Source organism: Neorhodopirellula pilleata (assembly GCF_007859915.1).
GTDB classification, from domain to species: Bacteria; Planctomycetota; Planctomycetia; order Pirellulales; family Pirellulaceae; genus Rhodopirellula; species Rhodopirellula pilleata.
Map to the genome: position 1 here is coordinate 57,672 of NZ_SJPM01000017.1, position 42,067 is coordinate 99,738.

Annotated in this window: 40 protein-coding genes (1 of these 40 running past the window's edge); 26 read left to right on the forward strand and 14 right to left on the reverse strand. The window is 56.1% G+C overall.

All coding sequences use genetic code 11. The features are described from left to right. A protein-coding gene (locus Pla100_RS26165; protein WP_146581612.1) for a serine/threonine-protein kinase crosses the window boundary here: on the reverse strand, nucleotides 1-891 show its 5' portion. It extends 63 nt beyond the left edge of the window; the window shows 891 of its 954 coding nt (coding positions 1-891); its start codon is at nucleotides 889-891; the stop codon falls past the left edge of the window. Nucleotides 892-1,017: 126 nt separating this feature from the next. On the opposite strand from Pla100_RS26165, the gene Pla100_RS26170 reads away from it, so the two are divergent. Next, nucleotides 1,018-1,728 (forward strand): SIR2 family NAD-dependent protein deacylase, encoded by a 711-nt coding sequence (locus Pla100_RS26170; protein WP_146581614.1) that lies wholly within the window; start codon nucleotides 1,018-1,020, stop codon nucleotides 1,726-1,728. A 728-nt stretch (nucleotides 1,729-2,456) separates the two neighbouring features. On the opposite strand, the gene Pla100_RS26175 is transcribed toward Pla100_RS26170, so the two are convergent. The 5 genes from Pla100_RS26175 to flhA all read right to left on the reverse strand — a co-directional run bounded on the left by Pla100_RS26175 (nucleotide 2,457) and on the right by flhA (nucleotide 8,394). Further along, a complete protein-coding gene (locus Pla100_RS26175; protein ID WP_146581616.1) occupies nucleotides 2,457-3,635 on the reverse strand; it encodes a glycosyltransferase family 4 protein in 1,179 nt (392 codons plus the stop codon). A gap of 78 nt (nucleotides 3,636-3,713) precedes the next feature. Further along, nucleotides 3,714-4,532: a FliA/WhiG family RNA polymerase sigma factor gene (locus tag Pla100_RS26180; protein ID WP_146581678.1), complete on the reverse strand. Its 819-nt coding sequence runs from the start codon at nucleotides 4,530-4,532 to the stop codon at nucleotides 3,714-3,716. A 90-nt stretch (nucleotides 4,533-4,622) separates the two neighbouring features. Then, entirely contained in the window at nucleotides 4,623-4,904 is a 282-nt protein-coding gene (locus tag Pla100_RS26185) for a hypothetical protein (protein WP_231603622.1), read from the reverse strand. Nucleotides 4,905-5,128: 224 nt separating this feature from the next. Continuing rightward, a complete protein-coding gene (locus Pla100_RS26190; RefSeq protein WP_146581619.1) occupies nucleotides 5,129-6,343 on the reverse strand; it encodes a flagellar biosynthesis protein FlhF in 1,215 nt (404 codons plus the stop codon). Then, the gene (gene flhA / locus Pla100_RS26195; protein WP_146581682.1) at nucleotides 6,343-8,394 is read right to left on the reverse strand and encodes a flagellar biosynthesis protein FlhA; all 2,052 of its coding nucleotides are present in this window, start codon (nucleotides 8,392-8,394) and stop codon (nucleotides 6,343-6,345) included. Before flhA ends, Pla100_RS26190 begins: the two co-directional genes overlap by 1 nt. Before the next feature lie 1,368 nt (nucleotides 8,395-9,762). Between flhA and Pla100_RS26200 the strand changes: the two genes are divergently transcribed. After that, nucleotides 9,763-10,731, forward strand: a complete 969-nt coding sequence (locus tag Pla100_RS26200) for an alpha/beta hydrolase family protein (protein ID WP_231603624.1) — start codon at nucleotides 9,763-9,765, stop codon at nucleotides 10,729-10,731. A gap of 13 nt (nucleotides 10,732-10,744) precedes the next feature. On the opposite strand, the gene Pla100_RS26205 is transcribed toward Pla100_RS26200, so the two are convergent. Both Pla100_RS26205 and Pla100_RS26210 read right to left on the reverse strand, forming a co-directional pair. Next, complete coding sequence (locus tag Pla100_RS26205) at nucleotides 10,745-11,593, reverse strand: hypothetical protein (RefSeq protein WP_146581623.1); 849 nt, start codon at nucleotides 11,591-11,593, stop codon at nucleotides 10,745-10,747. A 61-nt stretch (nucleotides 11,594-11,654) separates the two neighbouring features. Further along, a complete protein-coding gene (locus Pla100_RS26210) occupies nucleotides 11,655-13,328 on the reverse strand; it encodes a serine/threonine-protein kinase (protein WP_231603625.1) in 1,674 nt (557 codons plus the stop codon). 499 nt (nucleotides 13,329-13,827) lie between these two features. Between Pla100_RS26210 and Pla100_RS26215 the strand changes: the two genes are divergently transcribed. Genes Pla100_RS26215 through Pla100_RS26235 form a run of 6 tightly spaced genes read left to right on the forward strand, consistent with a single transcriptional unit; the run spans nucleotide 13,828 to nucleotide 18,737 of the window. Further along, nucleotides 13,828-14,790 (forward strand): 3'-5' exoribonuclease YhaM family protein, encoded by a 963-nt coding sequence (locus Pla100_RS26215; RefSeq protein ID WP_146581625.1) that lies wholly within the window; start codon nucleotides 13,828-13,830, stop codon nucleotides 14,788-14,790. Then, nucleotides 14,787-15,512, forward strand: a complete 726-nt coding sequence (queC, locus tag Pla100_RS26220; protein ID WP_146581627.1) for a 7-cyano-7-deazaguanine synthase QueC — start codon at nucleotides 14,787-14,789, stop codon at nucleotides 15,510-15,512. Before Pla100_RS26215 ends, queC begins: the two co-directional genes overlap by 4 nt. Then, nucleotides 15,509-15,766 carry a hypothetical protein gene (locus Pla100_RS31950; RefSeq protein ID WP_231603627.1) on the forward strand — a complete coding sequence of 86 codons (258 nt, stop codon included), beginning with the start codon at nucleotides 15,509-15,511 and terminating at the stop codon, nucleotides 15,764-15,766. Before queC ends, Pla100_RS31950 begins: the two co-directional genes overlap by 4 nt. Beyond that, entirely contained in the window at nucleotides 15,756-16,313 is a 558-nt protein-coding gene (locus tag Pla100_RS26225) for a nucleotidyltransferase (protein ID WP_146581630.1), read from the forward strand. The genes Pla100_RS31950 and Pla100_RS26225 overlap by 11 nt, the downstream gene beginning before the upstream one ends. A 23-nt stretch (nucleotides 16,314-16,336) precedes the next feature. After that, nucleotides 16,337-17,644, forward strand: a complete 1,308-nt coding sequence (locus Pla100_RS26230; protein ID WP_197168245.1) for a M20 metallopeptidase family protein — start codon at nucleotides 16,337-16,339, stop codon at nucleotides 17,642-17,644. Further along, entirely contained in the window at nucleotides 17,631-18,737 is a 1,107-nt protein-coding gene (locus tag Pla100_RS26235; protein WP_146581633.1) for a carboxylate-amine ligase, read from the forward strand. The genes Pla100_RS26230 and Pla100_RS26235 overlap by 14 nt, the downstream gene beginning before the upstream one ends. A 9-nt stretch (nucleotides 18,738-18,746) precedes the next feature. Here the strand turns inward: Pla100_RS26235 and Pla100_RS26240 are convergent, their stop codons facing one another. After that, nucleotides 18,747-19,283, reverse strand: a complete 537-nt coding sequence (locus tag Pla100_RS26240) for a Uma2 family endonuclease (RefSeq protein WP_146581635.1) — start codon at nucleotides 19,281-19,283, stop codon at nucleotides 18,747-18,749. Between the two features lie 264 nt (nucleotides 19,284-19,547). On the opposite strand from Pla100_RS26240, the gene Pla100_RS26245 reads away from it, so the two are divergent. Together Pla100_RS26245 and Pla100_RS26250 are read left to right on the forward strand one after the other, a co-directional pair. After that, nucleotides 19,548-20,729: a PQQ-binding-like beta-propeller repeat protein gene (locus tag Pla100_RS26245; RefSeq protein WP_197168246.1), complete on the forward strand. Its 1,182-nt coding sequence runs from the start codon at nucleotides 19,548-19,550 to the stop codon at nucleotides 20,727-20,729. 54 nt (nucleotides 20,730-20,783) lie between these two features. Then, nucleotides 20,784-22,115 carry a Gfo/Idh/MocA family protein gene (locus Pla100_RS26250; protein WP_197168247.1) on the forward strand — a complete coding sequence of 444 codons (1,332 nt, stop codon included), beginning with the start codon at nucleotides 20,784-20,786 and terminating at the stop codon, nucleotides 22,113-22,115. Between the two features lie 110 nt (nucleotides 22,116-22,225). Here Pla100_RS26250 and rsmH read toward each other — a convergent pair whose 3' ends face one another. The 4 genes from rsmH to Pla100_RS26270 form a co-directional block, all read right to left on the reverse strand. Beyond that, nucleotides 22,226-23,173, reverse strand: coding sequence for a 16S rRNA (cytosine(1402)-N(4))-methyltransferase RsmH (gene rsmH, locus Pla100_RS26255; RefSeq protein WP_146581639.1), 948 nt, complete (start codon nucleotides 23,171-23,173; stop codon nucleotides 22,226-22,228). Next, nucleotides 23,170-24,216 carry a sugar phosphate isomerase/epimerase family protein gene (locus Pla100_RS26260; protein ID WP_146581641.1) on the reverse strand — a complete coding sequence of 349 codons (1,047 nt, stop codon included), beginning with the start codon at nucleotides 24,214-24,216 and terminating at the stop codon, nucleotides 23,170-23,172. Before Pla100_RS26260 ends, rsmH begins: the two co-directional genes overlap by 4 nt. An 82-nt stretch (nucleotides 24,217-24,298) precedes the next feature. Beyond that, nucleotides 24,299-24,679: an acyl-CoA thioesterase gene (locus Pla100_RS26265; RefSeq protein WP_146581643.1), complete on the reverse strand. Its 381-nt coding sequence runs from the start codon at nucleotides 24,677-24,679 to the stop codon at nucleotides 24,299-24,301. A 9-nt stretch (nucleotides 24,680-24,688) separates the two neighbouring features. Further along, a complete protein-coding gene (locus tag Pla100_RS26270; RefSeq protein ID WP_146581645.1) occupies nucleotides 24,689-25,030 on the reverse strand; it encodes a hypothetical protein in 342 nt (113 codons plus the stop codon). A gap of 414 nt (nucleotides 25,031-25,444) precedes the next feature. Between Pla100_RS26270 and Pla100_RS26275 the strand changes: the two genes are divergently transcribed. Beyond that, entirely contained in the window at nucleotides 25,445-28,456 is a 3,012-nt protein-coding gene (locus Pla100_RS26275) for a DUF1553 domain-containing protein (protein ID WP_231603629.1), read from the forward strand. Nucleotides 28,457-28,465: 9 nt separating this feature from the next. Further along, the gene (locus Pla100_RS26280; RefSeq protein WP_146581647.1) at nucleotides 28,466-29,854 is read left to right on the forward strand and encodes a DUF1501 domain-containing protein; all 1,389 of its coding nucleotides are present in this window, start codon (nucleotides 28,466-28,468) and stop codon (nucleotides 29,852-29,854) included. Nucleotides 29,855-29,997: 143 nt separating this feature from the next. On the opposite strand, the gene Pla100_RS26285 is transcribed toward Pla100_RS26280, so the two are convergent. Then, nucleotides 29,998-30,660, reverse strand: coding sequence for a hypothetical protein (locus tag Pla100_RS26285; RefSeq protein ID WP_146581649.1), 663 nt, complete (start codon nucleotides 30,658-30,660; stop codon nucleotides 29,998-30,000). A 177-nt stretch (nucleotides 30,661-30,837) separates the two neighbouring features. Here Pla100_RS26285 and Pla100_RS26290 point away from each other — a divergent pair, with 177 nt between their 5' ends. From Pla100_RS26290 to Pla100_RS31245, 14 genes are all read left to right on the forward strand, one after another. Beyond that, entirely contained in the window at nucleotides 30,838-32,034 is a 1,197-nt protein-coding gene (locus Pla100_RS26290) for a Gfo/Idh/MocA family protein (protein ID WP_231603631.1), read from the forward strand. 29 nt (nucleotides 32,035-32,063) lie between these two features. Next, nucleotides 32,064-32,381 carry a Yae1 family protein gene (locus tag Pla100_RS31235; protein ID WP_231603633.1) on the forward strand — a complete coding sequence of 106 codons (318 nt, stop codon included), beginning with the start codon at nucleotides 32,064-32,066 and terminating at the stop codon, nucleotides 32,379-32,381. 101 nt (nucleotides 32,382-32,482) lie between these two features. After that, nucleotides 32,483-33,076 (forward strand): hypothetical protein, encoded by a 594-nt coding sequence (locus tag Pla100_RS26300; protein ID WP_146581651.1) that lies wholly within the window; start codon nucleotides 32,483-32,485, stop codon nucleotides 33,074-33,076. Beyond that, nucleotides 33,057-33,608, forward strand: coding sequence for a hypothetical protein (locus tag Pla100_RS26305; protein ID WP_146581653.1), 552 nt, complete (start codon nucleotides 33,057-33,059; stop codon nucleotides 33,606-33,608). The genes Pla100_RS26300 and Pla100_RS26305 overlap by 20 nt, the downstream gene beginning before the upstream one ends. A 639-nt stretch (nucleotides 33,609-34,247) precedes the next feature. Beyond that, nucleotides 34,248-34,988, forward strand: a complete 741-nt coding sequence (locus Pla100_RS26310; protein ID WP_146581654.1) for an Rpn family recombination-promoting nuclease/putative transposase — start codon at nucleotides 34,248-34,250, stop codon at nucleotides 34,986-34,988. Nucleotides 34,989-35,600: 612 nt separating this feature from the next. Next, nucleotides 35,601-35,957 carry an alpha-L-fucosidase gene (locus tag Pla100_RS26315; RefSeq protein ID WP_146581657.1) on the forward strand — a complete coding sequence of 119 codons (357 nt, stop codon included), beginning with the start codon at nucleotides 35,601-35,603 and terminating at the stop codon, nucleotides 35,955-35,957. A gap of 762 nt (nucleotides 35,958-36,719) precedes the next feature. Further along, the gene (locus Pla100_RS26320; protein ID WP_146581659.1) at nucleotides 36,720-37,139 is read left to right on the forward strand and encodes a hypothetical protein; all 420 of its coding nucleotides are present in this window, start codon (nucleotides 36,720-36,722) and stop codon (nucleotides 37,137-37,139) included. A gap of 136 nt (nucleotides 37,140-37,275) precedes the next feature. Beyond that, nucleotides 37,276-37,599, forward strand: a complete 324-nt coding sequence (locus tag Pla100_RS26325) for a hypothetical protein (protein WP_146581661.1) — start codon at nucleotides 37,276-37,278, stop codon at nucleotides 37,597-37,599. Between the two features lie 132 nt (nucleotides 37,600-37,731). Then, nucleotides 37,732-38,742, forward strand: coding sequence for a hypothetical protein (locus tag Pla100_RS26330; protein ID WP_146581663.1), 1,011 nt, complete (start codon nucleotides 37,732-37,734; stop codon nucleotides 38,740-38,742). Between the two features lie 343 nt (nucleotides 38,743-39,085). After that, entirely contained in the window at nucleotides 39,086-39,490 is a 405-nt protein-coding gene (locus Pla100_RS26335; RefSeq protein WP_146581665.1) for a hypothetical protein, read from the forward strand. Nucleotides 39,491-39,550: 60 nt separating this feature from the next. Continuing rightward, nucleotides 39,551-39,997 (forward strand): hypothetical protein, encoded by a 447-nt coding sequence (locus Pla100_RS26340; protein ID WP_146581667.1) that lies wholly within the window; start codon nucleotides 39,551-39,553, stop codon nucleotides 39,995-39,997. Nucleotides 39,998-40,145: 148 nt separating this feature from the next. Then, complete coding sequence (locus Pla100_RS26345) at nucleotides 40,146-40,523, forward strand: hypothetical protein (RefSeq protein ID WP_146581669.1); 378 nt, start codon at nucleotides 40,146-40,148, stop codon at nucleotides 40,521-40,523. 387 nt (nucleotides 40,524-40,910) lie between these two features. Beyond that, on the forward strand, nucleotides 40,911-41,420 hold the full coding sequence (locus tag Pla100_RS26350) for a hypothetical protein (RefSeq protein ID WP_146581671.1): 510 nt from the start codon (nucleotides 40,911-40,913) through the stop codon (nucleotides 41,418-41,420). Between the two features lie 160 nt (nucleotides 41,421-41,580). After that, the gene (locus Pla100_RS31245) at nucleotides 41,581-41,988 is read left to right on the forward strand and encodes an SUKH-3 domain-containing protein (protein WP_197168251.1); all 408 of its coding nucleotides are present in this window, start codon (nucleotides 41,581-41,583) and stop codon (nucleotides 41,986-41,988) included. The last annotated feature ends 79 nt before the right edge of the window (nucleotides 41,989-42,067 follow it).

Consider the following 42,067-nt stretch of genomic DNA (forward strand, 5'->3'; position numbering starts at 1 on the left):
CTTCGTGCCGCCCATGTCATCAAACACGCTGATGTCCGGCTTGCGAGGTCGCTTGCGCCAAATCTCGAGCGTTCGATATTCTTTGAGGAATTCCCAAACCGACGGCGGTCGATCGTCTTGTTTCTTTGCCATCAATCGCTTGATCAAATTGGCAAATTCGGTGGTGACGTTCTTGTTATGAGCGACGGCGCTGGGCACCGAGGCGTTGATGTGTTTGGAGAGCAAGTCGTTGGGTGTTTGTCCGGTGAACGGCGGCTTGCCGGTCGTCATCTCGAACAGCATGCAGCCGAACGAGTACAGGTCACTGCGTTCGTCACAAAGCTTTCCGCGAATCTGCTCAGGTGACATGTAACTGCGAGTTCCCTGGATGTTCTTCGTTTTGTAAAGCAGCTTGCTGATGCCGGTCCGCTTGGGTTCGGCGATCGTGAAGTCGATCAGCTTGGTTTCGCCATCGCGGGCGACCAAGTAATTGTCCGGCTTGATATCGCGGTGGATCCAGTTCTTGGTGTGCATGTAATAGAGACCCTCGGCGGCCTGCTCGATGATCTTGTCGAGCATGAACGCGAGTGAATCCGGACCTTGGCGAAGGGCCTGTTTCATGTTCAGTTCGCTGAACAATTCCAACACGAGAAACGGCCGGCCTTTGTCGGTCTGATGGTCGATGACCTTGATAATCCGGGGGCTATTGAGCGCCTTGCCGACGTTGAATTCGTGCTTCAGCGCGGCCAACTCGGCTTTGTCGTTGACGTAATTCGGTCGTAAAATCTTCAACGCGTAACGCTTTTTTTGCATGTCGGTGTCGTCGACCGCTTCCCAAACTTCTGCGGTCGAGCCGATGCGGATCAATCGGGCGAGTCGGTAGGGACCGAGAAAATCGCGGGATTTAGACATGGGATTGGCCGTCGGGGGAAGAATCGATCGCATCGATCAGGCAAAATGGTCGGGCTGCATGATAGTCCAACCGACCCGTAGGCCGAAAGCCCGCCGGGACCTTCCAACCAAGACGAGCGAAGCACGATGAACGTTTTGATTCTGACCGGAGCGGGAATTTCCGCCGAATCGGGCATCCCAACGTTTCGCGACGCGAACGGGTTGTGGGAGGGGTACGCATTCGAGGAGGTCGCCACGCCCGCCGCGTTCGCTCGAAATCCGGCGCTCGTGCAGGAGTTCTACAACCAGCGGCGACGTGCCCTGCTCCGCCCCGAGATTCAACCGAATGCGGCTCACGTCGCGCTGGCCGAATTCGAAAAGCGGCTTTCCGATTCCGAAGATGACGAGTTCTTGTTGGTGACGCAGAACATCGACGATCTGCACGAGCGTGCCGGCAGCGACAACGTGCTCCACATGCACGGCGAGCTGCTCAAGGCTCAGTGTCTTGAAACGCTCGAGTGCTATCCATGGCGTGAAGATCTTGATGAAACCACGCCGCACCCGGATGACCCGGACGACGAAACCCGCTGCGGGATGCTGCGGCCGCACGTCGTGTGGTTCGGAGAAATCCCGATCGGTCTGGACCGAATCGAGAAGGCGGCGACCCGTGCGAATGTATTCATCGCCATCGGTACCTCGGGCCTCGTTTATCCTGCGGCGGGGATTGTTTCCATGACGCCGCCGTCGTGTCGCCGGATCGAGATCAACATGGACGATACCCCCGCCTCACCCTCGTTCGACGAAACGATCCGGGGTCGAGCCAGCGAGACCGTCGGGCGAGTGCTCGCGCAACTGTAGGCTGGGTGGAGGAGGCTCTGCGACGAACACCCGGCGGGTACTCATTACCGATGGCTGCTTCTTGCCGGGTCTCCGCTATCGCTGCGACCCAGCCTACATTAGGTAGGCTGGGTGGCGGAGGCTTTGCGACGAACACCCGGCGGGCACCCATTACCGATGGCTGCTTCGTGCCGGGTCTCCGCTATCGCTGCGACCCAGCCTACATTAGGTAGGCTGGGTGGAGGAGGCTCTGCGACGAACACCCGGCGGGTACTCATTACCGAAAGCTGCTTCTTGCCGGGTCTCCGCTATCGCTGCGACCCAGCCTACATTAGGTAGGCTGGGTGGAGGAGGCTCTGCGACGAACACCCGGCGGGTACTCATTACCGATGGCTGCTTCGTGCCGGGTCTCCGCTATCGCTGCGACCCAGCCTACATTAGGTAGGCTGGGTGGAGGAGGCTTTGCGACGAACACCCGGCGGGCACCCATTACCGATGGCTGCTTCTTGCCGGGTCTCCGCTATCGCTGCGACCCAGCCTACATTAGTAGGCTGGGTGGAGGAGGCTTTGCGACGAACACCCGGCGGGCACCCATTACCGATGGCTGCTTCTTGCCGGGTCTCCGCTATCGCTGCGACCCAGCCTACATTAGGTAGGCTGGGTGGAGGAGGCTTTGCGACGAACACCCGGCGGGCACCCATTACCGATGGCTGCTTCTTGCCGGGTCTCCGCTGTCGCTGCGACCCAGCCTACTTCTGGTACAGGTCTCGGATTTTTCGGGTCATGGTTTGGTGTCGGAATTGGTCGGTGAATCGCAACTGCCCTGCCCTACCCTGGCGTTGCCGTTGGCCTTCATCACCGACGAGTTGGCTGATCCGTCGGGCGAGTCCACTCAAGTCGCCCGCGTTGACCAAGTAACCGGTCTCGTCATCGATCACGACTTCACGCGCACCGTCGATGTCATAGCTGATCGCGGGTATGCCGGAGATCAACGCTTGTGGCAAGGCCCGCGCTAAACCCTCACGGTAGGAAGTATGGACAAGCAAATCCATCGCGCCGATCATTTCTGGCACCTGGGTCGGTGGAACCAATCCCGTGAAAATAAAATGCTCGGTTAGCCCTAAATCTGCAATTTGCCTGGTCAGTGATTCCCGCAGGATGCCGTCGCCGACCAGAAGGAATCGCACGTTGGGGTATTCGTCGGCAACTTTTCTCGCGGCTGTCACCAAGTCTGCGTGTCCTTTGAGGTGAAACAACCTGGCGATCTTCCCGACGACGACGTGATGGTCTTCGATGCCGTATTGTTTGCGAATCCGATCCCGATGCTCGCGTGCGTTGACGAACGGTTCAACATCCATCCCGCTGCTGATCGTGGTGAACTTGTTTCTCGGGGCGACGCCCGCGTCGACCATTAAATCCGTCATCGCATCGGCAACGGAGATCAGACGGTGACAGCGACGGGCCGCCCACCGTTCGCATGCGACAAAGAATCGCCTCGCGGCGGCAGACTGATACTCGTGAAATGGCGCCCCGTGAACCGTGTGAACGACCATCGGAACATTCAATCCCCAGCCGACCGAACGGCCCAACAGACCGCCTTTGGCGCTGTGGGTGTGCACGACGTCGGGTTGGAACTCCGCCAAAACGCGGCGCAGCTCGCCGGACGCATTCCAGTCGTGGACGGGATGGATCGCGCGGCGAAGCGAATCGATGATTCGAACTTGCACGCCATTGAATTCGAAACGCCCTGCCCTGCCCCGGTCCGGCGACGACGCACGCTGCAACAAGTCGCCTTCGGGGCCGGTCTCGGGGCCGCAAATGAGCAAGACCTCATCACCGAAATCGGCGACGAGGTCTTGGCAATTGAGCAGCGTATTTTCTTGAGCACCGCCGATGATCATTCGAGTGATCACATGGGCGATACGCATGGTTGAGAAGGCAGTGAAGAGTGAAGAGTGAAGGGCGACGAAGATTCTAATTCATCCGCCCTGCTCTGTCACCGACACCTAAGCCCCGAACTCGAGACGCCGGACGCCGAGTTGTTGTTGCAGTCGATTGACGATCGACGTGTGCATTTGGCTGACCCGCGACTCCGACAGATCCAAGGTCGCGCCGATTTCCTTCATCGTCAATTCTTCGTAGTAATAAAGAATGATGATCAATCGTTCGTTGCGGTTGAGTCCCTTGGTGACCAATCGCATCAAGTCGTTCTTTTGAACACGGCGAGTGGGATCTTCGCCCTTTTTGTCTTCGAGGATGTCGATCTCACGGACGTCCTTGTAGCTGTCCGTTTCGTACCACTTCTTATTGAGAGACACGACGCCGACGGCGTTCGCTTCGGTCTGCATCTTTTCGACTTCGTCGACATCGATTTCCATATGGTCGGAAAGCTCTTGAACCGTCGGAGTACGGCCCAATCTGGTTTCCAAAGTTTTGGTGGCGACGCCGAGTTTGCTCGCCTTGCTGCGAACGAGTCGCGGGACCCAGTCCATCGTCCGGAGCTCGTCGAGCATTGCACCGCGGATTCGAGGGACGCAGTAGGTTTCAAACTTCACACCGCGGTCGCGGTCGTAAGCATCGATCGCGTCCATCAAGCCGAACGTTCCGGCGCTGGTCAAATCGTCCAGTTCGACGCCGTCAGGAAGACGTTGCCAAATGCGTTCGCCGTTGTAGCGAACCAACGGCATGTATCGTTCGACAAGCTGATTGCGAAGGTCTTCGTAGTCAGGATGGTCTTTGGTAATGGCTTTGAAGGAATCCCAGACTTTTGCAATTTCTTCGTCGACGGTGGCGGCGGCGGGCATTGAATCCTCCATGATGATCACTGATCGCTGGTTCAAACCAACGATGGAAATTCGATTGACAATGTTTGAAGTGGACGGATCTAACCTCGGCTACCTTGCCTCGGCTTGAACCTACTTCGGTTGAGTATCTTGAGATGTCGCGTTCACTTCGTCGCTGAGGGCGGCGACACCTTCTCGATACCATTGGACACGTTTGCGATACAAGTTCTCTACCGCGTCGCGGATCAAATAATCAGCGATGGCGCCGGCGATGGCTCCGATTCCTAAAAAGACGATCAGAACAATGATCGCTTCTTCGGCAACACTGGCTGCTAATTCGCCTCGAATCACACCACGCAGGACGACGAGTCCCATCGCGAGTGAACCGATTGAAATAGCGAGCGTCTTAATCAAGAGTCAACTCCGAACTCCGGTTTTGGAAGCTCAGCACCGAAATCTTTCGGACATGAGTTTTCCAATCCGCGATGGGTCTTGTTTCCCAAATTCTGTAAGCGGACCATGCAAAAATAAACTCAAGTGAGTTTTGTTCGTCACGTGCCGCGTCAGTTCAAGTTATCGGCTCCGGGTTCGTTGATTCTTTAATTGAAATGCCATGTTTTTGTTCTTGGTGAACCGACTCATGCGGCTTCACGGAAATGCGTCGATGCATCGAGGGCACCGATCATGACCGGCAGCAGCGAGGTCACCAAATGCGGCGCATCGGCGACCGCGATGTCGTCGGGGACCTGTTGTCCGTTGGTAACGTAGCTCAACGGTGTCGCACGATGACGATCATTGGCCGTGAGTGCCGACAGGACCCCAGCGGTATGCGGCGTTTCATCGAGCTTGGTCAAGATTACCGAAGTCGCACCGACGGGCTGAAATCCGCGAATCGTTGTCCGAATGTTGTCGCTCGAACTCGTCGCACTGAGCACCAAGTGTGTTTCATCGGGTCGGGCGGCGCGGAGGTACTCCGACAGCTGGTCGATCCTCGCGTCGCTCCGTGGACTGCGTCCGGCGGTATCGATCAAAACCAAATCGACATCGCCGAGTGAATCGAGTGCCGATTGCATCTGCTCGGGTTTCTCGACCACCGCCATCGGCAAATCCATGATCTCGGCGTAGGCTTTGAGTTGCTGGACCGCGGCGATGCGATAGGTGTCGATCGTCAATAGGCCCACCCGACGTCGGGCTTCGATTCGAAATCCGGCGGCGAGTTTGGCGACCGTCGTCGTTTTACCGACACCAGTCGGTCCGACCAATGCGACGACGTGTCGGTCACCGGGTTGAGTCCGGATCGGCCCCGCTAAATTCAGTTCTCGGGCGACGGCGCGTTGCAAATGCTCAAGCCGCTGAGCCGGTTCCATCGATTCGAGATCGTGCCCGTGTAAGTTTGCGGCGAAACTGGACGCCGACGCGAGCCAGCGCCGGATGACTTTTTCGTCAACGCCGGCTTGCCGCAGCGGCGTGACCAAAGGGTTGATTTCCAACGGGTCGATCGCGTCTGCCGATGCACCGAGGTTTCCCGAGACAACCGCCCTGCCCTGCCCCGATTGGAAGTCCAACAATCCATATCGGTCGCCCGCGTGAGCAAGGTTGCCCGAACCCAACGAGCGGAAATCGTGCGGGCGGCTTTCGTGAGCCGTTTCATGAGGCGGCCGAACAACGGTCTTGGACGCATCGGTCGGATTGCGAAATCCGGCGGTAACCTCGACCTGGGTTCGTCCGAGCCAACCGAACCACCCGTCGCGGACCTGACGCGTGTGCAACACCGAAGCATCCGGTCCCATTTGTTCCCGGATGTCAGCGAGGGCGGCTTGCAGATTAGCTGCTTTAAACGTTCGGATGGACATCAATCACTCACCACGCCGTGGGACTGGATCTTCGTATCCTGTGTAATCTCGTTGTAGGACAACACACGCACGCGGGGCATCGAGGAAGCGAGGATTTGGCGAAGCCCCGGACGGATCCGCGGACTGACCAAAACAACCGGGTGATGTCCCAGCGTGATTAACTTCTTAACACCGGCGGAGATTTTTTCGCAAGTCGAGTCCACCGCCTGTGGGCTCATTCGAACGAAAAGTCCACGCTCGGTATGTTCGATACCCGCCGCGATGCGATCTTCCATCGCCGGGTCCAGCGCGATCACGTGTAATTGACCGTATTCATCGCGGTAACGTGTGCTGATCGTTCGTGCCAAGCGATGACGAACATATTCGCTCAAGAACACCGGGTCTTTGGTCTTGCCCGCATGATCGCCTAGCGTTTCCAAGATGATCGATAGTTGCCGGATCGGCACGTCTTCACGCAACAGCATCTGCAACACCTGCTGCACTTCGCTGATCTTCATCAACGATGGGATCAGTTCATCGACGACGGCCGGCGCGGCTTCCTTGAGTTCGTCGACGAGGTGTTTGGTCGCGTCCCGAGTCAACAGCTCATCGGCGTGTCGTCGAGCAAGTTCTTGCAAATGGGTGGCCAACACCGCGCCGGGTTCGACTGTCGTGTAACCATAAATCGCGGCTTGTTCACGGCGGATCGGATCGATCCAGACGGCCGGCTCGCCGAACGTCGGGTCGCGTGTCGGCTCGCCTTCGATCACGCCGGTCGTGTGTCCGCTGTCAATCGCCAGCAAGCGATCCGGCAGGACCCGCTGGGTCGCCAAGGGATTGCCGGCAATTCGGATCTCGTACTGATTGTCTTCCAAGCTCATATCGTCGCGGATGCGAACCTTGGGCAACAAGATACCGATATCACCGGCCATCGAGTTGCGAACACCCGTAATCCGCTGCATCAAATCACCGCCACGAGCCGGATCGGCCAACGACAACAGGCCCAGCCCGATGGCCAATTCCATCGGGTCGACGGCGAGGAAGTCTTCGACACGTTTGTCCGGTGGTGCCGCCGCGGCCGCCGCCTGAGCGTCTTCGGCGTCTTGTTCGGTCTGAGCTTCCTGGGATCGCGACCGTTTCAGTACGACCGCCAGACCGAGGCACCCTGCCCCGAGCGTCGCCATTGGAACGGTCGGTAAGTTGGTCAAAATCAACAAGGACAAGAAACCACCCGCCACCGCGAGGGCTTTCGGATTGCTGAAAAGTTGCTGCATGAACTGTTCAGGCAGATTGGCTTTGCGAGCACTTCGCGTGACCAGCAAACCAGCCGCGAGCGATATCAACAGCGCCGGCACCTGGCTGACCAAACCATCACCGATCGTGAGTTTCGTAAATAGCTCGGCGGCATCACTGACCGTCATCCCGTATCGCATCACGCCGATGTACAAACCGCCTGCCACGTTGACGATCGTGATCACGATCCCGGCGATCGCATCCCCGCGGACGAACTTACTCGCACCGTCCATCGCTCCGTAAAAGTCGGCTTGGTTGGCGATGTCTTCACGACGCTGTTGGGCTTCCTTCTCGTCGATGATGCCCGCGTTCAAATCGGCATCGATCGCCATTTGTTTGCCCGGCATCCCGTCCAACGCGAAACGGGCGGCGACTTCACTGATCCGCGTCGCACCTTTGGTGATCACGATGAACTGAATCAACACGATGATCACAAAGATAATGATTCCGATCTCGATCCGGTCTCCGGCGACGAATTCGCCGAACCCTTGGATCACGCCACCCACCGCCGCGCTATCGCCGTTCTCGGTGCTGGTCAAAATCAACCGCGTGGTGGCCACGTTGAGCACCAAACGGGCCAACGTCGTTGCCAACAACAACGACGGGAAAATACTGAACTCAAGCGGTGTGGTGACGTAGACGGTCGTCAACAGAACGATCACGCCGACGGTGATGTTCGTTGCCAGCAGCAAGTCCATCAGGAACGGCGGCAACGGCACCAAGATGACCACGAGGCAGCCGATGATGCCCATCGGCAGCACCAGATCTCGATAACGCATCACCCAATGCATCAATGGTCTTTCTTTCCTAAAAATGTCCGATTTGTCTCAAGTCGGACACTAGCAAGGAAATCATTCCCAAGTCCAGATCGTTTCCAACCACCCTGCCCTACCCCGCGTCCAAACCCTCATTTCAAGGTTCCAGTTGCTTGCCGGGTCTCCGCTATTGGTGCGACTCAGCCTACCGGAAACCTTGGCGGTTGGGAGCATCCGCTGAATCCTTCAATCGCTCCACTGCCCGTCGCGGACGGCTAGGTTCTTAAAAGTCGCCAGCACTGAAACCTCGAAGGCTTTGGTTTTGCTAATTCTGGCGGCGTTTGCGATGAGAAAAGTGCATGCCTCATCCACGATCGGCCCGTTGGGCCAATGAGCTGAAGCAAATAAAAATCCTCGCCCCAAACAGGACGCGACATACCGGCGCGAGATCGATCTCGTCTATACGTAGCTTCAAAGAGGCGGAGTCCACATATCGCTGGGTAATCCATATATCGCTGGGTAAGAGGACTCGACGCCGGGAGCAACGTCGGTGCGGTCGCTCGAAATACTGGGCTGCCGAAGTGGTATGTCGCGAAGATACGCCATCATGTTTTCTTCGATAGGCGTCTCCTTCCTTCAATCGATGTTCCGACAAAGATGGTGCTTCGAAGTTTCGATCAACTTCCTATGACGCTACTCACCATTCGCAAATCATGGCTTTACATCGGTCGTTACGATTCAAGCGGTTGGTCGATAACGCGGAGCACGCCGAGGCGCAGAGATTCGCAAATTCAGGTCCGATGCCAGCGACTTCTCGCGGCGGCCCTCTGCGTCTTGGCGAACTCTGCGTTTCTATTTCAAGCACGCGAAACTCGGCGAGTTTCGAACTCCCGTACAACTTGGCGAAGAATCGATGCCGCGTTAAGTTTGTTTTGCGATATCGCACGCTTACCCATCAAAGCTCGGACCTGCGTACATTCTCAAACCTGAAGCTTCATCGTTATGTCCACCCCCATTGTGATTCGCTGTCGTCAATGCCAACAACGCATGAAAGTAGTTCCGCTGGCGACTCCTTCGCAGGTCAAATGTGTATCTTGCGGGGCGATGCTTCGACTCTCCGGGACCGGTTCGACTTCGCAGCAAACCGGCCAACCATCGGCGGTGCATCGAGCCAACCCCGGCACGAAACCTTCCGGCTCGTCAGGCGTCGCACCGGCCCACTCCCGAGCGAGCAAATCCCAAACGCCAACAGCAGGCTCCACATGGCAAGGCCCGCGATTGCCGGGTCCAGTTTCGAACGGGCCGTCAGTTTACCGTTCCGCCCCGGGTGCCCAGGCGAATTCATCGAAATCCAAAAACGGAATTCCTGTTTGGGTTTGGGTCATCGTCGGCGTGACGCTTCTATTGCCTATCCTGTGCTGCGGTTTGCCGGCCATGTTTTTGAAGATGCGGATCGACGGGGGCAAGCCTGTTCCGATTGCCGTGACGCTTAAGGCGGCCATGCCGCCAGGCCAGTTTCCGCCACTCGGTTCTCCCGAACGCACTTTTGACTCGGGAGTGAAATCCTACTTCGTGCATGTTTCGGGCAATCCGGTCATCCCGGGACAACAGATGCGGATGCGGGTTTTCGTGCCTGCGGGTGAGCACGCCGATCGTTCGCTTCCATGTGTTTTGATCGCACCGGCGGGCACGCCGATGCTTCACGGGGTCGACCTGCAACCCCACGATGGCTACACCGACGAAACACTACCCTACGCCGAAGCTGGCTTTGTCGTCGTTCAGTATTCGCTCGACGGCGGCTTGGCCACGGGGGCTGAGATGGCCGACGAAAACGAAATGACAGGCTTGATCGGCAAGGCCTACCCCACATTCAAGGCGTCCGGGGCAGGAGTCGTCAACGGCCGCAATGCGTTGGAGTTTGCCACCAAAAGTCTGAATATGGTTGATCCCGATCGCATCAGTTGCGTCGGCCATAGTTCGGCAGGGGCACTCGCGTTGCTGCTTGCCGCCCACGAACCTCGTATCTATCGCTGTGTCGCTTTTGCCGCCGCGTATGATCTGGAGTCAAGAATGGGCGACATGACATCCAACATCGTCATGAAAACCATCTTTCCAGGGATCGATGGATTTATCAGGGAGACATCACCGAGCAATCACGTCGCCACGATCGATTGTCCCGTTTTGGTCTTCCACGCTCGTGATGACAGCAACGTGCCGATTGCGGACGCCGAAGCATTTGTGGCGAAGTTAAAGCTCGCCAACAAAGCCGTGACTTACGAAACCACACCTAATGGCGATCATTATCAATCAATGATCGATCCTGGGATCGCCACCGCGATCACATGGCTAAAAGCAGACTAAGAGCCTATCCGACTTAAGCCAAGACTTTCACGCCGGCGAACGCTTTGGCCAAACCCAGCGTTTTGATTTCGGCGTGGATGGCTTTGGGGTCGGAATGTTCCAACGTTTGCGCGACCTCGTCGGCGATCTGTTGGGCGAATCGGACGCGGGCCAATTCCATTTGGGCACGGACTTCGTCCGGCGTGACGGTCCGCCCGGCCATCGCAGCTACTCGACCTGCCCATAGCTCGACGGTTTCTTTCGGATAGGACGTCGCGACTTTCAGCGCGTCGTGAACCAGGTCTTCTTCGGGCGCGTCGTCGGCAACCAGTTCGTTGTTGGCGCGGCGTCCGTGACGACAGGCGTGTTGGTAACGTTCGAGCGCACGCCATGCTCGTTGAAGGATTCCCTCACGCCAATACCCGATCCAGTCGGCCGATTCGAGCTGCGCGACCTCGACGCGTGGTGGGGCCGGCGGTTGGATCGGCTTGCCGTTGTGGGTGGCTCCGTTGGCGATGTCCTGTTTGACTTCGTCGAAACGAGCCTTCGCGGCCGAGCGAATGCCCCGCACCAAGAAATCTCGCAACTTTCCTTTGTCGTGACCGCTGAAGCCAGCTTTCACCAAATGCGCAACCAAGATCGCCAACGCCCGGTCCGCCTCTCGTTCGGCCCCGACCACATCGATCATCAACCGACGCATCGGGATGAGATAACGCAGCACGTAACCGGCGGCGCTGCCGGCCCCTGTCCAGGTTTGTTTGGAGCGAGCCAAGTGAACACTGCTCGACTTGATGGACCACGTAGCCGACGAACCGGTAAGGTCTCCGGAGGAGGCAGCGGTTGGACCCATTTTGTCCGTCGACGAGGTGGCGAGTTCACTCATATGGCTATCATAACCCCAATAAGCCCGTTTGTGGCGAGCCTATCACGCCTTAGATTTTGATTTATTTCGAGTTGATGATTTTCAAACCGGCTTCGGTTTGGGTGACGAAACCTCCCGAAGGTGTCTGCAATTCGAATACCACTTGGTAATCGCCGGGATTTAACGCATTCGTCGGGAGCTGGATTGAGATCGGTGCGCCGTCAACCGAGCCGGGGGTGGGAATCAACTTGGCCCCCAGTTTTCTTGGAAATCCGAAGTTTTCATTGATCCGCTTGCCATCTTTTTCTACGTGATACTCGATTCGGGCTACGGTCGGGGCTCGTTGAAACAACGCCCGTGGGTCGGAATTGACCGAATCGGCTTGGTTGACGATGCGAACCTCAAAAACCGCATAGTCGCCTTGCTTGGTGGTCGCCGGTTTGCCCGCATTACCCAGCGTAAGTTTCAGCGGTTTCAAGGCGTCCGTCGTGATGTTGGTGCTCGCCGCCGGGGCATTCGATGGAGCCTTGGAAGCCGGCGGCCCCCCGCCACCGGTCGTGGCGGGCAATGCGGTCGACGTACCGAGGTTTCGATCCGTTACGGTTTGGGCGACGCGGCGCGGTTGCCACGCGAAGTAGGCGACGATCGCGATCAACGCCAAAAAGCCGGTCGTGATCGCTAAGTATTTCAAAAAATTCGAACCCTCTTCATCCAACGTCAACTCGTCATCCGATTCGGCATCGTCGGCGTCGGGGGCCTCCACAGCGATGGGCGTCGGTACTCCCTTCCTCGAACCTGATTTTGAGGCCGACTTCGTCCGCGACGCTTTTCCTGAATCGGATGTGCCGAGATCGATCTCAAGCTGTTTCTGTTGTCCATGTTCGATCTCGTGGGCGACTTCGACGAGCTGCTCGTACAACCGCGTCGCCGTCGGCGGACGTTGCCCGGGATCCTTGATCAGCAATTGCGTAATCAATCTCGCCAGCGGCTCCGGCACGTTGACATCCACCTCGCTCAACGGCACAGGCTCTTGCGTGATGATCGTGACCAATTGCGAGGAAACATTACGGCCGAGCAGCGGCAACTTGCCCGCGCACAGTTCGTACATGACCACTCCCAAGGCATACAGATCGGTGCGTTCATCGACCGGTTCGTTGCTCGCTTGCTCGGGGGCGAGATAGCCGAGCGAACCGACGACGCTGCCGACGGCTGACAACTCGTCAACGCCCGTGCCCGCCAACGCCAAGCCAAAGTCCAATATCTTGATGCGTTCTTGAGGGGATTGCATCCACAGGTTAGCCGGTTTGATGTCGCGATGAACGATGCCCCGCTCATGCGCCGCGTCGAGACCGAGCGCCGTTTGTTTGGCGATCTCGATAATCTCTTGATAGCTGAATTTTCGGCCGCCGGTGACGAGCTGCTCGAGCGTCGCCCCTTTGAGCAGTTCCATCGCCATGAAAGGTGTTTTCTTCTGCTGTCCGACTTCGAAGATCGTGGCCACGTTGTCGTGATATACAGCCGCCATCGATCGCGCCTCTTCGACGAATCGCTTGCGACTGTGAGGCGTCGCGGAAAACTTGCGATTCATGACCTTCAAGGCAACGGTCCGTTTGAGTCGCGTGTCTTCGGCTCGAAAAACTTGCCCCATTCCGCCGAGCCCGATCAGCTCGGTGACGCGGTATGGCCCCAAACGTCCCATTTCCCCTTCGCTTTGAGGTGGATCCAGAAAATCAATCGTATCCGACGTGGTGGCCATGGGCGGGCGATGCAGAATGCGAAAAACGAAATGCCAACGCGGCAGATTAGACGCTCGCCATCCCAAAATCCAGTCTTTCAGACGACAAACAGGCTTTCGAGGATCATTTCCTCCCGACGCCAGCCTGGGACAATGGTCCCACTTTGGCAAATCCCGCCATTCTTGGTAGGCTTGCGACGCAGTGTCCAACCACCGTTATCGACGTGGTCGTCGAAGCCCCAAAGAACCGGAGCTAACGCCCGTCGGCTAATTCAATTAGCAGTCGGCTTCACCGGGAGAGGCCACACGAAAACGGCACAATCCAAAGTGACCCAAACAATCAATTCGCGATAGCCCACCCTGCCCTGCCTGTTTCTTCACTCTTCACTCTTCACTCTTCACTCTTCACTCTTCACTCTTCACTCTTCACTCTTCACTCTTCACTCTTCACTCTTCACTCTTCACTCTTCACTCTTCACTCTTCAATCTTCAATCTTCAATCTTCAATCTTCAATCTCCAATGTCCCGTACACCGATCAATGAACTGACCGACGGCATGACGCTCGGTCAATCGTTCCAGGCCGCCGACAAACAGCTCCGCGTCAATCGCCAAGGTGGGAAGTACATCCTACTGAAACTGTCCGATCGCACCGGTACGATTGCGGCGATGATGTGGAACGCCGACGAAGCCGTCTTCGACCGGTTCGACCGCGGCGACTTCATTCATTGCCAAGGTCGTACCCAAGTCCACAACGGGGCCTTGCAGATCATCGTTACCGACATCGAACGAATGGACAGTGGTGAAGTTTCGGCGGATGATTTCGAAAGATTCGATGCCCAACAGGTCCAACGAAACGTCACGCGTTTGAAAGAACTCCTGGCCACGGTTTCGCAACCGTGGCTCGGCCGACTCGCCGAAGCATACTTGAGCGATGAAGAATTTGTTGCCGGATTCAGCCAAGCGGCCGCGGCCGTTTCGAATCATCACGCGTTCCCGGGCGGCCTGCTCGAACACACCGTCAACATGATGGAGCTGGTTCGCTTGATCGCGCCCCGGTACAGCGAGCTGGATACCGACTTGCTGATGATGGGGGCGTTCTTGCACGACCTCGGTAAGATCGACGAATTAAAATCGAGCGGCGAGATCAGCTACACCGATCGCGGCCAATTGATCGGACACATCGTGATCGGCATTCAACTACTCGGCACCAAGATCGACCAAGTCGAACAAATCACCGGCGAGGTTTTCCCCGCAACGCTGCGCTACCATCTTGAGCACTTGATCGTCAGCCATCACGGCGTTCTCGAATACGGCAGCCCCAAGATTCCGGTCACGCTCGAGGCCGTCGCATTGCACCACATCGATAACCTGGACGCCAAGCTCGCTTCGTATACTTCAATCATCGAACGCGATATCGCCGCCGATGGCAATTGGACCAACTACCATCCGGCGATCGGCCGGAAACTTTGGAAGAAGTCATGAATCAACCTGCTCCCAACCCCGCCGTTGTTTTACTGTCCGGTGGCTTGGACAGCGTTACCTGTTTCGCGATCGCTCAAGAACGCGGTCATCAGGTTCACGCGATCAGTTTTCGTTACGGACAACGACACGAGTACGAACTCCAGCGGGCGTCCTTGATTGCTCAGCGGATGAACGCCGCATCGCACCGGATCATCGACATCGACCTCGCACAACTGGGCGGTTCGGCGTTGGTCGATGCGGGAATCGCCGTTCCCAAATGCGACCGCGTCGAAGACATCGGCGAATCGATCCCGGTGACCTACGTTCCCGCTCGCAACACGATTTTCCTTTCGTATGCCTTGGCCGTCGCCGAGACGATCGGCGCGGTCGATATTTATATTGGCGTCAACGCGTTGGACTACAGTGGTTATCCCGATTGCCGACCCGAGTACATCGGTGCGTTCGAAACGATGGCCCGATTGGCGACCAAAGCGGGCGTGGAATCCCGAGACCGGGTACTGACGATCCACACACCCTTGATCGACAAAACCAAAGGCCAAATCATCACCGAGGGGTTGCGACTCGGCGTCGACTACGGCATCACGTTGTCGTGTTACGATCCCACGATGAACGAAGGCGAAGTCCAATCCTGCGGACGCTGCGACGCGTGTCTGTTGCGTGCAAAAGGTTTCGCGGAAAACGCAATGCAAGACCCGGCGATCCGGCGGTTACGAATATCATGACATTTGCCCCACAACACGACTACAAAGCATACAACTCGGCGATCATGAAGCGTTCGCAAAAGCAAGATGAACCGAACATGGAAGAAAAGTTCCGACGGTACGCCGATTACTACAACACGCTTTTCCAATCACGACGCAAACTTGCTAGCCCTATTCAACAGAACCGACAGGAACTAAAAAAAGAAAAAATCGAAACACACGCCAATCTTGTTCGAATATTCAGATCGCTTGAAAGAATTCGTGATGGAAAATGAATTCAAGAAGGTTCTGCAAGAAATTGTCGAACAACTGGAATCACAAAAAATTACCTACTGTCTTGTCGGCGGACTCGCTGCATCACTTCGTGGACGGATTCGAAACACCGAAGATGTCGATCTGATTATTGCGGTAGACGTTGAAGAAGCAATCCAATTCCTGCGTTCCGTTCCTCCCGAACAGTTTGGACCATTCTTTCCTGAGGTTGAGCAAGTTGCTCGAGCTTCATTCATCCTAGCTCTGGAGCACGTTGCGACACAAATAACGCTTGATTTAGCGATCGGAATGTCTGGTTTTGAGCAACAAATTGTTAAACGGAGCGAGAAAACCTTGATTGCTGACACGGAGATCAATGTCGCAACGGTCGAAGATTTGATCCTTATGAAAATTCTTGCCGGCCGTCCGCAAGATGATCAAGATATTGCGGGGATGGTCGCGGCGAATCGTCATACGATTGACTGGGGCTATTGTGAATGCGTCGCCGGTCAACTCGAAGAAGCAGTCGGAGCAGATTTGGTGAAGTCGATTCGGAACCTTCGCTCGTGAATCGGGAGACGAAACGATCTGGCATGACATCTAGTTCCTCAACACCACAGTGGTACGCCGATCTGGCATCGACCGCCGATCGATTGGAACCCGAATGGATCCGGTTGCGCCGGCATCTGCACCAACATCCCGAATTATCCGGCCGAGAATATGAGACGACACGGTTCCTCGCCGAAACGGTCGATCGTATCGGAATCCCACCTCACATTGTGGGAACGGTCCGCCACGCAACGACCAGCGATGGAGATGCCGTCCCCGGTCGAGGTCTGATCGTGGATTTTGTCTCGGCCCCCGAGATGGCCGATCGAAAACGCTTCGCGATCCGTGGTGACATCGATGCCCTACCGATCACCGATGGCAAATCGGTTGACTACCGCAGCCATCACGACGGAGTGATGCACGCGTGTGGGCACGACGTCCACGCCAGCGTCATCGTTGGGGCGCTTCAGATCCTTCTTCAGATGCACCGATCGGGAAAACTGCCACATCCCGTTGCGGTCCGCGGCATTTTTCAACCCGCCGAAGAGACGGCCGAGGGTGCCCGGTACATGATCGCCCTTCACGCGTTGCAGGACGTCGATGCGATCCTTGCCTTGCACGTCGACCCGACACGGGCGGTCGGCCGCATCGGACTTCGCGAAGGACCTTTCACCGCCGCATGCGATATTTTTGAAGTCCGATTTAAGGGGCGCGGTGGGCACGGCGCGCGACCGCATCTGTGTCATGACCCGATCGACGCGGCCACCCTTTGGGTTCAATCGGCGTATCGATGCTTGTCGCGAGTGGTCGACCCTCATGAGACGGTGGTCATTTCGGTCGGCCAAATGGAAGCCGGCCACCAAGCCAACGTGATTCCCGAGCGGGCCATGTTGCGGGGTTCGCTTCGGTCGCTGCACCCAGACGCCCGTTCGGTCGCTCTGGAAAAATTGCACGACGTCGGTGAATCCGTGTCCCGACAAACCGGATGCGAAGTGACCCTGGAACTTGTCATGTCCGCGCCGGGAGTGATCAACGATGTGGACATGGTACGGCGTCTCCGACGGGTCGCATCGCATGCCATCGATCCCGCCGTGAGCGAATCGATCGCATTGCCGAGCATGGGCAGCGAAGACTTCTCGTTCTATCTCGAACAACACCCGGGGGCCATGTTTCGGTTGGGCATCGCCGGTCCTCAAGTCGGTCATGAACCATTGCATACGCCGAACTTTGATGTCGACGAACGGGCCATCGCCGTGGGTGCTAAACTGATGGCGGCAATGGCGATCGATTACTTCACGCCCGACGATACGACCGAACCGGACACCGGAGATTTCGCCCATGGCGACGTTTAAGTTTAACGGCAATGCAACTCACACCCTCGGCGTTGAACTGGAACTCGGCATCGTCGATGCGACCACGCTGGCGCTATCGAGCCAATCCGATGCGATCCTCGACGGCCTACGATCACACGACCCGCTCTGTTTCAAACACGAACTCGTTCAATCGTGCGTTGAAGTCATCAGCGGCGTGTGCGATCACGTCGGTGAAGTCCGCGACGATCTGTCCGGTAAATTGAATCAACTCAACCAAGCCGCCGATAATGCGGGCACGCGTTTGTGGTGGGGGGGCACGCATCCATTTAGCATGTGGGAGGACCAACAAATCACCGATGATCCTCGCTATCGATCGCTCGTGACTTTGTTGCAACAGATGGCCAGACGCTTGGTCACGTTCGGCATGCATGTCCACGTCGGCGTCGATTCGGGAGACAAGGCCGTGATGATTTGCGACCGAATCATGCAGTATCTGCCAATGTTGTTGGCCTTGTCGAGCAGCAGCCCGTACTGGCAAAACCAAGATACCGGTATTGATTCTTACCGGTCCAAGTTGATGGAAGGCTTGCCGACGGCGGGTTTGCCCAGCTTGATGCGGAACTGGAGTGAATACGTTTGGTTGGTCAACCACATGATCCAAACCGGCTTCATCAATTCGATCCGCGAACTGTGGTGGGATGTTCGACCTCATCATAACTTCGGTACCGTCGAGGTCCGCGTTTGTGACATGCCCGGCAACCTCGACCACGCTTGCGCGTTGACGGCTCTGACTCAGTGCCTCGTCAAAATGCTCAACGACGAGATCGACGAAGGCACTTACCAATTCGATTGTCACCCGATGATGGTGCGTCAGAACAAATGGCGGGCGGCACGGTACGGCATGGACGCGAGACTGGTCAACACACTCGATTACCAAGTCGTCCCGGTCCGTGATGCGGTCAACGATCTTATCAATCAGCTACGTGGAATCTCGCAAGACCTCGGTTGCGAATCTGAATTGATGGCCGTCGGCGAACTAACTACCGGCCCGAGTTGGGCGAATCGTCAACGTGACATTCTGCACCAAACCGGCGAACCAAGCCAGATCGTCGCGAAGCTTTCAGCTCGCTAACGGATGAAGCTACCGGAACAGTTTAGCGACGTCGATCGATAAGATGCAATCGTCGCAAACCTGAACGGTTACCTGTTCGTGATGGTCTGTACTCTCGTACCCGCCATCGGCTTGTAATCGCAGTCGGGTCACGCGGTTAAGATCAGGATCCAGAATGAGGTAAGTACTCACACCTTGAGATTCGTACAAATCCCGTTTGAAGTTCAGGTCGTTTTGCTTCGTCGATTCTGACAGAACTTCGGCGGCTAGTCCTGGCGGCGATTGCAAGTGCCGCTCGGGAGGATCGCCGCAAACAATGATGACATCAGGTCGCACGACGGTGTCATCGCTGATAATCCAATCCAGTTCGACAATCGCCTCGGCCGAGCACCCAGACTTTTCGATGGCGACACCCAAGGCGAAATGTAACCTTGAAAGAACCGCTTGATGTCTCCCGAACGGACTCGGGCTCATCGCAATCGCAAATCCGTTCCACAACTCCCAATCCCCTCTCCAATGTTGGTAGTCGTCGATCGTATAGCGTGGGAGCAAGCGTTCGGCAGACATGTTTCGTGATTCAAAAAGGTAGTTAGCATAACCCACACTCCATCCTAGCTGATCGACCAATTCGTTGTCACGTCCCTGGAAAAGGTGTCAGGGCTCTTTTCCGGTGTTCGTCGAGTCACATGCGAATGAATTGATGTTCAAGGTACGCAGGGTTACGCTATGCTCGTACTTCTTGATACCGACACCTTACAAGAGTCAGCACCTCCGTTTCCGCATCAGATGGTTTCACATAATTTGTCCCCAACGATACGCCTAGATCGCTTCGTGGTCGCTGTCGCCTTCTTCGCTCTCGTTGCTTCGGCATCGGAGGGCGAAGACTGGTTTCGATATCGCGGCCCGGATTTGAATGGGATCAGTTCGGAATCAATTTTATCGGTGCCCTGGGATGCGGACGGTCCCGATGTTCCCTGGCGGACTCAGGTCGGAACGGGCCTTTCCTCCGTGGCAATCAGCGAAGGTAGTCTCTACACCATCGGGAACGAAGCGAACACAGATACGGTGGTTTGCTTGAGCACGCACGATGGCGAGGTGTTTTGGAAACACTCCTATCCGTGCCCCACCGATCCGAACGAATTCGAAGGCGGCCCGACCTCGACGCCGACCGTCGATGGCGATCGGGTTTACACCTTGAGCCGAACGGGCGACCTCTTTTGTTTTGACAAACGAACCGGCGATGTCGTTTGGTCCACGAATGTGGCCGAGGAGACGGAAGTGCGAATTCCAGCATGGGGGTTCGCAGGATCGCCCTTGGTGTATGGCGATTTATTGATCTTGAACGTGGGCGACGCCGGAGCCGCATTTCAAAAATCCGACGGCACCCTGGTTTGGAAATCCGATGACAAAGATTCCGGCTATGCGACGCCGGTGCCTTTCCAAGACAAAGCGATCATCTTGGCTTCGGCGCGGTCCTACGTGGCTGTCGACGCGAGCACAGGCGGCGAATTGTGGAGGCAGCGATGGTTGACCACTTTTGGCTGCAACGCCGCCGATCCGATCATCCAGAACAATCAGGTTTTCCTGTCATCGGGTTACAACCGCGGCAGTGCACTTTTGAAAGTTCAAGATGGTGAACCGGAAGTGGTTTGGAAGAACAAAGATTTGCAAAATCAAATTAGCACCAGCGTGCTGATCGACGGTCACATTTACGGAATTCACGGCGATGTCGATAACGGAACCGAACTACGCTGCATCGAGTTTGCGACGGGCGAGCTAAAATGGGCGACCGACGCCGTCAGGCCAGGCGGTCTTTCCGCAGCCGGTGATCGATTGGTGATTTTATCGGGTTCCGGAGAACTCGTGATTGCCGGTGCGAATGCCGCTCAGTTTGATCCCGTCTGTCGCCATTTCATTCTTGACGAGAAATGCTGGACCGCGCCCGTGGTCTCCCAAGGTAAAATTTATTGCCGCAGTGTCCGAGGCGACCTGGCCTGCATTGTGGTCCAATGACTTTTCAATCGTCGTTTTCGATCTGGTTTACTTTCTTTTCATCTTGATCTTCCCATGACCATTGCACGTCGTCAATTTCTTCAATCGACCGCCGGTGCGTTGACCGCGGGCGCTCTTATCGCCGGTTCCCCCGCCGTTCATGCTCAATCGAAGACGAAACGATACCGGACCGCGTTGATCGGTTCAGGTTGGTGGGGAATGAACATCCTCAAAGAGGCGATGGCGGCCGGCAATACGAAAGTGGTTGCCTTGTGCGATGTCGACCAGGACAAACTAGAACTCGGCGCTGAAGAAGTCGAGGACCTCTCCGGCGATTCCCCCAAGACGTTCACTGATTTTCGTGAGTTGCTTGATAAGCAAGAGATCGACATCGCGATCGTGGCGACGCCTGATCACTGGCATGCTCTCAACACGATTGCCGCGATTGAAAAGGGCGCTCATATTTTCGTCGAGAAACCAACCGGGCACACGATTCATGAAAGTCGTGCGATGCTCAACGCCGCGAGGCTTAATGACCGAGTTGTCCAGGTCGGACTGCATCGACGTATCGGACCTCATTACGTTTCAGGAATGAAGTTTTTGAAAGACGGCGGCGCTGGTGACATCGGGATGGTTCGAATGTTCGTCCACAGTCGAGGCGGTGAAGAACGTCCGACACCGAACAGCGAACCGCCGGAGCAATTGGACTGGGACATGTACTGTGGTCCCGCGCCGATGCGTCCTTTCAATCGAAAGATCCATCCAGGCGGTTTTCGAAACTTTCTCGATTTCGCCAATGGGACTTTAGGCGACTGGGGCGTGCATTGGCTCGATCAAGTACTGTGGTGGACCGACGAGAAGTACCCGAAGCAAATCTATTCCACCGGTGGACGCCCGGTTAGCGGCGAACCGGTTTTGAACGAAATGATGCAGACGACCGATGCTCCCGACAGCCAAATCGCGACCTATCAGTTCGAAAGTTTTACAGCGACCTGGGAACATCGTAAGTTTGCCGGCAGCCGGCCCGGGCAGCCTAGCGTCGGATGTTACTTTTATGGGACGGAAGGAACGTTCCACATGGGTTGGCGAGACGGATGGAGTTTCTTCCCGGCCGATTCCCGAAAGCAAGTGATCCACGAGAAGTCCCAGCACAAAGAACCGGACGGTCACAGCATCGACCTGTTGTGGGCGGATTTCACCAACGCGATCGAATCCAAATCTCGTCCCACGTGCGACGTTCAAATCGGACACGATGCGACCAACATGAGCCTACTGGGCATGCTCTCGTACAAACTCGGACGTAGCATCGAGTGGGATGGCGAGAAAGAACAGATCGTCGGCGACGCGGAAGCCAACGCGATGCTGAAACGCCCCTACCGAGGCCCGTGGGTTTATCCCGACGCCTGACGTGAAGTTTTCGTTCGCGTCTCGGCTCTGTGACCTCTGTGCCTCCGTGTTTCAACGTTCGATGGTCTGCCCTGAATACCGCCGAGAACTTCGGTACCGAAACGCGCGGTCTAGCTTGAAGGGAGGGCCGTTCGCTGCGCGACTCTTAGCTTGGCACTGCGACTGCGTGGGTTGGCTTGCACTTCCGCATCCGTCGGACGCAGCGGTTTCTTTGTCAGCACTTCCCAGCGTGGGTCTTCGCGGAATGCGTTCTTGACGATTCGGTCTTCGAGTGAGTGAAAGCTGATCGCGGCGATCCTGCCCCCCGGTGCGATCCAATCCGCCGCTGTAGCGAGTGTGCGCTGCAGAATCGCGAGTTCGTCGTTGACGGCGATTCGCAGGGCTTGAAACGTGCGTGTCGCCGGGTGGATGTCGTGGTTCTTGGATCGGGGAACGCACCGACGACAAATTTCGACCAAGTCGCCGACCGTTCGCACGGGCTCACGTTGTTTCGAACGCAGACAAATTTGCCGCGCGATTCGGCGGCTGTATCGTTCTTCACCGAATTGATAAATCGCGTTGGCAATGTCGGTTTCGTCGGTATAGGCCAACCATTGATACGCGGGCATGCCGGACTCGGGATCGAATCGCAAGTCCAATTCGGCGTCTTCGATCGTGAAGCTGAAGCCTCGCTCACGGTCGTTGAGTTGATCACTCGAAAGACCTAAGTCCAACACCAACGCGTCGGCGTGGGTTCGACCACAATGGGCGAGGGCCGCCGGTGATTTCTCGTAACTGCCAAGGAACAGTTCGACCCGCCGATCACCACCGAGGGCATCGGGGCGGTCGTCGCGGCGGATCACGGCGGGGTCACGGTCCATGCCGATGATCAACGATCCAGTCGAATGCGGCGAGCCAGCCGAATCATCATCATCGTCGGCGAGCACGTCCAAGAGCAATCGTGTGTGTCCGCCGCCTCCGTAGGTTCCATCGACAATGGTCCGCGGTCTGATTTCGCCGACCCAATGCACGATTTCATCGGGCATCACGGAGACATGTTCTGTCGCCGGTTCGCTCATCGAGATTTCGACTCGGCCGGTAACGACGCGAGTACTTCCGACATGGTTTGGTTGCAATCCAAAGCGGCGTCCATTTGCTGAGCTACCTTGGTAAGGCGTTCCAGATCGCCGCCGCCGACTTCCGCCGCCAACCAACCGGTGAAGCCGATCTTGGCAAGCGCCGTTTTGACCGACGGCCAATCGATGTCGCCTTCAGTGATGTCGGTGAACTTCCCGCTATGACGCGAGAAGCCTTTGATGTCGAGTTTTTGAATCCGATCGCCGAGTGTTTCGACCCAGGCTGCCACGTCGCCGTACTTCCAGTGGTTGCCCAGATCAAATTGAACGCCGACGGTATCGGTGCCGAATGAATCAACGAAATTCGCCAGTGGCTCGGCCGACTGATTCGAGTCGCCGTCATGGTCGTAAAGAAAATGGTTCCACACGTTCTCAATTAGAATGTGCACGCCTAATTGATCCGCCAACGGAATCGCTTGGGAGATCGCATCAAAGGCCCGCTGTTTAACTTCTTCGGGAGTGCCGTCGTTTCCGTGACCGGGCACGATCAAAAAAGTCTTGGCACCTAAGTCGTGTGTTTGTCGCAGCGATTCAACCAGAAACGCTTGAGCTCGGGCCCGCACTTGTGGATCGGGGTTGGTGTGAGTGGTCTGCCAATGGTAACCGCCAACCGTTCCATCGACTTCAATTCCGACCTTTTCAGCGGCGGCCTTGAAGCTTACCGCGTCCAGTCCACCCGTGGTGTTCGGTTCAACACCCGTGAACCCCGCATCTTTGGCAATTTGCAGCTTGGTAACCCAATCGCCCCATCGCTCTGTTTTGGGGACCTGAATCATGCCCGCTTTGACGGTCTTTCGGAGCCAAGGCTCAGAGGATTCGCTCACGACGCTTAGACCTTCCGGGACGGGAGATTCGCGAGGCGATTCAGGTTCGTCGGCGTGCAGCCCTGCCCTGCCCTGCCCCGCCGTATGCAATAGACCGCCGGCAAGGACGACGCGGGATGTGGTCGACAGGAAGTCGCGACGCGTGGTTGATGAGTGATTCATGTCGGGATTTTGGATGTTGAGATCGTGGTGAAATTAGCCTGAACGCCCGGGTCAACTCATCCGAATTGAAAAACCGGACCGCTCATTGTATCAACGATTCGGGTACCCGTTGCAAACGTCCCTGCCGGTCGATAACCGCCAAGGTGACGGTAGCTTGAACCAAGACTTGATCGCCGCGTTTGATTTCGTACTCATGGACAATCTTAGCAGCGGTCACGTTGACGATGCGAGTCGTTAGCTCGATTTGATCGTCATACCGGGCCGGGCTTTTATAGCGGCAATCGACCCGAGCGACGACGACAAACAGCCCGGCTTCCTCGACATCGCGGTAACGACCACCGGCCGAACGCAAGAACTCGGTTCGGCCGATCTCAAAATATCTCAGGTAGTTCGAATGATGGACGAACCCCATCGGGTCGCATTCGTCATACCGAACGCGTAATTGAATGGTTTGCTGCTTCATGCGAGCAGATTAGACGCTCGCACACCACTTGCCACCCTGGCGCGTGACCAAATTTTTGAGGGCCGCGAGCTCGACCAACGGTTCGTGGATCAATAGCCAACTGACTTTTCCCTCAAATCCATTTTCAAAAGCCGCTTGCTTGACCGACTGCACATGGTCGAAGGCAGGTGAATCCGCGAAGGCAGCATCGGTGGGAATCGCGAGGACCAGGTTGCAAGTGTCGCGAAATTCGGCATCTCGAAGGAAACGTTCGGTCGTCGAATACAATTCGCTTATCGCGACCGATCCGCAGTCGATGGCAATCAATTTTTTGTCTGGCAGATCAAGGGTGCGGAACAGTCGCCGTCGCATGTGGGCGACTTCCAATGGATCGGCGACAGTTTTCGAGCCAGGTTGGGAAACTGCAGGCTCGGTCAAAGAAATCGCTGAAGCTAAAACAGTCGCTAACGTACTCATCTCTTGATTCCACGCGGGATAAATCGGGATGCGACACTGCACCCCTCCATCGTTCATCAGCTCAGCAAAATCTGTGCCCCAGTAACTTGAAGCGAGTTTCCCGCCCACCGACAAAGGGTGGCGTCCTTCCGTCGCCCGTTTCCCAGAAATCAGGTTGGCGACTGAAAGTTGCCATCACGGGGCTGCAATGGAAAATTAATCTCCACCGAGCTGCAAATTCACGGTAAACTGAGGGTCCACCCCGAAGCGGAGTCACCGACCTCCCCTGCCCCGCCTCCTTCCCGCCGTCATCTGGAGACGATTGATACCGTGCGCCAGCCTACCCCTTCTTCGTTTCGCCGATGTTTGTCGGGAAGCTTGATTGCCATCGTCGTGGGGTCGTTCTCGATCTTGATCGCGGCTGAGCCGGACGCATCCGCCCCGAATCCGGAACATGTTTCGTTTTTCGAATCGCGAATCCGGCCGGTTTTGGTCCAGCACTGCTATGAGTGTCACTCCGACCAAACCGACGACGTGGCGGGATCGCTGTGGCTCGACTCGGCCGGCGGAATGAAAGATGGCGGTGACAGCGGTCCGGCGATTGTGCCCGGGGATGTCGATGGCAGTTTGTTGATCTCGGCGATTCGATATGAATCCTCCGAAATGCCGCCGAGCGGCCGGTTACCTGATCCGGTAATCGAAGATTTCGAAAAATGGATCCGCGATGGAGCCGTCGATCCACGCAGCTCTGCGGATCTACCCGGCCGACGGCTCGCCCCTTCCGGAATCGATCTCGAAGAAGGACGAAAGTTTTGGGCTTTTCAACCGGTACGATCTTCGACCATCCCCGTGATGCAAGCCGATCAAAAACCGGCCGACTCATGGATCGATGCTTTCTTGAATGATGCGTTGTCTCATGCTGGTATCATTGCCAATGAAGATGCCTCGATCGACGCTCAACTCCGCCGACTCTCGTTCGATCTAACCGGTTTGCCGCCCAGCGAAGATTTGATCGAGTCTTGGCGGTCCGACCCGAGTGAGCGTCATTGGATGAAAATTGTCGACGAACTACTCGCGTCGTCTGAGTTCGCCGAACATTGGGCACGTCATGAAATGGATGTCGCCCGATATGCCGACAGTAACGGTGCCGACTTCAATGCGACCCACCACGACGCCTGGCGATATCGAGATTACCTCGTTCGTAGCATCGCCCGCGACGTACCGATCGACGAAACCATCCGGCAACAGATCGCCGGCGACTTGTTACCATTCGCTACACCGGAGCAGCAGTACGACCAATTGGTCGCGACGACGTTCTTAATGATCGGCACAAAAATGCTGAGCGAACGCAACAAGACCAAACTCATCATGGATGTCGTCGACGAACAGATCGATACCGTGGGACGTGCTTTCATGGCGTTGACGCTCGGATGTGCCCGCTGCCACGACCACAAATTTGATCCCGTTGCCACGGAAGATTACTACGCCTTGGCCGGGATTTTTCGCAGTACCCGGTCGCTCGAAGGCGAATCGCAAAGATACGTCAGCACGTGGCGTCCGACTCCACTACCAGCATCTCCGGATTTGATCGCCGCCCATGCGGCATACGACGCCAAAACGAAAGAGCTTCAACAGGCGATCAAGAAACAGAAAAGCGAACTGGAATCACTCCAAGCCCCCCAACCCGCACTCGAAGGCGTTGTGATCGATGATCGCGAGGCCGTTCAAGATGGCCAGTGGACCGAGTCGACCTACATGCCCGGCTTCATCGGCGAAGGTTACGTTCACGACAACAATCGCGACAAAGGCGAGCGGTCGATTCAATTCCAAACCGCCCTGCCCGCCCCCGGCGATTCGGACTCGGCCGGCGGAGCGGCAACGAAAATCGAATCCGCAATGCCGACTTGGGAAGTTCGCTTGTGGTACTCGCCCGGCACTACACGGGCGGCCAATATCCCGGCGACGATTCAGATCGGCGAACAGACCCACGAGTTGACGATCGACCAGCGGCAATCGGGCAACAAGGTCACGTTCTTGGTACTCGGAAGATGGAAAGCCGATTACGGCAGTGAACTCCGGTTGCGAATTTCCAATCACAACACGACCGGTTACGTGGTTGTCGATGCACTGCAAATCGTTCAGTTAGATGAATCCCAAGACGATCAAGCGGCAGGTCCCGACTCGGATCGGGTCGCCCGGATCGATTCGATCCGGCAACAACGCCAAGCTGCGTTCAAGAACGAAATCAAACGCCTTGAAGACGAATTGACCGCGCACAAAAAGATTGCACCGGAACGGTTGCCGCACGCGATGGCGGTCGCCGATCTTCCAGCCTCGCAATGCCGTGACTGCGAGGTCCACATTCGTGGCGAAATTAACAATCTAGGCGAGCCGGTCCCTCGCGGCTTCTTAAGGGTTTGCGGCAACGGCTCGTCGGTCATCCAGGCCGATCCATCATCAGGCCCGCTTTCTCAATCGAGCGGTCGGTTGGAACTGGCGGATTGGTTGACCGATCCCGATCATCCACTGACCGCACGCGTTTCGGTCAATCGCATTTGGATGCACCTGATGGGTGAAGGGATTGTCAGAACGGTTGACAACTTCGGCTCTCGCGGCGAACGCCCGGCCCATCCTGAGCTTCTCGATGCGTTGGCGATCGAATTGATCCGCAGTGGATGGAGTCGCAAGCAACTGATCCGCCAGATTGTTTTAACGAACGCCTACCGCCGCAGTTCCCAAGACAACCCGGACGCGGCGTCGATCGATCCCGAGAACCGTTTACTGTGGCGTGCCCACCGACGGCGGTTGACGGCCGAATCGATTCGGGACGCCATGTTGGTCGTATCGGGAACATTGGATCGTTCACCCCGATACGACACTATGCGAAGCTACGGCGTGTTGGTTAGCAATAACAACGCGGATTCGAAAGCCAACAAGGTGGTGACGCTCGCTGACCCGAAACGAACCATCTACCTTCCGATTATTCGCGGCGAGATCCCGACGTTGCTTTCGACGCTCGACGCCGCGGATCCGGATCTGTTAGTTGGCAAACGACCGACGACCAACGTACCCGCCCAAGCATTCGCGTTGATCGGAAGCGACGAAGTGCGACATTGGGCTAAACTGACGGCGCAGCGATTGGTAAACGAGGTGCCTGCGGAACAGGATCGCGTCGAACCGGTTTATCGGCGGGTGTTGCAACGTTTTCCACAATCCGCTGATCGCGACTTGGTCAACGCTTGGATGAACAGCCCGGCGGCCAGTGAGATGGACGAAATCACACGTTGGCAATACTGGATCGCGGCCATGTTCGCGGGCACCGAATTTCGCTTTTTGGACTAAGGACAAACCATGCAAACTCAACGGCACTCCCCTGCCCTGCTCCGCCGCGACATGATGGCGACGACCGCTTTTTCGATCGGTGCGTTGTCGGTATCGGCATCGGCCCCGAGGATGACGTGGGCCGGTCCATCAGCTGATTCCGGTGTCACATCGGGGCTTCATCATCCCGCCCGGGCCAAGCGGGTGATTTTTTTGTTCATGCACGGCGGCCCGAGCCATGTCGATACGTTCGACTACAAACCCATGCTCGATCGTGACGACGGCAAGCCGTTGCCGTTCGCCCTGCCGGCCGCGATTGACGCCAAACCGACGTTGATGAAAGGCCCGTGGAAGTTCGCTCAGCACGGCCAAAGCGGTTTGTGGGGCAGCGACTTGCTACCCGAAATGAATCGTCATTTGGATTCCTTGTGTGTGATTCGTTCGATGCACACGCGTGGTCAATCCCACGGCCAAGCCGTCGGCATGGTCAACACGGGCAGTGACAACTTCGTCCGCCCGAGCTTGGGTGCCTGGATCAGCTACGGTCTCGGCAGTGGTCATCCGGACTTGCCCGCGCACGTCGCGATCGGCCCGGCCACCGCTCACGGCGGTCCGCGAAACTTCGGTGCCGCATTCCTGCCCGCCAAACATCAGGCGACCGTGATCGGAAAGAACGGCAAGCCGGGTTCGGGCAAGATCGAGTACCTCGAGTCGGCCGACGAGTTCCAGTTCGACTTGGTCAATCAAATCAATCGCCAGCACCTTCATCAACTCGGTGGTGATCGCGAAGTCGAGGGTGCGATCGAAGCCGTCGATCTGGCCCGACGGATGCGGGCGACCGCTCCGACGGTCATGAATTTGGAAGCCGAATCAGAAGCCACTCAAAAAGCCTACGGCATCGGCGAAAAAGCGACCGATGCGTATGGGCGAGGTTGCTTGATGGCCCGTCGGCTGGTCGAGGCGGGGGTTCGGTTCGTCAGCGTCAGCAGTGGCCAAGTGTGGGACCAACACGGCAATTTAGAAAAAGGTCATTCCAGTAACGCCTTGGCGACCGATCGTCCGATCGCGGCCTTAATCGCCGACTTGAAACAACGCGGCCTTTGGGAAGACACCCTGATCGTGTGGGGCGGTGAATTTGGACGCACACCGGTGGTGCAAGGCAGCAACGGGCGAGATCACAACCCGCAAGGTTTCACGATGCTGCTCGGCGGAGGAGGCGTTCGACCGGGAATCGCCTACGGCGAGACCGACGAATACGGTTACCACGCGGTGCGAGACCGGGTTCACATGCACGATCTGCACGCCACGATCTTACACTTACTCGGGATCGACCACGAACGCTTGACGTTCCCCTACGCCGGCCGCGACTTCCGCCTGACCGACGTGCATGGGCGGGTGGTGAAGGATTTGATCGTCTAACGGGCTGTTTTTAGTTGCATACCGAATCACAACCATTAGCCGATGGGCGTTAGCCCCGGTTAACGGCCGTGTAAACCGCCGCTAACGCGGTACGGCTAATTAAATCAACAGCCCGCTAGCCACGGGCCTCGCTTGTCGACGTCTTACCGCAAATCATCCCGATCGATCACTGGGTTGGCGGAACCTTGACTGATCAAGACCATCAATCCTTGTTGCGGGCGGTTGGCGTTCATCGCGACGCGATCGAACGGCACGCCGTAGCACGCGTAATTACCCGTGGCGGTGTCGAGCACATAGACGACCGAGAAACCGACCGGTCGGTTGCTGCTGCGGGGAAAGTCCGCCGTGCCGGTCGCCATGATGTAGGTCCCGCCTTTGCCGTCGGTGCCCAACGCGTCGGCAACGTTACATGTGAACGTGGCCAAGAAACGTCCCATCCGCGGATAGACGACACTGCACTGCAACAGTCCGGAGTTGTGATCCAACACGAACAGGGCCTCGGTGCCTTCGCTGATCAATCCTGTCGCGAGTGAGTATTTTTCGCTGGTCACCGCCGCCGTCGCGTTGGCGATCGGCAAGTCGGACCATGGATTAGCGGACGATTTTTCAGCTTGTCGGCGGGCTTCGTCGGCCGCGCCGGCAAAGTACGTGGCTGCCCCGATGGCGGTGAGTGTGACGACCGCGCATCCGACCGCCCAAAGGCGGGAAACATTGAAAAAACCACTCAAACCACAGCACGAGGGTTTCGCGAGGGACTCGGCGGACACGGGCAGCGAGGTCGGATCGGATTCGGTTTCGTGGTTCATGACGGTGCTTGCAATCTCGGGCTGGAAAGGACGGGCGTGATGGGAACCGTTGCGTCCATTGTATCGGTTGGCCGTGGGCTTTACGATTGCAATTCGAAATTCGATTTTCGCGCTCCGTACGCGGCGGAAATCCTTCTTTTGATCCCAATCAACCAACTATCCACAAGAGAAATTGACATGGCGTTGAACTCCCCTTTGGCTCGCAAACTTCGTATGGGCATCGTTGGCGGCGGAATCGGATCGTTCATCGGTCGCGTCCACACGATCGCCGCAGGACTCGATAACCGAGCCGAACTGGTCGCCGGTGCGTTCTCAAGCGACCCACAACGGAGCAAAGAATCCGCCCCCGGTTACGGGGTCGACGATTCGCGAGCCTACGGCAGCTATGAAGCGATGCTGGACGCCGAATCTCGCTTGCCCGAAGACCAACGGATTGATTTCGTTAGTGTCACGACACCCAACCACACGCACTTTGAAATCGCCAAAGCCGCCGTCGAAGCCGGGTTCAATGTCGTCTGCGACAAACCGATGACGCTCGACCTCGATCAAGCCGAACAGTTGCTCAAGACGGTCGAGAACTCCGACGTCGTTTTTGCGTTAACACACAACTACACCGGTTACCCGCTGATCCGCCAAGCCCGTGAGATGATCCTCGGCGGAGAACTCGGCAAGATCAACGCGATCCGTGCCCAGTACATTCAAGGCTGGTTGGCCGAGAAACTTGAAGACAGCGATCACAAGCAAGCGTCCTGGCGAACCGACCCGTCCAAAAGCGGTGCCGCAGGTGCCTTCGGCGACATCGCCACCCACGCCTTCAACCTGGGACGTTACGTCACCGGCGAGTTGCCTGAATCGGTCAGTTGCCACTTGAAATCGTTCGTCGATGGACGTGTTCTGGACGATTACGGGACCGCAGTGATTCGCTACCAAAGCGGCGCGATGGGAACCGTCACCGCCTCGCAAATCAGTCACGGACGCGAGAACGATCTCGAGATCGAAGTCGACGGAACGCTCGGTTCGCTGCGTTGGCGCCAAGAGAACCCGAATGAAATGATCGTCCGCAAGAACGGCAAGCCACATCAAATCTACACCCGCGACCCGAACGCGGAGTACATGAAAGACCTTGCCGCCTCCTCGTGTCGGATTCCCTCAGGACACCCCGAAGGATTTTTCAGCGCGTTTTCAAACATCTACGCGGCGGCGTTCGATGACATGGCCAAACGCGCCGAAGGCCAACCGTTTGAAAAGCGGAACACGATCTACCCGAACGTGTATGACGGCGTCGAAGGCATGCTATTCATCCAACAATGCGTCAACAGCAGCAAGCAAGACGCGGCGTGGTTGCCATTAAAACACGACGCCGCGCGGCGATAATCATTTCCGCTAAAACGGAGAACAAACAAATGCACGACCAACGCGAGAAAGCCCAACGAGACTACGATTGGGCCATCTCGGGTGCCCGTGAAGAAGGACGAGAGGTGGGACGTAAAGAAGGACGTAAAGAAGGACGTAAAGAAGGACGTAAAGAAGGACTCGAAGAAGGACTCGAACGCGGAATCATTGCCGGTCGAATCCAGACGCTACAAGAAATCCTCGGAGATGCACCTACGACGACGGCCTCCTTGACTGAACTTTCACCTGGATGCACTTACGACCCAACTTGCAGTGTTGCAGCAACGACTCCGCGATCGCCAAGCGTGACCCGTTTTCACTTACAATGACCGCAAGTGCATCTACGACTGCCCCGATCGGGTCTTGCTCCAGAGATCCGATCGGGTATGTCGATGGGTATTCTTTGTATCGAGCCTACTGGAGCCTGGACATGCTCGATCCAACCGGAACTAATTGTGAAGACAAGTGCATTGCTGCCGGCAATAAGCAAAATGTAATGTTTACCGGGTTCAGGCTCCGGCCAGCAAATAAGTCAACCAGTCCTGGAGTGTTAGATTCAGGAACTGGAATGATTAGCGACACGGATACACTTGCGTTAATTGCGTCTGTTGGAGGCATAGCAGCGTCTGCCGCTCAAGGGGTAACTTCTGCTATGATGCAAGCGGCAGAATCTCTCACGGATGCGGAACGAAGCCAGGGGTTGACGGACGCAGTGAATTCTGTGTTGGGAACAATTGATGGCGCAATGATGAAGCAAAAGAGCGTGAAAATCTGGATATCGGTGATGGGCCAGTGCTGCGAGGAGGAATCATGCTGTATTTTTGCGAAACGACTTGACTGGCAGGATCATCCCTTTTGGTTCCGTTGCGATGTTGGAAACTCTGGACCGAATGCTGGTGCAGGCATCGCAAGTTTCTCAAGCACTGACGTATCTGGAATTGCGAACGCAGTGAGCGACTGCACACGTAAAGCAATCGCTGGATTCGATTGTTCAAAGGGGTCAAATGCAGATCCTGTTAAGTAGTCCCGTTAGAGCAGTTGCAGTCTTCTTGGCTGCGATGCTGTTGTCCGGTTGTTTTGCCAAACGCGATTCCGCTCGCAGTAAGCTTCGCTCTTACCTTGAGTTGTATTCGTCGGGCAAATTATCCAGCAATGCCTTGGCTGCTTCCGATTACGAACTAATGCTGGGTCGTTTAGATGCGAGCCAAGATCCATATGTGTACTTGTTTCATGAGCGAATAGGCAACCAGTTAGTTGTCTACTGGTTCGGGGTAGACGAATTTGCTAACGAAATTGAGGTCGTCTTTGAAGATGGAACAGTGCTCCACAGCAATCCCAGCGAATATCGAGTTGGCAACAAACAATCTTTATCTATCGGTGAGCCACAATATTTTTCTATTTCGATTGCAGATAGAGTTGACGTTTCAAAAGTCGTTAAGATTCGCGTTAGTAACCGATCGAACGGGGAATCCAGCCGCGAGAGGAGGAGACTCGCGCCGGGGGCAGACGCGGGATTCGGGATTGAAGGACAGTTGAAATCCGAATCCGGAGTTTGACCCTTGCGAAACACCTTCCCGGTCTTGAGCAACTTGTTCCTCTCCCCTTACGCCGAAGGCGTTGTTAGCCATTAGCCGGTGGTCGAGCGAAGCGAGTACCACCGGACAACAGAACGCCACATCTCCTTTGACCCCGAACGGGGACGCAGCACATTCACTCCGGATGCTGCGCCCCCGTTCGGGGTCGACGTTCATTCATTTCTTCCCAATCCACAGGTACGCTGCGCGACCTGTGGCTAATTGCTTGGATCCCTTCGGGATGGTTGAGACAAGATTGCCGATCATCTTCCTGCCCTCAATCTTCCTGCCAGTAAACGGATGACTCAATAAGCGAACCAATCAACGGGGAGCCTGCCTACAGGGTCATCCCCATGTTTCGGGATTCAGAGCAGTGACTCGTCCACTGGATCAAGGTGAAGCAACGTTTCAACAGGCCACCGCAAGGTGGTCTTTTCTATTGGCGGACACGATCGTCCGCCATCGCTTGCGGCACGAAGCCGCACGGGCGTTGAATCCAAAGGGAGCCGAAGGCGACGCGGCGACACGATGCCGCCCGGCTAACACAGTTGGGAAGGCCAGCGGGAACACAAGACCGATTGATTTCGATAAGCTAATCGCATTCCTTCGATTCATTTCCCATTGCCGTTTGCTCACGTCATGCTGCTTGGTATCCGTCCGACGGTCGATTTCGCGTTCAAGATGATCTTCGGCTTGCCTCAGAATTCGGCCGCCCTGATCGGGTTGCTCAACGCGATTCTCGATCTTAAGCAGCCGATCGTTGCCGTCGAGGTTCTCAACCCGTTTAGTTACCAAGAGTTTGCCGAAAGCAAATTGATCGTGCTCGACGTAAGGTGCCGCGACGATGCCGGCCGTTGGTTGAACGTGGAAATGCAGGTTTCCGTTTACGCCGGTCTGATCGAGCGGCTCGTTTACTATGCCTGCAGCATGTACGTCGACCAACTGTCTCCCGGAAGCAACTATGCCCTGGCGTCCCCGTCGATCTCGATCTGCCTGCTCGATCGTGTGCTTTTTGCGAAATCAGAGCAGCCACACCATCGGTTCCAAATGATCGATCGCAAGAGCGGCAAGGAGTTATCCAACGCGATCGAAGTCCATACGGTAGAATTTCCACGATCGAAATCATTTCCGCCAAAACGGAGAACAAACAAATGTATGACCAACGCGAAAAAGCCCAACGAGACTACGAATGGGCCATCTCCGGCGCCCGTGAAGAAGGACGAGAAGAAGGACGGGAGGTGGGACGAGAAGAGGGACGAGAGCTGGGACGTGAAGAGGGACTTGAGCGCGGAATCATTGCCGGTCGGATCCAGACGCTGCAAGAAATCCTCGGAGATGCACCTACGACGACGGCTTCCTTAACTGAACTTCACCTGGATGCACTTACGACCCAACTTGCGACATTGCAGCAACGTCTCCGAGACCGCCAAGCGTAACCCAACTTCATTTACAATGATCGAAGCTGCATCTCCGATCACCCCGATCGGGTCTTGCTCCAAAGACCCGATTGCGTGTGTCGGAAGTCCACAGCATCTGGTTTGGTTTCATAATTCAAATCCGTTGCCTCCCCAACCGTCACGACGACAACCAGTGACACTCGCCACCGGTCAACAACCGTTATGCGGCTGGGATTTTGCTGCATCTCGCGTGCGGGTTAACCGACCTTCAAGCGTTCGTAAAGGGGAGGCTCGCGCCGGGGTCAAGTTGGGTTTTCGGTTTTCGCGAGTCACTGAGTTACCGCACTGACGCGACGAAGTCATCGCGATCTTCCAGCACGATTCGGTTTGGCATATCCGGCGAGATCGTCTACCTTGATTCGCTGATCGACGAAGTGGATGGCCGAGTCAAAGAGCTACAGGGATTCGATCAACAATATCGAATGCGCCCTGGGCCTGAAAACCGAAAGCCAAACCTGACCCCGCCGAAACCACGGGCGATAAAAAGAGGGTCGAGTGGTTTCAGGAATCCGTCGAGATGTTTGATGTCGACGTCTTCGCCGACGCTATCGAGCGGACCGGCGCGGCGTGGATCGTGTTCACGGCAACGCACCAGGGTTTCTACTGGTCCGGCCCCAACTCAGCGATCGATCGTATTTCGCCGGGACGAACCGCTGAACGTGATCTCTTAGGTGAGATCATCAACGAACTGGACCAGCGAGGCATTCGCACGTTGTTCTATTTGCATACCGGTTGCAACGGCTACGATCCGGTGGTGTGGCGGGAAGCGGTCGGTGCGAACGAACCGGACGGGCAGCGTTTCAGTGACAACATTGAAGCGATCCTCCGTGAGTGCAGTCTGCGGTACGGTGAAAAGCTGAAGGGCTTCGGGTAAGCGTTCTATCTCCCCATGTTGACAGGCGGTTTAGCGTGACAGGTTTGTTTCCACCTCCAGGAGAAAACCATGAACGCGTTTCCCAATCCCGAGCTCGCCAGGCAGTGGCGTGAGCGAATCATTCTGGGGGAGGGGGGCGTTGTGCGCGGTCGGTCAAAATCAGACTCGCAATCCGCTTCGCTGCGTTTCGCAATGGCCAAACCTCAAAACGCAGAACCGATTTCGTCCTTGGTGAATAATGCGGGTTAATGGCAGAGGCTTTGAAAACGCAATTGACAACTTGCTCTTTGGACAATCAATGCCAATGATCCGCCCAGATCAATCATCGGTCTCATGGTATGGGATCGTGTATGCACTAGGCGACGCCGGACTTTATAATTACTCCGAATAAAATACGTAAATCGCGACGAACCATCGCATGCACGGGAGTGGCGGTGGCCAGTCGATTTTGAAATCAACGTCAACTCCCGCCACCCCGTGATGCGGGTCGTTCGTCGGTGCTGGAGACCGCGAAGACCGACGCCGTCGTGTCTACGACTCCGTTGCGACGTGGGGGGCTGGATTAGTGTTCGATTAGCGCGGATTAGTGTTCCCGAAAAACAGGCTGCGCTGAACGCTAATCTGCACTAATCACACACTAATTCAACGTTAGTGATTTCCAGCATCAGGCAGTGCGATGCCTGAAATTGCTTGACGATGGCTGCGTGAGTCGGTACGATTGCGACTGTAGTGTGATCCCATTGGACACGACGAACTATCCCGATGCACGGCAGCGGCCAAGACGCTATTTTGGAACTTCAAACCTTTTACCGGCCGCTCCGTGATCGGTGGTGTTATTTGCTCGGAGAATTCGTGAAGATCGGTTGCCAATGCGGTGCGACAATATCCGACGCGACCGACTACATCGCCCACAAAGCACACCTCACGCCTGACCAAGAGATTTACGGCGTGTGGGATGGCGTTGACGGCGAAGTGATCGATCGGGTGGCGTCAGGTGAACTGACCGTGAAAGACGCATACATGGTATCGAGAAGGATCATGTCATCACCAACACGAACAATGTGGCAGTGTTTTGAGTGTGGGCGTCTATACATTGATGGGCCGGACGGTGAGTTGCACTGCTTTGTGCCTGAGAACGACGAAACCGAAAAGCGTATACTGCGAGCACGAGACAGCAAATAACAATGCGGTGAACGGGAGTAATGTGCTCTCCGCTACGGCGGTATGGCTACGCCATTTTACCGCCTCCGCTACGAGCCCATTACCCCGTTACCGCTGGCGTTCGTCGGACGAGAGCACCCATACGCCAGGACAATCAATGCCTCATCCATTCATCCTCGTTCTGCATTTTCCACCCGAGTCGCCACTGACCAGCGCAGACATTGAGGACGACATTGCTGAGGCCGTTGGGAATCCGCGGGACGACGAGGATGCCGATCACATCGTGGACGGAAACGAGATCGGTGACGCGATCGAAATATTTGTGTTTACGCGTAATCCCGCCGACGCATTGGAACTATGCAAGCCTCTCCTGCAAGAGGCAGGGCTGCTTGATACAATGATTGCCGCGACTCGAAAGGTGGACGGAGAGAGATTTGAAGTCCTGCATCCTTCGACGTACCAAGGTGAGTTCCGCCTTTGATGTGAAGGTCCGACGAACCATCGCATGCACGGGATTGGCGGTGGCCATCGGATTTTGAATACAACGTCAACTCCCGCCACCCCGTGATGCGGGGCGTTATGTCACTAAGGAATCGTCTTCACGGAGGTGAAAGTGTTTGATGATGTAATCCGCCAGCTTCGTCACCTCGAACGCGGTGTTCAGGTACCAATCAAGCTGGAGCTTGACGACAACGGCTATCTTGATCGTGTCTGCCCGTCCGACGAATGCGGGACACACTTCAAGGTCTTGTTCGACGATTGGCGCGATATCGTACGCGACGAAGAAGTGTTCTGCCCGCTGTGTCGACACGATGCGGAATCGGACGAATGGAACACACCCGAACAGGCCAAATACATCGAAGAAGCGGCGCACGCCTACGTCCAGAAACAACTTGGACAGGCATTCAAATCTGACTCCCGGAAATTCAATCGGAAGCAAAACCGAAACAGCTTCATTCAGATGTCAATGTCGTACAAGCAGGGGCGGATTCCTGTTCCTGTGCCCGCAATGGCAACGGACATAATGACTCAAGAATTCCAATGTGGTGAATGCGCGTGTCGGTATTCCTCTGTCGGAGCGGCGTTCTTTTGTCCATCTTGCGGCAACAATTCGGTGCTCGAAACGTTCTCCAACTCCGTGCAAACCGTCAAGAAGACGCTCGAAGCGCTTTCAGCGATTCGTGATGCATTGATCGAATCAACCGACGAAAACGTTGCGGAAGATTCAATCCGGCACATCTGCGAAAACGGCTTGGTCAAAATCGTGTCATCATTTCAACGCTTCGCAGAGGCTTGTTTTTACAAACTCCCAAACGCTAGCACATTTACCGTTCGTCGCAATCTGTTCCAGAATCTAACGGAATCTGACACGATATGGCGCGACGCAACGGGGACTGGTTACACCGATATATTGGACGCCAACGAATACCAATCGCTATCACTTTATTTCCAGCAACGGCACGTTCTCGCACATTTGGACGGCATCGTCGATCAACAATACATCGACCGATCAAATGACCGCCGATTTGACGTTGGCCAACGACTTACTATTGCTGAGTCAGCAGTCGCCAACCTTGCGGCCGTAATCGACAAGCTTGCGGTCGGACTCATCGCGCTAACGTGACATAACAAAGCGGTGAACGGGAGCCGCCGATGACGTCCAATTTGAAGTTATAGCTCTTTCGCGGCGGCCCCGTTACCGCCGTCGTTCGTCGGTGCTGCAACGCCCGTCCCCGGCCCGAATCCAGGACTGAATCAACACTCGTTGAACACTGGTTCGCCAACGTTCGATACACTGGCATGCGGCCAAACGCGTTCGAACTGTCGCCGTTGGGACACGACGAACAATCCGATCCACGGCAGCGGCCAAGACGCCGTTTTGAAACTTCAAACTTTTACTAGGCCGCTCCGTGATCGGTGGCGTTCGCCGACGAAAATTTGATCCGTGATCAGTAACGTGAAAACACATGCCTGTTCAATACGCGAAGACATACATTGACCGCGCAGTTGACGCGAATGATCTGTCGACGCTTTACAACTTGATCAACGTCCTTGATGCCGAACGTGACTTGGCAGAACCGCTACGCTTGTTCCTGCGTCTCTGGGAATGGATTGGGTCGACACGCTCTGGGGTCTGGCAATACTACGAGAACGTTCGGATTTCTGACTTCAACTCAATCGCGGCAATGATGGATCGGTGCCAATTGACGGAAATCGCCGCTCGGTACAGGGCTGGAATGGAATGCTGGGAAGAACCACGCTATTGTGACGACTTGGATAAATGGATCGACACCAACGAATCAATGCTCGAAGAGACTGCGATCCGGCTCATTAAACCACACCGCGAGCAACTCTACCCGAGCAAAGACTGACGAAACAAAACGCGGCGAACCAAGCGATGAACCGAAGTCGCGGAGCCGTCGTTTTTGACAATGGGAAATCATTCGCCGCGACTCGGTTATCGCGGTCGTTCTGGCGAAGCCCACGTGCTCGTGCTCAGTCGCGTAGCGACGGTGCTCGTAATCGTAATCGGAACCAGCCCTGATGACTGTGCAATCCTTCGACCACGAACGACTCGACGTGTATCGTTTATCGATCGATTACATACTCGCAAACAATGGCTTTGTACCGTAATTCAGGCCGTGCTGGTGACGACCAAAGGCAACAGCAATCATGATGAATCTGCGATGAAAGTGATGCAGTATCGGATCGAGGCGATGCCGACTCGGATGGCAATGAAATTCGATGGTGTCGCCGAGTCGAGCGCAGAGTATGATGTCGAGAATGCTGGAATCGATTACGATAACGAGCACCGCGTCGCTGAGTACGAGCACGAGACGCAAAACCAAAGAAACGCCAGAACAATGCCGTGCACCTAAGCGGCCGAATGGACGTTTACATCAACACTAAATCAACTCCGGCCGCTAGGTGACGGCTAGCGTTACCCGACAAAACTCATAACGCGATGGACATGCGTCATCCGGCGATTTGCGTCGCGACGGATACGACCGCTGATCGAAAGGCAACATGAAATTTGAACTCCCCGGTCAGTTGCGTGGCCCGGAATGCCGACGAGTGATTTCCCTCGCGATTGCACTTCGTCGTCGCTTGGAGCCTTGGTCTGCTTCCATTATTCACTCGGATATAGACACACTTTCGATCGTGCTGCGTATAGATGGCTCGCTCGGCACGTTCGGCCCTCCCGGCGTCGAGGGTGTGGCGGTCAATTCTGGCGTACTTGCATGCGATTTGGTGATCGAGGATTTTGGCTGGGATGGCGTGTCGGATGATCGGATTGACTCAATACTTGCCGAACGTGTCGTTGATGCAATTGCTGAGTGTTTTCGCCATGTCGGCTTGCCAGCACCATCCGCTGACCTTTTGGAAGTCGCAGACGGCGGGTAACCATCGCGTGAACCGGAGAACGCGAGCTGAGCGATTTGGCCGTTAGAGACTTTCCCTCGCGTTCCCGGTTACGCGTACCGTTCGTCGGTGCTGCAACGCCCGTCCCCGGCCCGAATCCAGGACTGAATCGACGCTCGTTGAACACTGGTTCGCCCACGTTCGATACACTGCCATGCGGCCAAACTCGTTCGAACTGTCGCCGTTGGGACACGACGAACTATCCGATCCACGGCCGCGGCCAGGACGACTTTTTACAACTTCCAACCTTTCACCGGCCGCTCCGTAATCGGTGGTGTTCGTCGGTGCTGCAACGCCCGGCCCCGACCCGAATCCAGGACTGAGTCAACGCTCATTGAACACTGGTTCGCCCACGTTCGATACACTGACATGCGGCCAAACTCGCTCGAACTGTCGCCGTTGGGACACGACGAACTATCCCGATCCACGGCAGCGGCCAGGACGCTATATTACAACTTCCAACTTTTCACCGGCCGCTCCGTGATCGGCGGTGTTCCCCGACTGAAGAATCACCGAGTTGCGAGTCTGCTGTCACCTCAAATGAATCTCGAATTCCTCCGTAGTCGAATTGTTGGACGAGAAGAATTGATCGCGGAGGGATATCCACACGATCCACAGGACGCGGCGCACGCCCGCGAACTATGCGAACACTTACAGAAAATCGTGGACGGTATTGAGTGGCACCGTTGCGAGGGCCGCCTGATGCCTGCAGAACTCTACAACAACATTGATCTGTTGCTGGTTGATCTCGAACGAGGTGGATCGATCAAACTGGATGACCTATTGGCCTGCGCAGACGAACTCGCACGGCACTACCAGTTCTCGAACGACCGGGTCATCGACATGGCCTCGTGGTGGCCGGAGAATCCACTGCACTGATGGTTCGGCTATGCGCAAGCCGAAACACCTGCATCACAATACATTACAATCGCGGGGAACAATGACATGCACGGGAGCACGGCTTGCGGCGTTTTTCGCAATGGAGAGTCAACCTTCCGTGCCCCGTGATGTCCGCCGTTCGTCGCGTAGAGAAGCCAAAGTGAACTTCCACATCTCAACCCGGGCGAGGCTCTACTTCGATCTTGCTGGCTTCAATAGTGACCGCGTCGTCCCCGTTGATCCCTGCGTGCCCCATGGCCATCCTGCTCACGGGTTGCTTGCACGCTTTGGTGGCTTGCGAATCGGCGTGAATGAAGACAACGAGATGCTAAGCGAGATACGAAACGACATTGCATTTGAGCCAGCCGAACGGTACGGCGAAATACACGAATGGGAAAGACTGCTTCGAACCCGGCTTATCTGTGTCGCCGAAACGCACCATCGCCATGGTCTGCTTTATTTGAGCGAGGATGAACGATTCTTTAACTTGAGCGGACAGCACGATGCAATGGGATTTAATCCCGCCTTATTCACCAAGCGCGCCTTTAGGGTAGAAACCATCGCGTGAAACGCTACGTTTATCGGTTCACTACAACCAACTCAAACGCAAAGCAGGATCACGCGATGGGTGAAGTACAACGTAACCT

What these genes read in the sequence shown, in the direction of transcription:
- Pla100_RS26170 (WP_146581614.1), top strand. Translation starts at nt 1,018, where the DNA reads ATGAACGTTTTGATTCTGACCGGAGCGGGAATTTCCGCCGAATCGGGC.
- Pla100_RS26175 (WP_146581616.1), bottom strand. Translation starts at nt 3,635, where the DNA reads ATGCGTATCGCCCATGTGATCACTCGAATGATCATCGGCGGTGCTCAA.
- Pla100_RS26190 (WP_146581619.1), bottom strand. Translation starts at nt 6,343, where the DNA reads ATGTCCATCCGAACGTTTAAAGCAGCTAATCTGCAAGCCGCCCTCGCT.
- flhA (WP_146581682.1), bottom strand. Translation starts at nt 8,394, where the DNA reads ATGCGTTATCGAGATCTGGTGCTGCCGATGGGCATCATCGGCTGCCTC.
- Pla100_RS26205 (WP_146581623.1), bottom strand. Translation starts at nt 11,593, where the DNA reads ATGAGTGAACTCGCCACCTCGTCGACGGACAAAATGGGTCCAACCGCT.
- Pla100_RS26210 (WP_231603625.1), bottom strand. Translation starts at nt 13,328, where the DNA reads ATGGCCACCACGTCGGATACGATTGATTTTCTGGATCCACCTCAAAGC.
- Pla100_RS26215 (WP_146581625.1), top strand. Translation starts at nt 13,828, where the DNA reads ATGTCCCGTACACCGATCAATGAACTGACCGACGGCATGACGCTCGGT.
- queC (WP_146581627.1), top strand. Translation starts at nt 14,787, where the DNA reads ATGAATCAACCTGCTCCCAACCCCGCCGTTGTTTTACTGTCCGGTGGC.
- Pla100_RS31950 (WP_231603627.1), top strand. Translation starts at nt 15,509, where the DNA reads ATGACATTTGCCCCACAACACGACTACAAAGCATACAACTCGGCGATC.
- Pla100_RS26225 (WP_146581630.1), top strand. Translation starts at nt 15,756, where the DNA reads ATGGAAAATGAATTCAAGAAGGTTCTGCAAGAAATTGTCGAACAACTG.
- Pla100_RS26230 (WP_197168245.1), top strand. Translation starts at nt 16,337, where the DNA reads ATGACATCTAGTTCCTCAACACCACAGTGGTACGCCGATCTGGCATCG.
- Pla100_RS26235 (WP_146581633.1), top strand. Translation starts at nt 17,631, where the DNA reads ATGGCGACGTTTAAGTTTAACGGCAATGCAACTCACACCCTCGGCGTT.
- Pla100_RS26240 (WP_146581635.1), bottom strand. Translation starts at nt 19,283, where the DNA reads ATGTCTGCCGAACGCTTGCTCCCACGCTATACGATCGACGACTACCAA.
- Pla100_RS26250 (WP_197168247.1), top strand. Translation starts at nt 20,784, where the DNA reads ATGACCATTGCACGTCGTCAATTTCTTCAATCGACCGCCGGTGCGTTG.
- rsmH (WP_146581639.1), bottom strand. Translation starts at nt 23,173, where the DNA reads ATGAGCGAACCGGCGACAGAACATGTCTCCGTGATGCCCGATGAAATC.
- Pla100_RS26260 (WP_146581641.1), bottom strand. Translation starts at nt 24,216, where the DNA reads ATGAATCACTCATCAACCACGCGTCGCGACTTCCTGTCGACCACATCC.
- Pla100_RS26265 (WP_146581643.1), bottom strand. Translation starts at nt 24,679, where the DNA reads ATGAAGCAGCAAACCATTCAATTACGCGTTCGGTATGACGAATGCGAC.
- Pla100_RS26270 (WP_146581645.1), bottom strand. Translation starts at nt 25,030, where the DNA reads ATGCGACGGCGACTGTTCCGCACCCTTGATCTGCCAGACAAAAAATTG.
- Pla100_RS26280 (WP_146581647.1), top strand. Translation starts at nt 28,466, where the DNA reads ATGCAAACTCAACGGCACTCCCCTGCCCTGCTCCGCCGCGACATGATG.
- Pla100_RS26285 (WP_146581649.1), bottom strand. Translation starts at nt 30,660, where the DNA reads ATGAACCACGAAACCGAATCCGATCCGACCTCGCTGCCCGTGTCCGCC.
- Pla100_RS26290 (WP_231603631.1), top strand. Translation starts at nt 30,838, where the DNA reads ATGGCGTTGAACTCCCCTTTGGCTCGCAAACTTCGTATGGGCATCGTT.
- Pla100_RS31235 (WP_231603633.1), top strand. Translation starts at nt 32,064, where the DNA reads ATGCACGACCAACGCGAGAAAGCCCAACGAGACTACGATTGGGCCATC.
- Pla100_RS26300 (WP_146581651.1), top strand. Translation starts at nt 32,483, where the DNA reads ATGCTCGATCCAACCGGAACTAATTGTGAAGACAAGTGCATTGCTGCC.
- Pla100_RS26305 (WP_146581653.1), top strand. Translation starts at nt 33,057, where the DNA reads ATGCAGATCCTGTTAAGTAGTCCCGTTAGAGCAGTTGCAGTCTTCTTG.
- Pla100_RS26315 (WP_146581657.1), top strand. Translation starts at nt 35,601, where the DNA reads ATGTTTGATGTCGACGTCTTCGCCGACGCTATCGAGCGGACCGGCGCG.
- Pla100_RS26320 (WP_146581659.1), top strand. Translation starts at nt 36,720, where the DNA reads ATGCACGGCAGCGGCCAAGACGCTATTTTGGAACTTCAAACCTTTTAC.
- Pla100_RS26325 (WP_146581661.1), top strand. Translation starts at nt 37,276, where the DNA reads ATGCCTCATCCATTCATCCTCGTTCTGCATTTTCCACCCGAGTCGCCA.
- Pla100_RS26335 (WP_146581665.1), top strand. Translation starts at nt 39,086, where the DNA reads ATGCCTGTTCAATACGCGAAGACATACATTGACCGCGCAGTTGACGCG.
- Pla100_RS26340 (WP_146581667.1), top strand. Translation starts at nt 39,551, where the DNA reads ATGGGAAATCATTCGCCGCGACTCGGTTATCGCGGTCGTTCTGGCGAA.
- Pla100_RS26345 (WP_146581669.1), top strand. Translation starts at nt 40,146, where the DNA reads ATGAAATTTGAACTCCCCGGTCAGTTGCGTGGCCCGGAATGCCGACGA.
- Pla100_RS26350 (WP_146581671.1), top strand. Translation starts at nt 40,911, where the DNA reads ATGCGGCCAAACTCGCTCGAACTGTCGCCGTTGGGACACGACGAACTA.